Source organism: Pseudomonas sp. MONT-RG-20F-20-E-7-02 (assembly GCF_022662395.1).
Classification (GTDB): Bacteria; Pseudomonadota; Gammaproteobacteria; order Pseudomonadales; family Pseudomonadaceae; genus Aquipseudomonas.
In genome coordinates this window covers 1-57671 of record NZ_JAKNQN010000005.1, presented here as the reverse complement: position 1 = coordinate 57671, position 57671 = coordinate 1, and the positions used below count along the sequence as shown (strand labels likewise).

Here is a 57671-nt window from a genome sequence, read left to right as displayed (position 1 = left end):
TCATCGGATATATCAGGTGCCTCATCGCCCGCCGCACTGGCCACTGAGTCCTCTGCGAGTGTGCTGCCTTTCGACGACCGGTTGGTCTTGGTCATTTGAGAAGCCAACCACTCTGCTAATAGACCCAGAGACACCGGGGAGAAATCTGCACGCCAATCCTCATACCCAGGCGTCTGCCAAACAGTTTGAATTAAATCATCTAAGCAGTAGGCTTTGTTAAGCATAAACCACTCATAGAAAGCTTCGAGGTCTTTCGTGGTCATAGACGCAAACGCTGTAGTCACTGGCGTATAGGCTGTGGTGTGTATCATCATTAACTCGCCTTCATCTTTGCGAGGAAATAGGGGGCAAACCACCATTTTCTCACGTTCTCCGCTGGAGATTCTCTCTCCATGGAACAAGCAAACCCTCATAAAGAACTCGGTCGATGACTCCATCATCAACACAGCCAACATACGTAGCGTCCAATTGAAACTCAAAAGAAAGACTCTTCACTTCAGATAAAACTCTCACAGCGACAATCAATGCCTCCACATCATCCAGGCTCCTTGAGTCCAAATCGACAGGAAGCGTACTCGGCCCTAACGCCGAATAAATTTCCAACACTCCGCCTACGACTTCTAAACCACCTGCATCTATTTCTTCAATATAGTTTGGAGGCGACACACTCCAATCTCTTGATGTGGAAAGCTCACTAACAAGCTGCTGCACATCGATCTTAATAACCTGTTCCAAATCCTGTGCAACATAAAAAATCAACCTTTGCTTCGCGTGCTCTGGCTGTAAGGAATGCATTACTCAGTTCCTTTTTTCGGGGGGGTATGCCGGAAGGGATGATCCAGGGCCACCTGAATTATATCTAAACCCACCAGGCATATGCGCATCCATGTCGCGTGGCAGGTCATGGAAAATAGGTATCAGGCCACTATTTTCTCTATTCGTTTTACTCCCACTTTGGGGGGCCTGATGCACCCAAAAACGTGGTCTACACCCTATTTCTCTCACGGATAAACAAAATTTGTCTTCACCTGACCACCGACACTATAACTCATCACGAATGAACGCCAGTTTTCACCGCGCGAAGCAGCACTAGCTTTCAGTTCCTTGACGAGCCGATACAATATTGCCCCATCAAAATTCGTTTTTGGACTTTCATTTAATGTTCCATTTTTTTCAATAGACACTCCTACAACTATATAGCCTTCACATACTTCAGCTTCGTACCTGAAGGCGTCATAACCCTCAACAATTCCCGACTGAATCAGCTCAAAAATTTTTTTAACAATTTCTATATCTTCAGTAATCATTTTTTATGCTCCGGAATTTAGCGAGCTTCATTTTCAAAGCGAGCAGTTTGACGCGCCCCATCAATTGTATAAGTAAAACCCAACGTATCTGGCCGAGTAAATAGGGGATCAGACTACAATTACACGGCTAACAAACAATTGTCTTCGGACGTCCCGCCATTCCTCGGATAACTCGTTTACCCAAGGCGAGTGAAATCTGTCATGAAAAGCTAGCCCCACCCAGAACGTAATTCCCATTTGCAGCGCCGCTCTATTTTAACTTTTTGCCACTTTCCTTACACACTTCCAGCTACATTTCTTACATGCACATAAGTAACAAATCGACTTTCCGCATCATAATGAACGGTTATCACCTTCTGCTTTACTGAAAACTCACACCCAGGACTTGTAGGTGCTCTTCCGGGAATACGTATGGAGGGTACATCCCGCACAGGCTGCCCAAGAAGATTGATTGAATCGTCGACAGTCTCAATATCTAGACACTCATTTTTTGTTTCGGAGCTAGCCTGATAATACTCCTCCGCGGCCTGATAATAAACTCTGTAAGCCGCTATAACTCCGTCGCTACCGGATTGAAAGTAGACACCGCATTCTGGCAATTTTAAAAACTCGTCATCTTCAACTTTAGCGTAATCAACCATCGGCATTGACTTCCTAAAGTTCGCTAAAGCCTCAATCAATGATCCGCCTAAATAATCATTTGGATTCATATTCAATACCCAGCCCCAAAAGAAACATAAAGGAAATAGGGGGCAGATTAATTCAAGTGACGCTGTTTTCTAACCCACTAGCCAAAGCAATCAACCGCAATAAATTTATTTAGTCTATCGCCACCAACGCAACTTCTGAAAATAAATAAACCGCTCGTATGCTTCCATCTTATCTCCAGCGTCATATTACGATCACGTCACCGGAATCAAGATAAATTGAGTAAGATTCATAATCACCTGTATCGTCAGGCTCGACTAAAATTTTATCTCCCGTGCAGAATGTTATCTGTAGCGTAGCAGGCTTAACTTCCTCAACCGACTGAACGTCCATTAACAAAAAGTCTAACAAGGGCGCACTGGTTGACGAGTCAGCAAAATTACGTTGACCAACGACATTTCCAATTTGATACTTTAATCCAGCTTCTACGCAGAAAGAAACTTTATATGGAGATACACCAGGAAACGTCTGCGGCCTTGAAAAGTCTAGCCTGGTCATACGGACTCCAAAAGAAATCATTTCCAAATAACAGCCGGACAGCAGTAAAAAATCAAAATCATCTGACAACATACTCATATATCACCCTAATTTAATTCATAACTTCAGCGACGAACGGGCGGTAAAGAATCGGGTGGAAGAGGGATATGCGTGCCTCCCGGACCGACACCTGGCTTACCAGTCGCAGGATTCATCGGCTGCTTCCCAGCGTTTTGCCAACGCCAATAGCCACTCTCATAACCGAGAACAGCTGATGAACCAGGCGGCATAACTCGTATATGTTCTACTTTCGCCGCGTCAATTCCCGGCGGGGGAAATAGGGGTCAAACAACCATTTTCTCTATTCGCTTTACTCACACTTTTTTGGGCGTCCTGATACACCTAAAAAAGTGGTCTGCCTCCTATTTCTCTTGCACTCGTAAATCCATCAGTGACGGCAGCATCATTAAGTTTTTGAGCGGCTGTATCAATCGTATCCATACCACTTGAGCGGCTATCATGCAACCTCTCGTTAAAAACAACTTCAACCACTGCGACATGATTAGCCACCCAATTTTTTTACGGCTCACAGCGATATTACATTGCGTGCGTACTCTATAAGCACCGCCGACGCCTGCCGATCCAGCCGGGAGCACTGGGGCAATTTCAGACGTCCAAACGACTCATAAAATCCGTCATAGCAACCGGATTACAATCAACCAAATCATCAAGAATATCTTCCGCAGCCCAATGTAATATCATGTCTCGCCCATCACCGTCCTTATAGAAAAACAAATCGTTTGATAAGGAACCGTCAATCACTGAAATATCTTTATGGCTAAGCGACATTAGCCCCCCGTACCCCCCATAGGGAATCACCCAGTAAAACCGTTCACCATCAATCCAGTAGATACCATACACCGTTACAGGCTCTCGCCCCGTCTCTTGAACAATCATACTGACCTCATTCAATGTTGACTTGGCAACTAACTGTCAAACTCTGTCCTGTTCAATTTAATATCTTCTTTAGATATTCGTGAATAAATATTCTCTAGCAGGTCAGCTTTCAAAAGCTTCAATTGTTCAGGGTTGAACTGCCTGCCGGTCAAACTCTGGACATCCGTAGGATACGACTTTGCATCCTTGGCCAACTGAGTACTCAGACGCCCTGTTGGGGCCTCACTATTTTGAGCAGTGCTTCCTACAATACTCGCAGTAGCTTTCGCACCAAGCCTTTCTCAACCATTTTTAAACGCATAATCACTATTCAACTGAAAGAAATTATTCTTTTCTCTAAGAAATCGATAAAATTTTCCGCATACAAACTAGAAGTTTGATTAGAAAGATCATGCCTATAAACAGGATACTCTCCATCATTAAGACACATCGCCTGTGGCAAAATAAAATGATTCCCCTGCACCCGGCAGCTCACAGATAAATAGCCTATCTTTCCCACACAACCCATTTCGACCGTTAACGATTGACATATAAACGATATCACCACCACATACACTATAAAAATCCACTTCGTAAATACTATAAATCTCCTCCCCCGATATTTCCCCGCCAGAATAACACTTCAACCACCATTTATAGCTATAAGGCAATTTCAACGCAAGACGAGCTTCCGCTTTATAAATCCACTCATCAGCAATACGGTCACCATAATCAGCAAATTCAACAAAATCCGACTCTTTATAAGATAAATTGTTCTTGAATAATCCACGCTTAATTACTCTCCGCTCCGAGCCCGTAACTTCCGACAATCCGACTGAGAAGAATTAAACTCCTTATCCTGTTTCGCCAATGTTTTTTGTATTCAAATCCGTAAGAAGTTAAACATAATCAGTCGTAGGATTTCTGTCTTCTGCAGAGTCTTTGAAACGAGTATACCTAAAGCTTTGAGCGCATTAGATGGGACATGAAGAACACTGCTATTCTGGCTATGGAAAACAGAACCGCCTTCTGCAAGTGAACCACGATCACCCACTAATCCACTTATTGGGTGGTATGCCGCCCTTTCCTCCAACAGGTTGATAGGTTGGCTAGCACCTGCTGTCGCTTTTGCACCAGATAAATGCGCGCCTTTTCCACTTTTTTAGGCTCAGCACGCTTTTATGCCTAATCCGATAGAGTGTAAGCAACATCTCCCGAGTCGCGCCAAACTCCATTCGCAAAGCTTATCGGCCGCTGTGGATAACATACCAACACCCCTTCGATGAACTGACGAAACGACAAGTCAAGGCGCGTTATCCAACGCATATTGTCGATTTCCAACAATCGCCAGTTGTCTCCACTGTCGAAACCGAAAGCAGTCCCGGTGCTATCCCAGCCGAACAGCCACACCTCGCCCTTAGCACCCGATTCATAGGGTCCGTCTTTATAAAAGCCATCATCACCAAAGTAGTCTACCGCGGGACATAATGTGGGTTGAATCGTCAAAAGCGACAACGCGCGGTCGTCCTCCTTTATCTCACCATGCCCCTGCTCCTGCATAAAAGCAAAGTATTCATCGGGAGCCGCTGGCCACTGCTGTCGCATCCCACTCACGTCACCAGAAGAAACAGGGTTCAGCCGCTCTAATAGCACGCATGCGAGTGCATTGAAGGCCTCTAATTTTTCGTACATGGTCATGGGCGCCTCGGAGGTTTCTGCGCAAATGCTGTAGTTGTTGGACTTGCTGGGGCATGAACGCCACCTTGGTGAGCACTTCCACCAGGCACCGGATGCAAATTCCACCATTGGTTAGGTCCACCATACTGCTGTGGTATCACATGGTGCGCTTGGAAATCCACACCACTCTCCGTCTTGGGCTATGTCAAACCAGTATTCAACTCCCACTCACGCTTGAGATTATTTCGCTGGCTATTGTATTCACGCTGTAAGGCTTGATAGTCGCTTCTGGGCGCGACATAAGTGTGATCCACCTGACGCAACTCCTCTGCGCGTTGCGTGTGCTGGTTAGAGGGTATCGGCACACCTGAATGGTACTCGACGTCCCGGACCACCGCGCGAGCGTCACTCGAGATGCTCGTCCATCCTGATGTGGATGTTGCTGTAAAACTCGCATCATTAGCCGCAGCTTTACCAGTACCTACAACTCCAGTTTCTCCAGAACCCAAATCGGATGGAGTTGCTTTTGTACCCCTAAAAATGCAACGCTGACAATCAGCCCGCTGCGCGTCTTTCAACTAACGACTTGACGTGCTTCAACCGTCCTAAGATAAAATCAGAAAAACTTGACGCTAACACATCAACCTTATCCAACTCAGAGCTAATCTCTACGATCTGCCAATTATTTTTTGCGTCGAAAGCATATAGCACATCACTCGAATTCCCACCGAACACATAAAATCCCTCATAACCCTCAACTTCTCGACCACATACAGTTGAATACTTCTCCGGGCCATCATCGAGATGAAATGCCGCATCTAATTCGCCGAAACCAAACTCAGTAAGAAACTCCAGATAGTCAGCCGGGGCCTGCTGTCGATCTGATTCATCAACATTGCTTAACATCGCACTCGTGCCTGTTATGCGATAGCCGTAATTGCCCTCGTATTCTTTTGAGTACATTACAGCTTCAACCAACGCTTTTAACTCTTCTTTATTTTTCATAATCACTTACCAAGTATTTTTTCCGCTGGCCCTTGAACCCTGTGAATATCACCTTGGTGCTCCACACCTCTCATGGCGGGCAGGGAAATAGGAGTCGGGAAATAGGGATCAGACCACCATTTTCTCTATTCGTTTTACTCACACTTTTTGGGCGTCCTGATACACCCAAAAAAGTGGTCTGCCCCCTATTTCTCCAATCTTAATACACCTCCATCTTTGCAAACCGTCGCTTACCCACTACTTCCCGCAAATACAATCAACGACTAACACTTCTTTATTCTTCATGATCATTTACGCAGATAAGAGGAATCGGGTGTACTTCGAGTTATCGCATCACCGTCCGCCACGTCACCAGCCCGTCCAAGCCATGTTCAGACTTCAGGAATTTGAGTAGTATCGGCGGTCATGCGAGCGACCCAACCGCTGCGATCTCTCAAAGCAATCGGCTCCACTTGCGCCCCGCAGTGCTTACAGCGAGAGGCCGCCGCCTGGATGGATTGGTTGCAGGCTGGGCAACGCCGCAGGTCCGGGTGCACCAGGGCGTCAACACCGGTCTTCGCCAGCCGGGGCATTAATAACACGGCAACCAGGGCAACACAGGGAAGAAAGAGCGAGATTGCAAACCACCGGGGCCCTGAGCGCCCGCGTGTGCTTGCAACGTAAGCCGTGACGGCTGTGATGATGAGCCAGAAGGGGAGTGGGATGCCCATTGAACTTCCTTGTTTAATGGTTGAGGGCTTCGCCCTGTGAACGAATCGCTAAGAGGAATATAAAGGTGGCAGATTCATTCAAGTCGCAAAGGACTTAAGCACTCAAATAAATCCGCCGCTTCTCGCTCATAGTTCAGGTGTTAAATAACTCTTTCCTCAGCGACGCCTGCCTCTCAGCCTGAGCCCCTGCGGCGTTAGTGAAAAACGTTACTCACCCAGTAGCGCCTTTAATCGTTCACCCGCGCTCATTATTTCGTTGGAGGACAGCGGAGTATAACTAACGACAATCAATACGCCCCCCGCGAACTCGGAAACTTCTTCAACGTGCCCCTTTAAGCAGTCAACGACCTGTTGCGGACTTTTTCCAAAGGCGCGAAGGCATAATTCTCCATCAAAAAAATTAGCCGCATTTATACGAAAAACACCGTCTCTACCATTAATATCTTTCTGGGTAGCATCGCAGGCAGCCACAACTTCGGGCCAATCGCCTCTCGTAATAGACCAATCATGCAGCGCCGCCCTGTAGGCGCCAAAAGCCTCTACATACCTAGGGAAAACTCTTTTCAATAAATCTGAGTAATCAACTTTATTGCTTGAGAACTCAACAAAGAGCGTGTCATCAAATTGAGCATCATCTTCTAAATATTTCTCACTCCGGAGCGCATATGAAACTCGTCCCTTCACGCCCGACGGGAGCACCTTGTCTAACGAGACAGAGACAATAAGCTCGCTCCCACTATCTGGAGCTTTAGGAGTACCGGCCAAATCCCACGGCGAACCTAAGCTGGATAACTTTTCCAGAAAGCGACTGTGCCTACCTTCAATAGACTCTGAAAATAGGGGTCTATGACGAAACTCAAGTTTGTACTTAGTCATTAGGGTGCCACCCTCACAGTAATGTTTCTGATATTTTGCTCAATCAAAATATTAGTTGCTCTATCAGCCGCTTTTTGATTTGGAAATTCAAAAACCGCTTTTATGCCAGGATTTTGCTTCAACGCACTCGACACTCTCTGAACGCTTTGAATTTGTTTATCAAACGATGTAAGTGCTGTTTTTCGGTCAATTAAAGTGATGCCGCCAATGTCTTCTACACCGTCAAACTTCACGAAATTGTTACCGTTGGGATTGGGGTTGTCAAACCGTATCGCAGGTACTGCCTTACGCTGCGATAGGACATCGGAAAATGCTCCCGTTGTACCCGCTTCGAATTTCACGAACGGCTTGCTGAAGTCACCTTGAGGCTCTTGTACAAAGATTAAACCTTTATTTTCGCCCTCAAGCTTGCGCGCATCCTTAATGGTCAAAACGTCGACCTTCGACAGGTCCAATCCACCCTTAACAGGCGCTGGGATCTCTTTCGGTACTACCTTGTTTGTCGCAGCAAGCTCTCCAGCTAGCTGACCACTAAAGTATTTACTCGCTCCACCAAACAGAGCCGCCTGAGCCGCGGATTTTGCCGCTCCCCATGCCAAGTCAGACGTTGCGCTCGACTCGCCAGGAAAGGTTTGCGGAAAGAAAGAAGCCATTACTCGGTCGGGCTCGCTGGACTTGAAATCCGCCGTAATCCGGCTTGCAGAGTCCCACGCCCCCACCATCGAGGTAGTGCCAAGCGCGCCTAGCCCGATTGGCAAGGCACACGTCACAACACCAACACACGCGGGTGACGACAGCAACATGCCCGTGTAAGCGGTGGCCCCTCCCGCAAGACCCAACGCAGTGTCTTTGCTTGCGCCAATGACCTGCACCGCCTTGCCATGAGCATTGAGCGTATCGTCGCTCCAATCTTGCCAACTACGCCCGCCGAACTGGCCGGTCGATTCAAGCAAGGCGATCTCCGCAGCATAAGTCGCGCCGCGATCCTGAAGTGCCTTGAAGTCCTTATAGGATTCATGGTCGGTCGGGATCGACTCGGCGCAACCCACCAAAGCACAGGCTGCGGCATTCAAACGATCAGCTCTTTCCGGATGGAAGCGTCGCTGCTCATCCAGCGCATCGGCTTGAGACTTGTGAAGTTGATGGTTGTACTGCGTAGCGTTTTTTGCCACCCAGCCGCCCTTCTCCAGCTTGCTCGCGTCCGCATCTTTTTGTGTGGCCGCTGCCAGCACGCCGACCAGTTGAGAACTCATGGACAACAATGTCTTGTCGCCCTTCACTATGTCGTTCAGTTGTACAACAAGTGCCTCATTGGCCCCGGCTGCCAATGCGCCTGTACGGAAGTCTCCACCTGTGGCTTCGGCCAACAGGCCACCGACCATGGCATGGATCGCAATCTTCGGAATTGAACCGTTATCGATGTTCCATTTTTTCGTGTAGTCGCCGACGGCATTGAAGCTTGCCGCTGCCAAGGTATTGAACAGCGCAGTTTTCAGTGCCTCACTTCCGCTACCGCCCTGCCCCAACGCTTTACTCAGTAGCGTTGAAGTCCCGCCTTGCAGTGTCTGATTCGCGGCAAACTGCCCTACACCTGTCCATGTGTTGAGCTGTGGCCCCGTAATTTGCTTGGTCGCCTGATCAGTATGAGTTCCGGTCCAGCCATCAAAATAAGCTGCGGTCAATCCAGCGGTGACACCGGAAATCGCATACCCCTTCAAAGCATCCGAAGAGGTGACATCCTTGAATACCGCCCCCAAGTTGCCGCGATTATTAACCACGCTGACCGTCGCATTGGTCGCAGCACCCGCCGCTACGGCCCCCGCTCCCGCCGCGACGGCTACGCCAGCTCCGGCACCCGCGGCAGCAGTCATTGCCAACGGCCCGACAAATGCGGCCATCAGGATCGCAATGACGATCTGCGAACCTGCACCTAAGCCGGAATTGCTGTATTTGAAGCTATCGTGGATCTCTTTGACTTGGCGCCAATCCACGTCACCGCGCTTTTCAGCATCCTTGAGCCAAGCCATATTCGGATCGGCTTTGACCATGGTATCAATGGTCTGACTTACCGTTTGCTGGTCCACCTGCCGGACATCGATCTTCAACCCATCGACCGCTTTGATAACGACCTGCCCTTGAGCGATCATTTCACTCTGGCGCAGCGTTTCGTCGGTGTTGCCTTTACCCTTGGCGCTGAACCAGGCCAGGTCGCCCTTGCTCTTGGTATGGCTTTCATCATGAAGGTCTTTGACGCCTTCGAAGGCGATGGCCCCGCCACTGTTGAGGATGATGTCCTTACCACTATTAAGTTTTGCGACCTGGTAACGCTGGTCACCTTCACTGACCAAGGTGAGGTTGCCGCCAGTCTTGATCTCAGTCCCAACGTTTGTGGTACGGGTTACTTCGTCGCGCTGTTCTTTTTTCGCGCCCCACCCACCGTTCTCCTTCATGTCATACAACGTATGCGTGCTGTTCTGCGCCGCCAGCAGGTTCAACTTATCGCCGCTGTACAGATACGCTTCATTGCCTGCACTGATCTTGCTCGCCACCAGCGTCGTATCGCGCCCGGCCTGGCTGGTAAAGTTCGCGCCCGCCGTCAGTACGCTGGCCACTTGCGTGGTCTGCTCATCCGCTGTCTTGATGCGTTTTTTGCCGTCTTTTTCTTTGCCTTCGACGTTGTGCATGTCGCTGACGGAGGCGACGTTGAGGTCGCGTCCGGCCTGGATGTTCAGGTCTTTGCCGGCGGTGGCGTTGCTGCCGATGATGTTGACGTCTTGCCCGGCCTGCATGTTGAGGTTGCCGCCTGCCGTGACGGTAGCGGCGAGGTTTTTGACGTCGGTGGTGATGGTGGATTTTTCGCCGCCGTCGATGGTTTTGTGGATCACGCTGGTGTCGCTGGCGGCGACCAGGTTGAGGTCGCGGCCGGCGGTGAGGTTGGCGTCGTTGCCGGCAACCAGTGCGCCGTGGTTGTTGAGGTCGCGCCCGGCGTCAATGGCCAGGTTGCCACGCGCGGTGATGGTGCTCGCGCTGGCATCGGTGAGGGTGCGCATGCCCACGCCTTCACGCACTTGGATCGCGGTGTTGTCGTTGGTGATGTCGCCTTTGATGCTGGCAAGGCTGACTTGGCTGCCCCGAATTTCGCCGCCCATGGCGTTGCGGATACTGTCCTGGGCCAGCAGGCTCAGGTTGTTGCCGGCTTCCATCAGGCCGCCGTTGTAGATGCTGCCGCTGCTGACGGCGGAGAGGTTGTTGCTGGCGCGCAGGGTGCCGACGTTGACCAGGTCGCCACCGGTGACCAGGTTGAGGTCGCGGCCCTGGATCAGGCTGTTGCCGCGCACGTTGCGCGATTCGGCCTGGGCCAGGTAGAGCACCGGCACGAGCACGGTCTGGCCATCGACCACGCGGTTTTCCATCCACACGATGTCGTGGGTCAGGGCGCCGACTTGCTGGCTGGTGAGCGTCACGCCGACGCTCAGGCGCAGGGCGTCTTTGCTGGCCAGGGCGTTGTCCATCAGGTAGCGGAATTGGTCGGCATCGCTGAGCAAGCCACCGGCGAGGAAGCGTTGGCCGGTTTGCGCAATTACCGCGTCACGGATCAGGCGGGTTTCGTATTGGCCATCGCCGAGGCGGCGCCAGGCGTTGTCGGAATTGAAGCCAAGTTTGCCGAGCATGTAGTCGGAGCTGAAGAAGCCCGATGCGCTGGTGAACTCGGGGTTGGTTTCGATCAGGTAGTGGCTGGTAGGGTCGGCGCTTTTGACGAACAGGCCGTAGTCGCCCTTGGGCAGTTGGAAGTACGGCGAGGTGGTGGGGTCGACCGGGGCGAACGGCGTGCCGGTGTAGTCCACGGGCACAAAGCCGCCGCCCGGAGTGAGCGTGACCACAGGCAACACGCTGCCGGGCGCCTGGGCGCTGGCATCGTTAACGTGCTTGCTGAGGTTGATATTGATGCCGCCGACGGGGATGCCGGTCTGGTCGTTGCCGAGGGTGCCGGTCAGTTGCGCCAGGGTGTTGTCGTGCAGCGTGCCGTTTTGAATTTTGTTGGTGACGTTGGACAGGTCGACGGTGCCGCCGGCCTGCAGGACGGCGTCGTAGGCGAGGCCACCGTTGGGGGTCCAGGTGGTGACGTCGCTCGTTTGCCGGAACGGTGCGCTGTTGGGTGACAGCGCTTTGAGGGCTTCAAATTTCGCCTGGTCAAAATTACCGGCCGCCGTCGCGTTGTTGAAGGTCGGCACATCGACGTATTCCATGCGCTCCCACAGGTGCTTGTCCACATGCCCGGGGGTGTTGATCACGATTTTGCGTTGCCCGGTGCGCGTGCTGGAGCCTTCGTTGAGCAAATCCTGGGCGGTGATGCTCAAGTTACCGTTAGCGGCCATCAGGCTGTTGCGGTTCTGCACGGTGTCGCCTTGCAGCAGCAGGTCTTTGCCAGCTACCAGCCGCGCCGAAGCCGAATCCTGGATCGCGGCTTCAAGGTAGGTCTCATTGATGGTGATGGTGCCGCGCCGCCAGCTGTCCTTCTCGCCGCAGTGCTGCCCGCACACCCAGCTCAAGCTGCCGGTCTGGAGGGTTTGCCCCAGCTCGAACTTGTCTTTGGCGTTTTCGATAAAGCCGGCGCTGATGCCGATGTAGCCTTCGCTTTCCACCGTGCCGGAGCGGTTGCTGAACAGCACCGCACGCCCGCCATCGACGCCTTCAAACGTGAGGTTGCCTTTGCTGTAGACGTCGCCATAGCTGTTGGCGAAGCCATTGGCGCGAAGGGTCAGGTCGCCACCGCTGAACAGCAGCGAATCGGCGCCGTTGGTAATGCCGTTGACGGCGGTGAGGTTCACCGCACCTTGAGCGCCCAGCGTGCCACGGTTGCCGATTTGTGCCGCGGCAATGTCCAGCTGTTGACGCGCCGTCAGGAAACCAAGGCTGTCGAGGGTGCCTGCCAGTTTGATCTGGGTGTTGTTGCCCGCCAGGCGCCCGCCGTTCTGGCTGAGGTTGTTGGCCGTGACGCTGAGGTTTTGCTGGGTGGCAATGCGGCCGCTGTTGGCCAGGTCACCGCTGAGCGTGATGCTCAGGTCGCCGTCGCTGAGCAGCTCGCCGCCGTTGTCGAGGCTGGCCACGTCGATGATCAAGCCCTTGCTGCTGGCCATGCGGTCGCCGGCCTTGAGGGCCAGGCCTTGGGTGCTTTTGTAGGTGAGGGCTTCATTGAGTTGCACACGGCCCAGGCCGTCTACGCTGCCGAACGCCCAGTCGGCGGTGCCCAGGCCATTGATGGTGCCCTGGCTGCCGGTGAGGCTGGCGGTGTTGAGGCGGAACAGGCCGTTGCCGGCGTGCTGCAACTGGCCGCCCTGGTTGTTCAGGTGTGTGGTGTCGAGGCTGAAGGCGGTGCTGCCGAATTCGAGGGTGCCGTTTTGGTTGTTCAGCGTGCTGCTGAGGTTGAGGCGGCTAGTGGCACCGCCCAGCGCGCGCAGTTGCCCGCCTACGCTGTTGTCGAGGTTGCCGCCATTGAGGGTCAGGCCCTGGTTGGCTTCGATCAGGCCGCCTCGGTTCGTCAGCGTGTCGCGTGAGGTCAGGTTGATCTGGTTGCCGCTGATCTGGCCATTGCCACTGTTGTCGAGCGTGGCGCCGCTGATCGTCACCTGTTCTTTACCGAAGAGTTTGCCGCCACGGTTGGCCAGGGCTTCGACGGTCAATTGCAGGTTGCCGAGCAGGCTGGCCATCAAGCCGCCGCTGCTGTTGTCGACCGTGTTGGCCGTGACGGTCAGGGTATCGCCCTGCACGGTGCCGCCGAGGTTATCCAGGCTGGCGTTGTCGAGCTGAGTGTGCGCGCCGCCGCTGAGGATCAAGCCTTTGCGGTTGCTCACGTCCTGGCCGCTGTAGCTCAGGCCCTGGTTGCCGGCCAGCAGTTGGCCGGCGTCGTTGTTCAGGTGCTGGGCCGCGATGTCCAGGCGCTTGCCGCGTACGGTGCCGCCGCTGTTGTTCAGGGTGGTGAGGGCTTTGACCAGCACGCTGCGTTCGCCCGCGTCGATCACACCGCCCGCATTGGTCAGCAGGTCGCTGACGTTCAGTGTCACGTCGCCGCCGTTGCTGACCAGCGAGCCTTGGTTGCTGTTGTTGAGGGTCTGCGCAGTGACGTCAACCGATGTGCCGATCAGGATGCCGGCGCTGTTGTCCAGGCGCTCGCCTTGCAGCTGCAACTGGCCTTCGCTTTGGATACGGCCTTGGGCGTTGAGCAACTGGCCTGGCCCCTTGAGCAGCAGGCTCACACCCGGCGCGCCACCGGCCAGCAGGCCAGCGTTGCGGTTGTCGAGGCCCGAGGCACGCACGTCGAGGGAGTCACCCACCACACGCCCGGCGCGGTTGTCGATGTTGCCGCCGCTCACATCAAGCAGCAGCTGTTTGCCGACGATCACGCCGTTTTGGTTATCCAGGTTCGCGGCGTGCAGCTCGACATCGCCCTGCCCGGCCTGCAAACGGCCCTGGGCGTTGTTGAGCTGTTGGGCGGTGGCGAGGGTCAACTTGCCGGTGTTGGCGCTCAACACGCCGTTGGCGTTGCTGCTGACGCTGCCGGCGTGGAGGTTAAGGTCGGTGCTGGCCTGGGCGTAACCCTGGTAGTTGTTGAAGGCATTGGCGACGGTGAGGTTCAGCGCGCCGTTATCGGCCTGGATCAGGCCTTTGAGGCTGTTGTCGAGGTCGCCGGCATTCACCGTGAGCGCATCGGCGACCAGCACGCCGTTCTGGTTATTCAGATTGCCCGCATTCACGGTCAGGTTGCTGGCGATGATTTGGCCGCTGTTGTTGTTCAGGTCGGTGCTGGTCAACACCAGGCTGCCGCCGGACATTTCGATGCGGCCTTGGCGGTTGTCCAGGGACGCGCTGTCGAGGGTCGCGGCCTGGCCTTCGCCGAAGCGAATCAGCCCGCCGACGTTAACGATGGCCGGCGCGTTGAGCGCCAGCTGTTGCTCGCCGTACACACGGGCGGTGGCGCCTCTGTTGGTCAGCTTGTCGGTGCTGACGCTGACGGTTTTGGCCTGGATGATTGCGCCCTGGTTGGTCAGCGTTTGCGCGGCGGTGATCGCCAAGGCGCGGCTGGCCAACAGGTTGCCGCTGGTGTTGAGGTTTTGCGTGTTCACCACCAGGTCGCCGGTGGCGTTGCGGCTGTTATCCGCCGCAACGCCCGCTTCGATGATGCCGGGGTTGGTGATGCTGGCCGCGTTGAGTTCGATGCGCTGGCCGGCGGCGACGCTCTGCTGGTTGACCAAGGCTTGGGCGCTGGTGACCTGTACGTTGCCGGTGGCGTAGACCTTGTCGGTGAGGTTGACGTTTTGCGCGGTGACCTTGATGTTACCGGTGGCCGACGTCTGCGCCATGCTCAAGTGGCCATTGGCATCCAGCTGGATATCGCCGCCGCTGGCGGCCAGCGTGCCGTCGAGCTTCACGCCCACACCGGCTTCGGTGCCGACCAGTTTGATCGCGCCGGCGTACATGCCGCCCAACGCCGAGGAGTCGATAGCCAGCTCCGGCTTGGCGCTGCCGTCGTCGGCGCGCGCGGTGGCTTTCAGGCTTTGGGCATCGACGTCGTTGCGCCCGGCGATCACGGTCAATTCGCGCGCGTTGATCTGTGCATTGATCTTGGCCGAGCGGGTGATGATTTCGAAGCGGTCGACGTTGCTCGCGTTCAGGCCCTGGCCGTCGATGGTCACGGCGCCGCCATCGACCTGGTAGCGCTCCAGGCGGCCATTCTGGTCAAGGATCGGCTTGCCGGTGGTCAGCGTGGCATTGGGGGTGTTGATAAAGCCGCAACCGCTGCAGGTGATGCCGTAAGGGTTGGCGACGATGACTTTGGCCGACTGGCCCGCCACTTCGGTGAACCCGCGCAACTGGCTGGGGCTGCCGCCGTTGACCTCGTTGAGGATAACGTTGGCCGCGCCGCCCTTGAGGTTGGGGTTGCCGACGATGTAGCCGCCCAGCTGGGTGTTGGTCACCGCGCCCGTGGCGTTGTTGAGGATCACGCCGTTGGGGCCAACGTTGTAGTCCTTGAATTGGTTATGCGACAAGCCACTGCCATTGGGCGTGGCGATGTTCACCACGGGCACGCCATTGCCCGCCTGGCCGACGGTGGTGCCCGGCGCGCTGACCACAATGCCTTCGGCCTGGGCCAGCAACGGCTGCCAGAACAGCGCGTTGGCCAGGATCAGCACCAGGCCGCGCTTGGGCAAGCCGAAGAACGAGTCTCGCGGCTTCAGCGCAGCAGAAGGTTGGCGGGCCAGGAAGGCAAAGTGGCGAACATCCATTGTCATAGTCTCGATGTAACGGGGCGTTGAATTACAGGAAGAAATCCATGCGGAAGTAGATCGGCGCTTCGCGCTCGCTCATCACTGCCGGGCGTTCCAGAGAATGCGCAAAGGTCACGCTGGTGCTGACGTATTTGCCCCGGGCGAACAACTCCAACGAGTTGCTTGAGACCCGGCCGTGCACTTCACCGTTGTAACGGCCATTGCTGATCACGCCTTGGTCGTAGCCGACGCTGGCGCCGTATTCGGCAAAGGCCGGGCGCATCCAGTCCCAGGTCACCGGGCGCGCCCAGCGCACGTCGTTGCGCCAGTAACCGCCGCTGTCGCCGGTGAGTTGCTGGTCTTTGAAACCGCGCACCGAAGCCGAGCCGCCCAGGCTCATGCGCTGGGGGCTGAACAGGATGTCTTCGCTGCGTTGGCCGGTGGCCAGGCTGGAGAAACTGAACGACTCGCCCCACAGGCTGAACGGCTGCAGGTAGCTGACGGTGGCGGTGTATTTGCGGTAGCGCGCACTGGGCAGGCGGTTGCCGTACGCGTCGCGCTCGTTGTTGGCTTGGGCATCGAACGCGCCAATGCCGTTTTGCATGCCCAGGTCGACGTTGACGAATGCATTGCCGATGCGCCGGCCGTGGTTGATGCCCCATTGCAGCTCGCTGAGGCGGTTGCTGCTGGGCTCGGTGCGGATATCGAGGATGTAGTTGTTGGTGCGCAAATGCGCCACGCCGACGTTGACCGACGTCTTGCTCACGTCGTCACGGTGGATCACCCGCTCGGCGCGAAACTGATGGTTTTCGTTGTCGCCGTTCTGCTTGAATTTGAAACCGTCGGTCACGCCATACGTGCGGTAATCACTCTCGCTGTAGGTGTAGCTGAAGTTCCACCAGCCCCACGGCACGTTGTAGTAGAGCATGCTGTTTTTCGAGGTTTTCTGGTGGTCGCTGACGGCGTCGTGGCCGCCACGCAGCATCAATTGGTCGGCCAGGCCGAGCGGGCTGTCCCACTCAAGGCCCGCGCCCCACTGCTGTTCGCCGGTGCTTTTCTGGCCGTCGTTATTACGCGACAGGCTGGCGCGCCAGGGCTTTTGCGCGGTGTTCTTGACCACCACGTCGCTGCCGCCGATCTGTTGGCCGGGGGTCAGTTCCATTTGCGCCTGCTTGGAGGGCAAACGGTTCAACTGGTCCACCAGTTGCTCGACTTCACGCAGGTTCAACGCCTCGCCGACCTTGCCGGGAAAGGCCATGGCCAGTTCGCGGTCCGTCACCGTGCTGCCTTCGGCGCTTTTCAAGGCTTCGAGTTTGCCTTCCACCACCAGCACTTGCAGGTGGCCGGTGGAGAGGTCTTGTTGCGGCAGATAGGCGCGGCTGGTGACGCGGCCCTTGGTGATGTAGTAGTCGGTGATGACCTTGAGCAACTCATTGAGCTGCGAAACGCCCACGCATTTGCCGATGTAGGGCTTGAGCAGGCGCTCGCGGTCTGAGGCTGCCAGGCTGTCGGCGCCCTTGAGTTCGATGTCTTTGATCGGGAAGCAGCGCGTGTCCGCGGGCAGGGCCGGAGCCTGGGGCTTGGCTTCTTTACCGGGCAGGTCCTGGAGTTCTTGCAGGCGCCGTTGCTGCTCTTCGAGCAGGCGATTTTGCCGGTCACGGATCAGGTCTTGATCCCCTGGCGTGGGGGCGGCGGTGGCACTGTTCAGGCTCAAGCAAGCGAGCAGAAAAGTGCACAGCAAATACCGAGTCCGTGGCAATAACGAAGACATGTTCGATCCATCGAAAATCAAGGGGCGGCAAACTAACATCGAACTAGTGCGGATCCAAGAAGTTGGATTAGTTGCACATCCGTACTAGTTAAACCTGCAAGCCATTGATAAATAACAACAAATAATTATCAAAAAGCGGTTGAGCCAGTCACTGGAAGTTTTATTCCGACAAGCGGCAACTGTTTTGATAGCGATTCGATCAAGTGCTGATGAGATGCCACTAGTTGGCCATCAACTACGTGTCGAGTTAGGTTAGTACCGAGGAATAGAGAAAAGTTCGCGGTTGTTTTGTGAATTGGATCCCATTTATCGGATTAGTCTGGTGCAGCGCTTGATCGTTCCCACGCTCCGCGTGGGAATGCCGCCCCGGACGCTCCGCGTCCAAAGGTTGCGCCGATCTCAAGACTTGCGCAGTGACGCGGAGCGTCACGGGATGCGTTCCCACGCGGAGCGTGGGAACGATCAAAGCCCTCAGCCTGCGCCTTTGTCTTTTTCCTGCCCTGGCACCAGCGTCAGCCCTGGGCGCTCCACGTCGCGGGACACATGCGACTTCACATCTTCCACGCCGCCCTCTTCGTCGTTGTGGATCACCAGCACGCCGGGCTTGCGAAACTGCTCCAGGTGGCCGTCACCCAGGTTGAAACTTTCACTCAGGCTCTTATCGCTGAGCGCATTGGCCTCGGCACGGCGCTGGGCGAACTTGCGCCCGCGGCGTTGCTGATAACGCGCCCAGCTGATCAGGATCACCGCATTGAACAGCGCGATCCAGAAGTAGATCTGCAAGGTGTTGAGCGCCGCAAAAATCGGCGCCTCAATGCGCGGGCCGCCGTGGGTTTCCAGCATCGCGGTAATCCCGCGCGCCAGCAGCCAAACCAGCCCAGCCCAGGCCAGCAGGGTCAACAGTACATCGATGACCCACATCACTGAATTTTGGCGAGTTCTGACCAGCTTCATGGTCACGCCTCCTCTTCGCTAGGTTTAATACCGCGGTCCGGGCTGACCCAGCGTGCGCGCTTCTGATGCTGGTTGAACAGCACCTTGGGAAAGCTGACCAACGTGGTGAGCAGGCTCACCAGCCAGAACACCATCGGGTACCACACGGTCCAGAACAGGGTTTTCCACAGGTCTTTTTCGTAGCGCCGGTCAATCAGGATGCTCACCGCAAATTGCAGCAGGCACACCATCGCCAGCACCAGCCCGGTAAACGCCGGTGGCACCAGCGAGTCCACGGCAATCGCCTGTGGCAGCACCATGAACTTGCCCAAGCCCCAGAAGATCACCGACAGCAGGAAGGTGAACGCCCAACCGGTGGACAGGCAGTATTCGAACAGCAACGGCCACAGGTAGCGATGGCGCCATTGCCAGATGCCACGGATGTTTTTGAACAGTACTTCGGCGCCGCCCTGGGCCCAGCGCAGGCGTTGTTTCCAAAGGCCGCCGACGGTTTCGGGCATGAGGATCCAGCACAAGGCGCGCGGCTCATAGAAGATTGCCCAGTGATCGAGCTGCAGCTTCCAACTGACATCGATGTCCTCGGTGATCATGTCGGTGCTCCAGTAGTCGATGCGGTCCAGCGCTTTCTTGCGAAACGCAACGACCACACCCGAAACCGTGAAGATCCGACCGAACACCCGCTGGGTGCGCTTGATCAAGCCGATGATCGAGGAAAACTCGCCCACCTGCACCCGGCCGATCAAGGTCGAGCGCGTGCGGATGCGTGGGTTGCCGGTCACGGCACCGAGGCGCGGGTTGTCCAGCATCGGCGCAACCATATAGGCCGCCGCGTTTTTATCCAGCAAGGCGTCGCCGTCGATGCACACCAGGTATTCACTGCGCGCGGCCACAGCGCCCATGCGCAAGGCCACGGCCTTGCCCTGGTTCTGCGCCAGGTGCAGCACCCGCAGGCGTGGGTGCTCCAATGCCAGGGCATCAAGTACCGCGGCGGTGTTGTCCTTGGAGCCGTCATTGACGGCGATCACTTCGATGTTCGGGTACAGCTGGTCCAGCGCCGCGTGAATGGTATCGGCGGCGTTATCACCCTCGTTGTAGCAAGGGATGATGATCGAGATCAGCGGGTTGCCGGCCAGGGTCGGCGCCGGGGTGTCTTCCTTCCACGGCCAGTGACGTTCCCAGTGCAGCCAGAAGTACAACCCGCCGGCGATCCACAACGCCGACATGAACAGCGGGTAGAAGAACACGAAGTCCATCAGGAACTGCCCGGTGACCAGGAAGATCAGGCCAAGGGGCACACCCAACACCAGCGCCAACACGAATAAAGCCAGGATTCTGTCGAACATGGTCAAGGGTTCCATTGGTTGGAAAGGGCCGGACGTACCGTCTTCAGGTCCGGGGAGTTTTCCAGGAAGTTGTCCGGGTAGTAGCCAAAACTCCTGACCCCCTGGCGTTTGAGCACACCCATCCATTCGGCCATCTGTGCGCCGTCGATATCCGGCGCGTCCTTGGTCCGCCAGTCCTTGGCTTGCAGTTCAAATACGGTGCGTTGCAAGGCATCCGGGCGCGCCTTGACCGTGGCCACGAGTTTTTCCAGCCAGGCATTGGAGTTTTTCAGCGTCTCGCCTTCCATCAGCGGCATGGCCATCGGCGCGGTCCAGTCGTAGGTCTGGAGGAAGTCATCGAGGTTCTGCGCGAACCAGGCTTCGCTGGCCGGGTTGAGCATCGGCTCGGCGAAGATATTGCGCGCGGTCTGTACCTGCGGCCCACGAATGGCGCGCACCTTACCCGCCAACTCCTGGGTGAAGTCGATCAGGTAGCGGCTCTTGAAGCGCGTCCAACGTTGCATCACGGCCGGGTCGGCACGCAGCGCGGCGATGCTGTCCGGCAGGCCGTTGGCGGCATAGGCCTTGAGCGCGGCGGGGCTGGCGTCTTCGAAGTCCGAGAGGATCGCATCGTCGTGGAACAGCACGCCGTCAATCGCCGTGTTGCGCGCCAGGTCTTCGTAGATTTCACCAATTTGCTGACGCACTTTCGGATCAAACGGCGACAGGCGTTTGTACTGGTCCGGGTCGAGGCCGACCTGGCCGGTTTTCGGGTCCATGCGGGTCACGCGCGGCAACGACGGGTCCAGGGCAAAACTGAGCACCGGCATCCACGCGTAGATCGCCACATGGCCACGGGTGCGCAGTTGCCAGGTCACGCGGTTGAACAGGTCGCGGCGCACCGGCAGGTAGCGGTTGGGGAAGTACAGCGAGTGCACCAGGCCGTCGCCCTTGGGGTCGGCGAAGGCTTGCAGGAACACGGTGCTGGCGCCCATATCGACGACGCGCTGCACCAACTGGTCGAGGTTGCGCGCCTCTTGGGCCGGGTCCGGGTCGTAGACGTTGTCGAGATCAACGTGCAGCACGCGCATCGAGGTCTTGGCCTGGGTGCCGACGATGGCGTTGGCGTAATGCTCGCCATCCGGGTCGGAGGCCACCAGGAAGCGCGGGCTGCTCTTGAGGTTGGCGAGGTCATCAAGGCCGTCGTCCAGGGTCAGGGCCATCTTGTAGCCCTGCTCGCCGACGACTGCCAGCGAGGTGCCGTCGGCCGCGCCGTAAGGCCACACCCACACGCGCGGCGCCTTGCCGGTGACGGCACGCAGCTTGTTGGAGATAGCCGTTACGTCGGCACGCATCCGCGCCTGGAACTGTGCTTCGGTTTCATATTTGCCGGTGGCCGCATCGTAGCGGCGCGTTGCCGCAGCCGGCTCGAGGTTGCCCTGCGGGTTGGCCAGGATGCCGGTGTGGCTGGCGTCGGTGTGGGCGGCGATTTCCACCAGGTGCGACTTGGAAATCTCGCGCACCTGCTCCCAGGTCAGGAAGTCGGAACGCGCCCTTGGCGTGCCGGCAAAGTCCACCGGTTTATTCAGCGGCGTATCAATCCAATACCCCACCGGGGCGAGGATCGCCGGCCAGTTGTAAGCACGCAGGATCGGCATCACACGGGTATAGAAGCTCGAATAGCCATCGTCGAAGCTCAGCATCACGGCTTTGGGCGGCAGCTCAGGCCCACCGCTGCGTGCGGCCAGGATCTGGTCAACGCTGACCGCTTGGTAGCCGTTTTCACGCAGCCAAGCCAGTTGGTCGATCAAACGCTCGGTGCGCACGGCCACCACCGCCTGATCGGGGTCGCGGTCTTCAATGTCGTGGTAGGCAATGCCCAGGAAATGGTTTTTCGGCCACGGCGCTTCACGGGCCGGTGTCGGCCGCTCGGCGGGGGGCGTGTACGGCGCGGGTTGCTGGGCACAGGCACCCGCCAGCAATACACCGAGGACCAATAAACAACGGCTGAGAACGGTCATTGTCAGGCTCTTCTAGAAACGGTAAGTGAGGTCGATGAGCAAGCGCAGATCGCGTTCGCGATCACCGTCATAAGGTCGGCTGATCAGGCTCAGGTTGGCGCCGGCTTCGAGCACGTCGTTCCAGCGAACGCGTTGGCCGTAGCCGATCAAACCGACACCGCCGGTGGAATAATCGCGCTGGCTATAAGTACCCGCACCGACTTGGAACTGCTGACTCCACTGGGTCTCGTAGCGGTGATAGAGCACATGATTGACGGTAACGGTAGGCAACACGCTAAGGTCAGACTTGGGGTTGAAGTACACCGTGTCTTGCTTGGTGTTGTGGCTGGCGCCGACTTCCAGGCCCAGGTCCACTTGCACATGCGGCGAGCTGTAGATGCCCTCGCGGCCGGTGAGCAGCGCTTCGAGCCGGTTGTTGCCGTCGCTGAAGTGCGACGGGCTGACGGACAGTTTCCACTCACGGCTTTCGTTGGCGCGCCAGCGGATAAAACCGCTGCCGCCATTGGCCGTGACGTCGGCATTCAGCGCCCGCAATGGCGTGGTCGTCAGCAGGTAGCCGAGGCTGCCGCCGTATTGCCAGTTGTCGTTGATGTCGCGGGCAATCGACACGCTCGCGCCTTGCTTGGAGCCATAACCGTAGGAGTGGTTGGAGACTTCGGCTTCGAGCGTCATGTCACGGGTGCGACGCTCCACGCCCACGACTTGCCAGCGATGCTGGCCGGTGCCTTCGGTAAAGTCAGCCGTGGCATACCCGGCACCGGCGAACACGCGCCAGTCTTCGTCGATGGGCGGGGTGTAAATCCGGCTTTCAATGCCCCAGTCACGGCTGCCTGCGACTGCGCCAACGTCATTGTTGCCGCCACCGCCGTCGCTTTTGCCGGTGTAGGCTTCGACACGCAGTTCGGCCATGTCATGCACATCGCGCAAGCGGCTCAGGCGCTGCACCTGGCGGTTGTCCGGGTTGCGGGCCAGCACGTCATCGGTCAGCGCGTCCATTTGCCGCCATTCCTGAAGGTCCATGGCGGTGTAGGCCTGGGACACTTCCAGGCCGATATCACGCGGGGCCTGGGCCTCGGTTTCCTTCAGCGTGCCTTCGGCGCGGCGCGGCCAATCGCGGGCGCGGTACATATCGGCCTGGGCCAGGCGCAGGCCGACGTTGCCCGGAGCTTTGGCCACCAAGGCTTCCAGGCCGGTTTCGCTGCCCGGCAGGTCACCGCCGTAAGTGCCGGCCTGGGCCGACAATTGTTGCGCATCCATCCAGCTGTCGTTGGGGTTGCCGATGGGCAAGCCCTTGAGTTCGACGCGAGGGTTCTGGGTGTTCGCCAGGTTGCTGGCGACTTCGCGCGCCTCCATCACTTTGTCGCTTTCCAGCAGCGAGTAGAACAACGCGGTGCTGTCTTCGACGTGATCGCCGGGGTCGGCGTCCGGCGCCGTCAGCGCCTGGCGATACAACGGCTCGGCTTTTTCCGGCTGGCGTTGATCGAGGTAAGCGGCGGCTACCCAGCGCACGGCGTAGGTCGGCAATTGCACGCCTTCGCCCGTGAGGGTTTCGTAGTCGCGGATCACTTCAGCGGTGCGCGCGCGCGCCTTGAGGGCGCCCAGCCGGTCGATGCGCCAGCGCACCACGTCGTCGTGTGCGCTGGGGTCCGGGGTCCAGCGCGCGAGCAGTTTGTCGTAGTCATCAAGGGCGCGATCGGCGATCACGTAGCGTTCTTTTTCGGTGCGCGTGGCGAACTCGGCCATGCGCACGCGCTCGGCGGCGAGGTCGCCTTCCAGGCGGCGCTGGGTCACTGCGTCGAGCACGCCAGGGTGTTTGGCCGACAGACGTAACGCCGGTTCCGGCAGCCGCGCCTTTTGCAGCGCGACGATGTATTCGCGGACCACTTCGGGTTTGTCACCGGCGCGGATAAAGGCCTGGTCGAACTCGAACAGCGCGTCGTAGTTCAAGCCCGCGCGCGTCAACGCGTAGCCCAGCGCCATGCGGCGGTTGGGGTCATTCGGTTGCGCCGCCACCAGTGCACGGGTGCGCTGCACCGCTTCATTGGTTTGGCCGCCGTCAGCCTGGGTCAGCGCCTGGCCCAGTTGCAGGTCAACATTATTCGGCTCGCGCAGCAGCGCCTGCTGATACACCGCCAAGGCCTGCGGCCACTGCTTTTGATTGCGATAAGTACGGGCCACCGTGGCGAGCGCCTGGGTGGTCAGGTTGCGATTCTTGCCCTGGGCCTCGTACACCCTCAGCACTTCGGCGTCTTGCCCCGCCCAGCCGGCAATCACAATGTGATCGCTGATCTGGCCCGGCGTCTGGCGCTCGGACGGCAGTTGGCGCAGTTGCGTGAGGGCTGGCGTGAAGTTGCCGTTGCGCGCCTGAATGATCAAGGCGTCGTAGGCAGGGTCTGCAAAAGCGAGGCTGGGCATCAGCAGCTGACTGCACAAGGCCGCACCGATGAGCAGTCGCAACCGGCCTGAAGCACTGAGTGGTAGGTTTCGCAGCATATCGTGAGCTTCCTTACACACGGAAAGCTGTAACGATAGGTGGTCCTGAGCAATTTGCGTCAGGGTGTCGGCGTCTAGTGACCCGACCTAGCTTTCCTGTAGGAACTATCCCCTAGGAATGTAGGCAAATGCCCAATTCAGAACAATTGTTCAGAATTGCCCACCCACCAGAAAAGCCAATGGGGGAGCAGACTTACCCGAGCTGACCGGTCACCGTCGGCCTATCCGCCGACTGTTTGACCGCTGCCTCAGGCAACCCTGCTCCCCCATTTATTTATTTCCGACGGGTGTCGGAAATCTTACTGCGCGCCGCTGACAGCACCCACTTTGGCCATCACAAAGCCAATGAATTGCTCAACGGTCATCTTCTGGCCGTTGAAGGTCACTTCATTGTTGGCGTAATGCAGCTTGGAAACCACGTCAGTGCCCACCAGGGTCGCCAGTTGCGTGCCGACGGCCATGCCGCTGACCATTTCGGCCGCCCCCTGGGATTGCTGCTCGATGGTTTTAGGGTCGGTCACGCCGCCTACCTGCGCTTGCAGGGCAGCAACGTCGGCAATCATGGGCTTGGACAGGGTCAGGTTGGCATCCAGCAGTGCGATGACCTGCTTGCCCAGCTCAACCGGTGGCAGCTCCATCGAAGCGGGTTTGGTCAGGTCCACGATCAGATTGAATTTGCTTTCGCCGTGGGTGGTTTTCAACGACAGGTTTTCCACCGCCACTTGCGGCTTGGCAGCCAGCACCTGGTTGACGTTGGTCTCGGCCAGGGTCTGCTCGGCTTCGGTCAGTTGCAGCTCAGGCACCGGCTGGCCGGCAGCGGCAGCGGCTTGCACCGGCTGCATCTTGTCCTGGTACAGCTTGGTCAGCACCAGCATCGCTGGAATGTCGACGTTCTTCATGCTCAGGGCCATGGCGGCCGAGCCCACAGGCTTACCTTGGTAGCCGATCTCGTCGATCTTGTAGTCAACGCGGCCGGCCAGGTTGTTGTCCTTGGTTTCGCTGGTGTCTTTCTGCTCGAAGCCCTTGAGGGTCAGCACGGCTTTCTGTGGGCCGAAGGTGACTTTGGTGTCGGTCAGCTCAACGGTGTTCTGCCCGGTGTAGAAACCGAAGCTGGATTTTTCCAGGTTGCTGGCCACGGTCAGGCCGGACAGCTCAGCGTCGAACGGCACGCCATTGGCGTCGATTACCGCGACTTTCAGGCTGTTCATGTAACCGTTGGCCTTGACCTTCTGGCCTTCGGCGCTGCTGTCGAAGTCCAGGTTGGCGCCGGAGAAGCTCACCGACGACTTGTCGTCCTTGAGCTCCAGAGGCAGCAGCTCGACATTGCCATCGACGGAGCGGTTGTAGCCGATATTGGCCACGCCTTTAAGCGGCGACACGTCTTTGCTGGCGGCGAACCATTTTTCGGTGGTGGCGTTTTTTTCCAGCGCGTAGTGACTGGTGGCCATGACCGGCAGCCATTTCAGCGACACCAGACGCGAAAACGGCAGCGGGCCGTGTTCGATGTGGTCGACGAACAGCAGTTCAGGGTTCGGGTTGTCTTCACCGAACACACTGCCCTGCCCTTTGAGGCGGTAGTGCGCGGTGCTGCTGAACAGGCCACGGTCCAGGGACACCAGCTCCAGGCTCACGCTGCCGTCGACGCCGGCCATGGAGGTCTGCAGTTCCTTGTTGGCGCTCTGGATTGCGGTTTGCAACACCGGTTCCAGCTGCTTACCGGTGTACCAGGCGCCGCCTGCACTGACGACGCCGACGGCGACAACGAAACCCAAAAGAACAACTGCTGGCTTATTCATGAAGTGACCTGATCAAATCCTGTGAGAAGTGGGCTGTCTTCCTTGAACCCCGAGGGAGTTGGCTCAAGCCCGCCGAAAACGGGGGAAGATTAGCACTGGCGGCCGCGAACGGCCCAGCTTTTCAGAGGGGTCAGGCCTGCAGTTGGTTCACGTGTACTCCAATTCAATCTCATCGAGCTGGTGATCAAAACTCTTCAAGCGTGCGGTCCAGGTGTACACCAACACCTCAAACTCGCGGTGTATCACGGCATTGCTCGGGGTGTCGGCCTTGGGGTTACAGAAATCCAGTTGATAGCGCTCACGGGCCATGGCGTTGGCCACGTCGGACAATTCCCGGGCGTTATTCAGCCAATGCCTACCGTCGGCGATCTGCTGGTCGAGCAGCACACATTGTTTTTTCAGGGCTTCGAGGCTTTTTTCCAGGGGCGTGCCGGTGAGTTCACCCATGACTTCCTGGAAGGTGCGCCCGGGCTGCCAGTAACTGCCCCAGAAATAGCGGTCGAACACGGTCTCGACACGGCGCAGGGCGACTTTGGTGTCCCAGATCGCCACACGGGTCTTGCCCTGTTCGAGCAGCCTTCGTTTCACCCGTTGGTTTTGGTAAGACGCCCACGCCACGACGCCGATGGACAAGGTGCCGATCACCAGGCACGCGCTGTCGAGGAACACCATGGCCTTGTCGAGTTGATGGGCAAGCATGACGCCGTAGAAGTAGGCAGCCGATAACAACACCAGTGCGAAGAGCACGCACCAGAAAGCGGGAGCATAAGGGTTTTTCATTATTGGAATCCCCATGAGCAAACGCGAGCAGTGTCAGGTGAGCCGTCACCGCGGCTCACCTGACAAAGCATAGCTTTTAGCTCAGGGTTTGCCGGGCTGTGACGCTTGCGTTCGTCCGCTTTCCCAACCACCGCCCAAGGCCAGGAACAGATCGATCTGGCTCATGGCAACCTGGGTGTTCGCCGCCGCCAGTTGTGCACGCACATCGGTGTAGGTGCGCGTGGCTTGCAGGTCGGCCAGGAACGACGCGCGACCGGCCTGGAAGAAGCGGTGCGTCTGCTCCGACGCTTCCTTGGCGGACGCACCGGCATCGGCCAGCGCGTCGCGGCGTTGCAACTGCGCGGTGTACTGCGCAAGGCCGGTCTGGGTTTCGCGGATGGCGTTGAGCACCACGCCGTCGAAATGCGCCAGGGCGCCCTGGGTCGCGGCTTCGGCTTCGTGGATGCGCGCGCGGGCGCCGTTGGTCGGCACCGACCAGCTGATCAGCGGGCCAAAGCCCCAGCGGTTGGTGGCCGGCGTGCCCAAGTCGTCAAGAATACCGACAGTGCCCACCGTGGCGCCGATGCTGATGTCCGGGTACAGCGCGCCGGTGGCCACGCCGATACGCGCGGTGGCGGCAGCCAGTTGGCGTTCGGCCTGGCGAATGTCGGGGCGGCGCTTGAGCAGCGCGGCGCCGTCCCCCACCGGCAGCAACTGGGCGATGTGCGGCAGCTCGGCGCAGGTGCCGGTGCCCGACGGCAGTTGGTCGACCGGTTTGGCCAGCAGCATCGACAAACGGAACAAGCCTGCCTGACGCGCTGCTTCATAGCGCGGCATGTCGGCACGCAAGGATTTGTATTGGGTTTGCGAACGCGTCACCTGGGTTTCATCACCGCGCCCGGCGTCGCGCAGGCGTTGGGTGAGCTTGGTGCTCTGGGCCTGCAGGTCGAGGGACTCGTTGGCAATCGCCAGTTCTTCGTTGGCCGCACACACTTGGGTGTAGGAGCGCACCACATCGGCGACCAGCGTAATGCGCGCAATATCCGCAGCCGCCTGAGCGGCGTCGGTGGTGGCCTGGGCGCTTTCGATGCCGCGTTGCAAGGTGCCGAACAAGTCAAACTGGTAGGACGTGCTGATGCTGGCGCTGCCGATATTGGCCACCGGGACTTTTTCCGTCAGCAAATAGGCTTCGCCCGACTCCTGCAAACGCTGGGCCTCAGCTTTTGCGCCAGCGCTCCAACCACCGGCGGATTGCGCCTCTTGGGTCTGGAAGCGCGCGCGTTGCAGGTTGGCTGCGGCCACACGCAGGTCGGTGTTGGACGCCATGGCCTGACGCACCAGCTCATCCAGGCGCGGGTCCTTGTAGAGTTTCCACCAGTCGGCCGGCACCGGCGCCGACACCACGTTGTGGCCCTCGCCCGCGATCTGCCCTTGCAGGTCGCCGCGGTTGATGGCGGACTTCTCCGGCAGTGTGTAATCCGGGCCGACTACCTGGCAGGCCGACAGCAGCAAACCCAAGCCGGCCGTGGCCAGCAGCGCCGCCGGTTTCATGGTTTTTCTCCCTGCCGGGCTTTTTCTTTGGCGGCGGTCTCGTCGTCGATGATCGACACCGTCGCCGTACGCCCGGCGATCATGCGGAAGTCTGCCGGCACATCATCGAAAGCAATGCGCACCGGAATCCGCTGGGCCAGCCGCACCCAGCTGAACGCCGGGTTGACGTTAGGCAACAGGTTGGAGCCGCTGCTGCGGTCGCGGTCTTCGATACCGGCGACGATGCTTTGCACATGGCCACGCAAGCGTGCGTTGTCACCAATCACACGGATGTCGACGGCCATGCCGACGTGAATACCGTCGAGCTTGGTCTCCTCGAAGTAGCCGTCGATGTGGAACGAGTTGCTGTCCACCACCGACAACACCGGGCGCCCGGCGGTGACAAACTCCTGAGCACGCGGCGCGCGGTCGTTGACGTAGCCGTCCACCGGGCTGCGGATCACCGAGCGGTCGAGGTTGAGTTGGGCGGCGTCCACCGTCACCTGCGCCTCGGCCAGGGCCGATTGGGCACGGGCCACGCGGGATTGGCTTTCTTCCAACTGCTCGCTCGGCACCAGGTTGCCAAGGCCACGGTTACGCTTGTACTCGCGTTGGGCCTGGGCCAGGGTTTCCTGGCGGTCGGCCACGGCGGCCTGGGCTTGGCGCAGGGCCAGCTTGAAGCGGTCCTGGTCCACGGCGAAGAGCACCTGGCCCTTGGTCACCAACTGGTTGTCGCGCACGTCGACCTGCTGGATCAACCCGGACACGTCCGGGGCGATTTGCACGATGTCGGCACGGATATGCCCGTCACGGGTCCAGGGCGCAAACATGTAGTACATGACCATGCGCCACACAACGACGACAGCGAAGGTCACTATCAATAACGTCAGGACAACACGGCCGATGGTCAAAAAAGGTTTTTTCATGTCATGAGGTATCGACTGAGTGAGTCCACCGCGCCGAGCAACAGCGCGTAGAGCCCCACATTGAACAATGCCCGGTGCCAGACCAGGCGATAGAAGTGAATGCGCGTCAACAGCCCGTGCACCACCAGAAACAACACGTACGTAATGCCCATCAGCACCAGCAGCGTAGGCAGGAACACCCCGCTGATATCCAGATCACCGATCATAAAGGCGCTCCATCAGGCAGCGGCGCTTCCATTTCGGTGCCGCCAATAAATTCCACGCCCGGCAGCAACGACAGGCGCAAGCCGGCCAGTGCGTGCAGCAGATGCAGGCGGGTATCGTCTTCGTCTTGCAAGCCTTGGCCGTTGAGGGCGCGGCGCGTGCGGTCGAGTGTCATCAGCAGACCGCTTGGCGCGGGCAAGCGTTCACCGGCCTTCAGGCACGCCTTGAAGTAACCGCCAACGCCTTCGACGACCTGGTTGAGCAACACCCGTGGCACGCCGTAGATGCGTGGCGAGTAGGCCAGCAGGTCGAGCAGGTTCAGTGCCACGCGCAAATCACGCAGGGCGGTGCCGGTGTCCTGGTTGATCAGCGCCAGGCGCGGCAGGTGCTGCATCAGGCGGTCGAGCATTTGCACGGCCATGTGCCGATGTTCGGCCAGGGTCGCAGGCTCGGTCAGGGTGACGATGTCGCGCCAGCTGAACCGGGTCAGGCGCTTGGCCGCGAGTTCGGCGCCGAACGGCCGCGCAATCAACGTCCACACAAAGGCGAACAACAGGCCCACAGGCCCGGCCAGGTTGACGTTGGCAAAGTTCAGGAAGTCCGCGTCATACGCGCCCTGGATGCTGATAAACGACGAGGTGTTCACCAGCGTCAGCAGCATGCCGAGGTAGAAACGCGGCTGCACGGTGAGCGTGCCGATGCAAATAAACGGCACCGCAAACGCCAGCACCAGCATCGGGAAATCGTGCAGGTTCGGCAGCACCAGAAACAGGTAGAGGCTGGCGAACAACACCGACATCGCGGTCCAGAAAAAGAACCGGTAGATCTGCGGCGCCGGGTCGTCCATCGAGGCGAAAAAGCTGCAGGCCACGGCCGCCAGAATCACTGCGCTGCCGCCGTCGGTCCAGCCCAGCAGAATCCACAGCACCGAGGCGACGATGATCGCGGTGACGGTGGAAAACGCCGAGTAGAACATCAGGCCACGGTCGAGGAACGGCGTAAGCCGGCCCAGGCGCCAGTGGCGGTACACGGCACGCCAGGTGTCCTGGCTTTCGCACTGGATGGCGGCTTGCAGGCTGCGGCAGTCTTGCCACAGGTCGATCCACTCCGCCAGGCGATACAGCGCGTTAGAGAACAGCAGCGTGTGGCGGTCGTCCAGCGCCTCGCCTTGGGGTTGCAGGGCGTCGACCTGGTCACGCAGCACGCGCCAGCTTTCCAGCGGGGCAGTTTGCGTGGTGGTTTCCAGCCATTGGCGGGTGGCCTCCAGCACCGGCGTGATGCGCTCGAGAAACTCCGGCGCGCGGTGTTCGATGGCATACAGCGCGTCGTCGAGCGCGTCCACCACTGGCAGCAGGTGAATCATGCGCCCGCGCAGTTCTTTGGTGTTACGCACCGTCTGCGGGCGTGCGCCTTCGTGGGGCAACTGGCCGATCATCAATTCGAGGGTGTTGAACGTGGCGACCATGCCGCTGCGCAGCGTGCTGATTTCTTCGGTGTCCACATTGCGTGTGAGGAAGCGCAGGCTGTAGACCTGCGCGTCGGCAAACCACTTGGCCACCGAGCCGTCGAACACCGGCATCAAGCGACGCGGCCAGAACATCGCGCCCACCACGGCCGCCACGGCGATGCCGAGGAAGATTTCTTCGGTACGTGCCTCGGCTACGTCCCACACCGCCAGGGGGTTGTCCACCACGGGCAGCGCGATCAGCGGCAAGGTGTAGCCGGCCAGCATCAGGGCATAGTTGTTGGCGGTGCGCAGGTGCATGGACAGGAACAGCAGAATGCCGGTCCACAACGCAATCACCACCACCAGCACATACGGCGACTGCACGAACATCGGCACAAAAACCACCGCCGCCGCCGCGCCCATGAAGGTGCCGATGGCGCGGTACAGCGCCTTGGAGCTGGTGGGCCCGACAAACGGGCTGGAGACGATATACACCGTGGCCATCGCCCAATACGGACGCGGCATTTGCATGAGCATGGCGATGTACAGCGCGATCATCGACGCGGCGAACGTACGTACCCCGTAGAACCAGTCGCGAGCGGGCGGGAAACCGGTAAAAAATCCGTTCAAGAGGTTGCCTCAGCCGCCTCAAAGGCCCGCAGTACACGCAACGCCGCTTCAAGATCGCTTTGGGCAATGTCCGCCAACACGTCTTTGCGCAGGCGCACCAGTTGCACCTCCACCGCTTGCACCAGCTCACGGCCGCGCTCGGTCAGGCTCAACGCCTTGGCGCGGCGGTCGTGCACGTCTTCGGTACGGCACACGTAGCCGCCTGCGCACAGCTGATCGAGCAGGCGCACCAGCGACGGGCTTTCCATGCCGGAGGCCTGGGCGACCTTTACTTGGTGCACACCATCGCCCAAGCGGCCGATCATCAACAACGGCACGGCGCAGGCTTCGGAAATACCGTAGCTCACCAGCGTGGTCTGGCAGATTTTGCGCCAGTTACGGGCGCCCACCACCATGCTGCTGCTGAGGTTCATCTGGAGTTGTTCGAGGGTGTGAGGCACTGGAGTGTTCGCATACAGTTAGTTTGCTAACTATCAATATGGTGGATGGATCCAAAGCCGTCAAGTTTTGAAACAAATTTATGATGGGTGGTGCGGGAAGGTATGGGTAAGTAAAGCGGGTTTGCGCGCGGGTGTTGGTTTTTCAGCGACTACTGCAACACCACGAAACGAATGTGGGAGCGGGCTTGCTCGCGAAGGCGGTGGATCAGTCGCCGAATTGGCCAGCTGACACACCGCATTCGCGAGCAAGCCCCCCACATTTGGATCAGTGCAGGCTTCAGGTCTGCTGTTCGACCTGAGCATCCAGGCGGCGCTGAACTTCACCCATCATGTCCAGACCATCACGTAGAGAAACCAGCGCCGCTGTTACTAAATGATGGAGGTTCTGGTCATCTTTGGCTGAGGTAAGGGTTTCCAACAGCTCAGTGCCGATACGCACGCGGCAACGAGCCGTTTCGTGGAGCAGGTGTGACGGTGCGAAGGTATTGAAAGCCAGAACGGGAACACTGGTGGGATTGGTTTGAAGCGGTTTGAATTGGTCCATCTTAAAACCTCATAGATAGGGTTTGAACCACCCGTCCCGTCGCCAAACGAGTATGGGTGGCAGCTGTACGCAGGTTGGCGAACCGGTTATCTATGAAACCCGGCAGATCCGAAGATCTCCCGCGCACAGCCGCCATAAAACTCATGCATTCGCCAAACGGTGAACATGGAGTTAGAGCGCTGTAACGCGTCATAGAATGCGGATCGCCAAATCCGATCGCCGATGTGCGGCGACAGCGGAACTATAGAGATCGCGCCCTCGCCTCGCAACAAAGGATCGTGAAGGGGCTGCCTTTGCGTGAATCGCAATTTATCGCTGGATCGCCGTGGAGTCTGGCTCAGCGGCAGAAAAACCATATTTGAGGCGGTAGTCACGATGATGCCGAAATGCTGGCCTCTCTCAGCATCTATAGGTAATCTCCAGTTGAGATATAGATTCCTATTTTTGACACGCTCGGCATGGATGCAGAAAATCATATGGAGCATAGAGCTTGAGAAAGGCAACTATTTACCCCAAAGCAAGTTATATAGTGCACTCAAAAAACAATTCATTCACGGAAGTGATAGTTTCGTTGCTTTTTTCACTCCAAAGAATACTCTACGTCGGCATGGCGGCGATTGAGCCAACTTCCGCAGAGTCATCCTCTGTTCCCACAATATAAATATTAGAGAGCAAAATTATGAACTCCAATGCTGCGGAAATAGCTCAACCTGACGAAGTCACTGATGAAAAGCTCATACCAAAAATCATAAATATACTGAACACGTCTATATTTGAGATAAGCCTAGAAAAAGACCAACTTTCAGACCCTTATAAGAACCCGAAAAAAATAGAAATCCAAACCTATATTAAAGAACTTGCCGCAGGAATGTTGAAAAACCATAAAGGTCAGGAGCATCGCTTCGCCTCCGAACATTGCGAGATGTCAACACTCTCCAAACAACTCACAACATCGAGCTTTGACATTGCCTCTCGACAAACAGCTGAGCGTTTACATAGAGTCGAACGAACGACTCAAGAAAAACTACAAAAAATAACTACTCTTAGGAAGGGAAGCCTCAGTCTCATATAGAGCTATATGACGAAATCTATGTTTTATTGTTTAAAATAGATCACGCTGGTTTTCTAGATGAAAATTTTGATTGGAAGGTAGGTTTACCAGAGAAACAAATAGCACAAAAAAGTGCGATCCTGAGAATCAGTGACGCTATTGTCGAGCAAATATGGGTCGGCGATTCGAATGCAAAAATCTCAGAATATTGGTGGAATGACTTTTTAGAGCTTGTGCCCTTATCTTCACCTGAAACAAACACCAAAAGTGCATTTGTAGCTGTAGAGAAACTGCTTATTTCCGCGGTAAAAAAAGTCTCTAATAGCGATTACTGGACATTACGCAACGCCTTAGTCAGCTACTTCAGAACCAATCAAAATTTTCAAATACAAGCTCTAATTGATCAAGCATTTACATCATATACACCCGACAACTCCGAAATTAACATGCAAAAACTCATCACTGACTTATGTGCATTGCCTACAAAGTCAGGATTTGATCCACAATTCGAGATAGCAGCAAATATTATAAAAGCAAAAATAAAAAAACAAATAAATTTGGCAGAAAACCTTGAACTGCGGATAACGGGAGAAATCAAAAATCACGATGAGACATTTGATACCGGAGAAGATACGGATGGACGAAAATTCTTAAAAATCTACTCTGAAGAAGGATACAACGAGTTCCACAAGCAGGAAGATTGAAATGAAAATCAAAGATTCGATAATTTTAACATTAACTAATAACTACACTCTAGAGTCAGAGATCGAGAACAACTTTGAGTATATTGCCAAATACTCTTGCAAAGAGCTCCATACACCTGACACAGATAAGCTATCCGAAGCAATTTCGAGTGTGCCGGAGCGGGATAGGCCTAAGATATCCATACAATATAACCATACTGAGGACAACGACGTTCTTGAGGGGGGCAAACAGAGTGAGCTGGAAGTTTTCGTAAAAAATATAGGATTCAATCTCCTTCATGTAGGAAATGAAAGCACAAAAATCACAATTAAAATAACAAAAACTTCAAGCCATCAGAAAATATCAATATATTCAATTGAAGCAATTTCGAAGTTTTGGAATGACAAATCGATTGAAGCTTCGCTCCTTAAAATAAAAAATCTTTCTGAAAAAGCCAACACTCTTGAGGTGCTTGACAAAACTCCAAACTTTTCAACGGCGCTTTTCTCTTTTGAAAACCCAGGTACATCCTCTCCACAAATACAATCCAAAGTAATTCGAGACGAACTTCTTTTAAAAAGAGAAAAATCAACAAATTTCGCAACCTCGGCTCGACACAATTTCATTCTAGAAGATTTCATGGCTGCTACAGGTTCTATACCGCCAGAAATACAAAAAATTTTTACCCTTTTACTTTTGGCCTCATCACTCATATTTATTTGTGACTATTCCAAAATCCTAGAAGCAGGTGACATCACGTTAAAGCTGAGCGGCTATAAAACTATCGAAAACACAATTAGCGCATCGAAAATCAATTCAACAGATCTAAACGCTTCAATAATTTTTTTTGAAATTTATAAATGGATATATAACGACGGAAACACTATCGACAAAATTGGAATAGCTCGAAACATAATTTCAATTCATCTTGAAAAAGATTCTTTCATATCTGTCCCTCAGGAAACCATTGCTTCGATCAGCTCTGGTTATCAAATTTACTTAAAAGATAATCTAAAGCAATATATAGAAATCAAAAACAAGATATCAGAATCCGTTCAAAAATCTTCGGAAAAGGCAAGTGATTTGGCAAAAAATGTCGGCACTGCTTTCAGGTCATCTATATTTGCCATTTATTCTTTCTTTTTTTCAATATTTCTTTTCAGAATAGTCAGTGGTAAAACTCCAACGTTAGAGGTCACGCAAGAAATTTACTGGATATTCGTCGCTTTTTTAAGCATTTCAATATTAGTGTGCTTCTACTCAATGAATGAGCTAGCCGAAGAACGCTCCAAGCTCCAAAATTCATATATCAATATAAAGACTAGATATAAAGATCTAATTTCTGAAAAAGACTTAGCTAGAATCTTGAATGATGACCAAGATCACCTCTCTGACATCTATTATATCAATAGCAGAGGTAATCAAACTCGCGTTTTATGGGCTGCATCTCTTTTTATCATTTTTTTGCTTATGACAGTACTAAGGATGCAAAGCTATTACTCCACTCTTCACTAAAACTTATTCCTTTAATTGGCGAGCTTCCTCCTCAATAAACTCAAACACCTCCTCCGGCACGCTGTACTGAAACTGCTTGCGTCGATGCTTCGAAACCTTGCCTTCGTTATCCAGGCACATCATCACCAGCTTCGACAAATCACTGCCACGCACGTCGAAGCGCAGGTTTACGGCCTTGATGACTTGGTCGTAGCGACCGAGAAATTCAGTTTCTTCGCGCAGTTCCACTTCCAGTGCACGGCGCGCCATCTGCAGGGTGAATTCGACGCAGCGGGTAGCGTCCCAATAGCGGTAGATCGACGGGTGGCCAACAAAGTCGAAGGCCATTTGATCGCCGTCCAGCCACGTGACGTTCCAGAATTCACGCGTCGGTTGGGAGAACGTTTTGAGTGCCTCCAGATAGGCGGGTTCTTCGTGCTTCATCGCAACGGACACTGGCAACAGCAGGCCATTTTCCAGTGCGCCGTAGTGGCAGAGCGTCTGATGGATCAAAAACCGCGACAGGCGCCCATTGCCGTCCATGAAAGGGTGCAGGAATACAAAGCCAAACGCGGTGACGGCAGCCGCGACAAGCGGGTCGACCTCGCGTACAGGCTGATTGGCGAAAGCCATCAGCTCTTCCATCAGTTCCTTACACAGTTCAGCAGCCGGTGGCACATAGCTCACGCCCGCAGCACCGCGAAGGCCGTTGTGGAGGTGGTTTTGTTCGTGACGAAACGCGGCAGCTTTATCGAAGGGGTTGGAGACGGTGCTGTTTTGCAGCTCCACCAGGTAATCCTCAGTCAGCAGCCGGCCTTCGTGAGCCTGGCGTAACAGCTGAACAAAGCGGCGGGATTTTTCTTCGCTGGGTTGTTCTTTTTCGATGGCGAACGAGTCGCGTGTTTCGTGGAGATAGGCCCACTGAATCGCACGGTCCATCATTTCGGGAGGCAGGGTGGCCATGAAGGACTTGGCGCGGCCCAGCACATCAAGCGACAACAACGCATCCACCTCGGGCGTTCGCTCCACGGTGGCACAGTAATGCAGAGACCCCAAACCGTTGAAGTCCACGCGCCAGCGACTGTTACGGATGCTAGGGCCGGTTACATAGCGTTCAGGGTCGAATAAAGCAACGACGCGTCCCCGAACAGGAACGGCATAATCCAGAGCCTGCCCTGTAAAACCCTCCCATAGAAAACAGGCTTTGCGGATAAACGAACCATTGGGCGACTCTGCCAACCCAGCGAGAAATGGCTCTGGCCCAAGCCGTTCAAAAGCTTGGGCGAGTACGGCTAGATTTATACCTTCATGTTTAAGTGCAAACAGCACATGCTCAAACAATGCATGTTGCGCGGGCGCCACGGCGGCGGGTACAGCCAGACAATTTCCGATCAGCGTGATTCTGGTCACAGGCTTAATCATCGCCACGCGACGAGGCGCGATAACCTTTAAATCCAGCGCCTCACAAAGATGGGCATAGCCGATTGTTGCCAAGGTGAATCCCCCCAGAAAAAAATCACTGAGGCGATTAAAGCTCAGATTTTTTTACCACTCACTATTTTTTTTTACAAAACCGTCTTGTTGAAAAGATTTTTTTACACCTCACGCCCTCTCCGCAACAACACATTCAGCTCATCCACCACCTCTGCCCAGTCGGCATCCTCTCGAATCTCTTCGCGCAAAAACGCGCTCTGACTGGGCGTCCAGAAAAACGCATCCGCCAGGTGCAGTTCAGGCTTCAGCGGTGAATGAACCGTCACAAACTGCTCAATACTCACCGGGTCATCCGGCAGCCCAAGCTGTTTGAACAGTGACGGCAGGCTGTGCACTGGCGATTCCATGGATGGCTCCTGTGAAGACGTTTCCTGCGAGTCTAGCCCACGCGCCAGCCAGGCCAACAACCGCAAGGGATTGGCCCGGTACAGGTGTTCCGGGCATGTACTTAATGCCGCTGCTTGATTAACGGCAACCCTCGGGCTGCGAGGCCTCTGGCCCGCGACACAGCACAAACAAGCGCGCCCGTGCCCCGCCGCCGTCCTGTTGCAAAAGCTGGCGCCAGTCGGCGGGAATCGGGGCGAAATCATCCGGCATTTCATTGCTGCTGATCAGCCATACACGGTGCGTATCGGCGGGCAATGCCGACAAACGGTCCAGGTAAATACGCCCGCCGTCCTGATCCACCAACGTGCCGAAGCCGTAGGCGTTCGGTCGGGTCGGGGTACCGTCGGGTTTGGGTGGGGTGAAGAGCTGCAATTGGGCGTCGGTCTGGTCGTAATACACGTAGCTCAGGTACCACATCATGTCACTGAGAACGATGCGGTCGTCTTCCTGGTAATTGCGATTGACGAACTCCACCGGCACGTTGAATTGATCATGCTCGTCCACAGCGGCGTTGTTCTTCAGGCCCAGCAGTTCCACGCCGACGAACAGTACGAACAACGCCGCGCCCAGCCATGCCAAGCGCGGGGGCAAGCGGTCGATGGCCAACGCCACCAGAATCGGCAAGCCCAGTGCATACACCGTCAGGTAGCGCTCGATGAACACCGGCGAAACAAACGACACCGCATACACCAGCAGCAGCGGCAATAAAAAGAACAGCGCCAGCAGGCAAGCCGGGCGATAGCGCTCACGATCACGCCAGGCGGTGGCACCCACCACCGTGATCAACAACACAGGGAACAGCCAGAACAGCGGCGGCCAGAAGCCAATACCTTCATCCTGAAGCATGAACTGCCAGACCATCGACGGCACGGAAATCAGCGAAACCGGATCTTCCCAGCCAATGTCACCGCCCACCTTGAGCTGCTCAACGTGTTGGATAAGGTCCAGCAGGTTCGGCAGCCATGGCAGGTACAACGCGACGATCAGCACGTTGGCGCACCACCACGACGGGCGAATGATCAAGCGTTGGCCGGGTGCCTGGGAGCGGCACAACACGCCCAGGTAAGCCCAATGCACCAGCACACACAGCGCGGTGAAATAGTGGGTGTAGAACCCGGCCGCCATCAGCAGCATGTAAGCAGCCAGGTAACGCGTGCGCTCGGGTTGGCGCACCCAGTACACCAGCGCCAGCGTGGCGCCCAGCAACCACACGGCCAGCAGTGAGTACATGCGCACTTCCTGGCTGTAACGCACCGCCGTTGGAAACAACGCCAACAGCACGCCCGCCAGCACGGCAGCGCGACGCGTGGACAGTTGCCGCGTGAGCCAGATGCCCAGCCCCACCGCCGCTACGCCGGGCAGGGCACTCATGCCGCGAATCGACCAGATCCCATCGCCAAACAGCTCGATCCAACCGCGCAGCATGAAGAAGTACAGCGGCGGGTGCACATCATGGGCGGCGTGAAACCACAGGTCCTCCATGGCGTACTCGCTGAGCAGCAGGCTCGAGCCTTCGTCGCCCCAGATCGCCGAAGCGGTCAGGCCATAAAAACGCACCGCCATGGCCAGCGCCAGAATCGGCACCCACCACAACCGGCTGAGCCAGCCGGCGCCTTCCCAGGCGCCCGAGAGGCGATTGACTGCGGGAAACGTCCCAATTTTGTCGTCTTGCTCTACCACAGACCGTCGCACCTCAATTCCCCTGATACCGCCCATTTCCCGGGCAAACCCTGCACACGTGCAAACAAGCGCCACTCTAGGACAAAAGCCCCGGTTTCGCTCGCTGATTTGCAACCGTCGGGCGGCACGCTGCGGGATTTGACTTGAACCCCATAAACCTGCAACTGCGCCTGGATTTCGCTGAGCATTGCCACGACCAAAAATCGGACAAATCAGCAATTTGTGTAGGCCTTCACCGAAGCCGCTGTCGGATCAAGCTATGATTGGCACCCTCCAAGGACTCAGGATCAAGGACACGTCATGCGCATCGGTTTTCTGTCACCCCTGGCACTGGCCCTGCTTGCCGGCATTTCCCTACCGGCCCAGGCCAGTTCGGACGACTCGTGTTACCCCGACTGGCGGGTGTCGCGTGACACGCTGGACCCCTGCAATAACCTGCCGTTCCTGAGCCCAGGCAATGACAGCCGGGCCAACCTGCGCTTGTTGCTGGCCGACAAGAAAGCCGCGCCGCTGGCGCCCAATGCCTTGAGCGAAGATGACCTGGCCGAAGGTTTTGGCCCGGTGCCGTTCCCGGTATATCGCCTGGTGCCGCGTGGCGAAGCCGAGCCCGTCAGCCCATCCGACGCCCCCAAAACCTCGCCACTCGATGCACTGCTTGAACCGCTGGGCATCAAGCGCGACAACGCTAAAGCCGCCGGCGATGCGTTCCTCAATGGCGAAGGCAGCCGCTGCCGCAGCAACGATGAGAACAGCGCCGCCGCGTTTATCCGCCAAGTAATCAAGGCCGATATGCCAGCCGCCGAACGCGATCTGCTGGTGAAGGCGCGCCTGCAATTGCTCACCGCCTGCGAATGGGTAGGCCCGGTGGTCGAGCCGCCGCAAGCTATCCAATCGAGCGAAGGCCAGCTGTTTCGCACGTACCTGCAAGCCGCCGCCGACTTCTACACCGGCCGCTTCACCGACGCCGGGCCTGGCTTCGTCACCACTCAGAACGCCACTTCGCCCTGGCTGAAAGAAACCGCGCTGTACATGACCGCGCGCAACGCACTCAACCAGGCCCAGGCCAACACCTATGACGAAGACGGCGTGCCGCACCTCGACCGTGTGGATAAACCTGCGCTCGCCGAGGCCGAAAAGGGTTTCGACACTTATCTGAAAACTTATCCACAGGGCGACTACAGCGCCTCTGCACGCGGCTTGCTGCGCCGGGTCTACTGGCTGGCGGACGACAACGAAAAACTCGCCGAAGCATTTGCCTGGCAACTGACCCAGGCCACCGACGAGCAGCGCAATGTGTCGGTGGATGAATTGGTCGAAGAGGCCGACCTCAAGCTGTTGATGGTCAACAGCGACACCGTCAAGACGCCGATGATCCAGCTCGTCAGCGACCTGATGGTAATGCGTGGCGGCAACCAGCCCGCGCTCAGCCGCGCAGACCTTGAGAAGCAAAAGGCAGCGTTTGCCGATGAGCCGGCGTTTTACGACTACCTGTTAGCCGTGAGCGCGCTGTACGTCGAGCATCAACCGGATGCCGCCTTGAAACAGTTGCCGCAAAGCGTGCCGTCGAGCCTGAATTACTTCGCCTTCAGCCAACAAACCCTGCGCGCCCTGGCACTGGAAGCCAAGCAAGACTGGAAAGGCGCACAAGACCTGTGGCTGCAACTGCTGCCGCTGGCCAAATTACCGCTGCAACGCGACCAGTTGGAATTGGCCCTGGCCCTCAACTACGAGCGCAGCGGCCAGTTGGCCAAGGTGTTCGCGGCGGATTCGCCAATCAGCGCCAAGCAAGTGCGTTATATCCTGCTGCGCAACGTTGCCGGGCCGGACTTGCTGCGCCAGCAGATCGCCAAGGCCGACGACCCGGTGGAACGCCAGACCGCGCAATTCGTACTGCTCTATAAAGACTTGCTGCGCGGCCAGTTCGCCACCTTCGCCGATGACCTCAAGCAACTACCAAAGCCGGCACCTGAGGACAAACTGGGCACCAGCCTGGGCTACGTCTACAGCGGCGGCCAGAGCTTGAAGCTGTTCCAGTGGAACGGCGACAAAGCCGAATCAGGCTACAGCTGCCCGGCCATCGCGCAAACCGCCGCCACCTTGCAAACCGATGCGAAAAACCCGCAGGCCCTGAACTGCTTCGGTGAGTTCATCCTGCGCAATAACCTCGACGGCATGCCCCTGGAACAGGCACGCGCCGCTGGCAGCCTGGGCAGCACCGCGGCGCAATTCCCCGGAGAAACGTTCTCGCGGCTTAACGGCTACAAGCAGGTGATCGCCAACGCCAAGGCGCCGAAGAACGACAAGGCCTACGCTCTGTTCCGCGCCATCAACTGCTATGCCCCGGCCGGCTACAACAGCTGCGGCGGCGATGACGTTGAGCCCGCCGTGCGCAAGGCGTGGTTCCGCCAGCTGAAAAGCGGTTTTGCCGACACCCAGTGGGGCAAATCGCTGCAGTACTACTGGTGAAACACCTGTGGCTCGGCTTGCTGCTGCTGGCAAGCCCGGCCTTTGGCGCCGTGGACGCTCGCGACTACGACGCCTTCTGGCTGTGGAGTGGCGTCAACCCGCAGCCGGTGCTCAAACAGGCCAACACCCTGTACATCCTGCAAGGCCAGATCAACTCCACCCGCCGCGCACCCGAGCGCGGCGTGCAACTGATCGCCCAGGGCCTCGGCATACCGCGCCTCACCCGTGGCGAGGTCTGGGTGGTCTACCGTGCCCACACCCTGCACTGGCCGGAACGGGTCTACACCCAGCTGCTCGGCCAGGTGCAACGCTGGCGCGACGCGGGCAACCCGGTGGTCGGCATCCAGATCGACTTCGACGCCCGCACCCAGTACCTGCACGAATACGCCGACTTCCTGCGCGACCTGCGCCACCGCCTGCCCGCCGACTTGAAGCTGAGCATCACCGGGCTGATGGACTGGAGCAGCAACGCCGACCCAAGCGCCATCGCCCAGCTCAAAGGCGTGGTGGATGAAGTGGTGGTGCAGACCTATCAAGGGCGCCACAGCATCCCGGATTACGCGGCGTATTTGCCGCGCATGAACCGGCTGGGATTGCCGTTCAAGGTGGGGCTGATTCAGGGTGGCGTGTGGGAGGCGCCGGGGTATTTGAAGGGGAATGAGTGGTTTCGCGGGTATGTGGTGTTTTTGCAAAACCAGTAATCACCCCGTGTGGGAGCGGGCTTGCCCGCGATAGCGGCAGTTCAGTCAAAGGGATGTTGAATGATCTGCCCTCATCGCGGGCAAGCCCGCTCCCACAGGGCGTTGTGTTTAACCTGCGGGATACACCGACTCCCACCCGCCACCCAGCGCCTTATACAACCCAACCATGGCCAGCGACACGCCCGTGGAGCTTTCCACCCACTGTTCCTGCGTCGCCAGCAGCGCGCTCTGCACCGTGAGCACGTTGACGAAATCCACCACGCCTTCGACGTATTGATGTTGCGCTGTGCTCAGTGCGATCTGGTTCTGACGTACCGCTTCGGCGAGGCTGTCGCGGCGCAGTTGGCTGGCGTTGTAGCGGGTCAACTGGTCGTCGATTTCATGCCAGGCGCGCAGCACGGTTTGCTGGTAGGCAAGCGCGGCTTCCTGTTGCTGGGCTTCGCGCAGGTTCAACATGCCTTGCAGGCGCCCGCCGTTGAACAGCGGCAGGCTGAATTGCGGGCCGAAGGCGAACGCGCGCGAGCCCCACGAGCCGAAATCCGACAGTTGCAAGGCCTGGGAGCCGAGGCTGCCGGACAGGGTGATGCGCGGGTAGAAGTCGCCCTTGGCCACGCCGATGTTGGCGGTGGCGGCGTGCAGGCGCGCTTCGGCCTGGCGGATGTCGGGGCGGCGCTCGGCCAACTCCGACGGCAAGCCGATGGCAACCTGACGCTGGGTTTGCGGCACGGCGGCGTCCTTGGACAACTGCGCGTGCAGGGCTTGGGGCGGCTCGCCCATCAACAGGCTCAGGGCGTTGATCAACTGGTCCTGGCGCTGCTGCAGCTCCGGCAGGCGCGCTTCGATGGCGGCGACCTGGGCGGCGGCTTCGGCCACGTCCAGGTCGGTCGCCACGCCGTCGGCCAGGCGCAATTGCGAGAGCTTGAGGCTGTGGCGCGCAACGTCGAGGTTCTGCTCGGTGACGGCACGGGTGTTCTGCACGCCGCGTAGCTGGATGTAGTCCTGGGCGGTCTCGGCGAGTACCGACAGCAGTACGGCGCGGCGGTCGTTTTCGGCCACTTGCAGGGTGGCGTCGGCGGCTTCGGTTTCGCGTTTTACGCGGCCCCAAAAGTCCAGCTCCCAGGCGGCGGAGAAGCCCATATCCCATTGGTTGTAGGCGGACTGGCCATTCTCACCGGACGGGTCGCTCAAGCCTTTGCCGCTGTTGCGTTGACGCAGGTAGTCGCCGCTGGCGTTGACGTTGGGATAACGCTCGGCGGTGGTCACCTGGCGCACGGCGCGGCTTTGTTGCAGGCGGCTGCTGGCGAGTTTCAGGTCGAGGTTGTCGGTGAGCGCACGACGGGTGAGCGCCGAGAGTTGCTCGTCGTGGAACACGTCCCACCAACGCTCCTGCAACGGCTCCGTCACCGCGCGGCTGGCGGCTTGGCGGCCCTGGGGTTCGGCCCACTGAGTGACGTGCGGGCCTTGGGGCTTCTGGAAGTCCGGGCCGACGGTGCAGGCGCTGAGGCTGATCAGGCTCAAGGTGAGCCAGGCGAAGTGTCTCATTGCTGCGCCACCTCACGCGGCTGCGTGACCGGCTGGGTGTCGACGCTGGCTTCCACCGACATGCCGACGCGCAAGCGCTCGGTCAGCGGCTGGTTGGGCTCAAGGATGATTTTTACCGGAATGCGCTGCACCACTTTGGTGAAGTTGCCGGTGGCGTTGTCGGGCTTGACCGAGGCAAAAGTCACGCCAGTGGCCGGCGCCAGGCTTTGCAGATGGCCGTTGAGCAGCTCGCCGTCGAGGCTGTCGACGCGCACCTGCACGGCTTGGCCGGCGTGCATATGCGACAGTTGGGTTTCCTGGAAATTGGCCACCACATAGGCCTCGGCCAGCGGCACTACCGCGAGGATCTTGCTGCCCGGCGTCACATACGCACCCACCCGCACTGCGCGCTCGCCGACCATGCCGTCCACCGGCGCGACGATGCGCGTGTAGGACAGCTGATAGCTGGCCATTTCCAATGCCGCCTGGGCGCGCTTGAGTCCACCTTCGGCGGCATCGCGCTGGGCAGTGAGAATTTCCACCTGCTTGCGCTCGGCCGCCAGCACCGCCGTGGCATTCGCCAGGCGCGCGGTGGCCTGGTCGATGCGGGTCTTGGCCTGCTGGGCGTTCTGCACAGTGCCCGCGCCCACGCCGGCGAGGTGGTTGTAGCGGTTCAGTTCGTGCTCGGCGAAGGCCACTTCGGCGCGGTCTGCCGACACGGTGGCCTGGGCCTGGGCGATTACCGAGCTTTGGCGCTCAAGGGTCGCAGTAGCGTTTTTCAGTTGAGCCTGGGCGACCAGGGTATCGGCGTCGGCGGCTTGGGCGGCGGCGCGAAAGTCGCGGTCGTCGATCAGCGCCAACAGTTGGCCGGCCTTGACGCGCTGGTTGTCTTCCACCAGCACTTCCTTGATGAAGCCCGCCACGCGCGGCGCCACCAGGGTGAAGTCGGCGGCGACGAAGGCGTCGTTGGTGGTCTGGCGCTTGCTGCCCAGCACGCCCGGCGCGACCAGGTAAACCAGTACGCCGACGGCAAACACGGCAATAACGGAGACGGCAATTTTGTCTTTGCGTTTCATGAGAAGTCCTTTCAGTCAGGTCGGTGCGCGCGGTGGAAAAATCCGCGTCGGCATCCAGAAAATCAGCAGGATCAGCGCCACCGCGACGGCGGCCATGACGTAATAAAGATCCGCAGAGGTCAGCACCATGGCCTGTTCGTGCAGGCGGTGAGCGAGGCCCGGCGCGTCGCCGTCGGCCAGGGGCGAGTTGCCCAGGCCGTCCACCAACATCGTCGAGTGAAAGTGCAGGCGCTGCGTGGTCAGCGTGTCCAGCACGGCGGTGGCGATCACGGCGGCGAGGCCTTTGACGGTGTTGAACCAGGCCGAGGCGAACGGCCCGTCCATCGGTTGGATGCTGCCGGTAGAAAGCATCAACAGCGGCAACACGGCCATGGGCTGACCGAAGATTTGCAGCAGGTACAGGCCGTAGAAATCGTCGCGAATCCACTCCGACGTCAGGTGCGCGCTGCCCACGCAGCACAGCACCAGCATGCTCAGGCCGAGCCCCAGCACCCAACGGCAGTCGACCCAACGCAGGTTGCACAGCGCCGCCACCAGCGGCAGCGCGATCAACTGCGGCAGCGCCATCAGCAGCATCACCGGCGCAGTTTGCAGCGGCCGGTAACCCTGCACCTGAGCAAGGAAACTCGACGGAATGATGATCACCGAGGTCAGCACCATCAGCACGCCCGCCAGCACGATCAAGGCAAATGCCAGGTTGCGCAGGCCGAGCATCTGCAACTTGAAGAACGGAATCGGCTGCGACCATTCATTGATCAGAAACAGCACCAGCAACAGCGTGCCGCCACTGAGCAAAAACGTGATCAGGCCGGACTCGAACCAGTCCAGGCGATTGCCTTGCAACAGCCCGATCACCAGCATGCAGATCGCCGGGAAGCCGGTCAGCAGACCACGCCAATTGAACTGCTTGAAGCGCTCCAGGCGCAGTGGGTCCTGGGGCAAGCCGTAGGCCACGGCGGCCATCGCCAGCAGGCATGGTGCGACAATCTGCCAGAACGCCCATTGCCAGCCGACGTATTCGGTCCACAGCGCCGCCAGCGGCGTGCCCAGGCTCGGGCCGAAGGTGGCGGTGAGCGCATAGCCGGCCAGGCCATACAGCTTTACGTTGGCCGGCAGAAAACGCAGCGCCACGGTCATCAGCATCGGCGGCAACGCGCCACCGGCCAGGCCTTGCACGGTGCGCAGCACCAGCAGGCTTTCGTAGTTCGGCGCAAACGGGCACAGGATGCCCAGCACCGTGAACAAACCGATGGCGCAGAGGGTGAAGCGGCGCAGGGAAAACGTCACCGAACACCACGGCGCGAAGGCCATGGCCGCCACTGAAGTGGCGGTGTAGGCGGCGACCAGCCAGGTGCCTTCGTCAAAGCCGATATACAGCGCACCCCGGATATCAGCGAGGGCGACCTTGGTGACCATCTCGTTGAGGCCGGACACCAGCACCGCCAGCAATACGCCGACCAGGCCGATGATGATGCGCGGGCCGAACACCGGAGGGTTGAGCGCAGTCGGTTGGGCTGCAGCCTGTAAGGCGGGGGCAGCGAGGGAAGTCATGAACGGGTAACTCGGGGTTAGAAATACCCGAGCAGTTTAATCAGGCGAACCCATGACAAAAAGTTACTTGTTGGCAGCTTATAAGTGCATCAGACGCAATCCTCAGGGGCACTGCTGATCTCTGTGGGAGCTGGCTTGCCTGCGATAGCGGTGGGTCGGCAATGAATCCCTACACAGTCAGACCGCCATCGCAGGCAAGCCAGCTCCCACATTGATCGAGTGAATCGATCGTTCCCACGCTCTGCGTGGGAACGCCTCATGGGGGCGCTCCGCGCCCCGCCAGCCCGCGCGGAGTTCGGACCTTGCGCGCAGGTGACGCAGAGCGTCACGGGCTGCATTCCCACGTGGAACGTGGGAACGATCCAGTGCAGGTGAGATTCAGGTGGGCTGCGCTTCGAGCCAGGTGGCGTGGCAGCTTTCGCGCATGGTTTCGCGCAGCCATTTGTGGGCCGGGTCTTTGTCGAAACGTGGGTGCCAGGATTGGGCCAACATCAGCGTCGGCAGGGAGATCGGCAACTGGAAGGCGCGCAGCGGCAGCTTCAGGCGATTGGCACTCAGCAGGGCTTCCTTGGGCACCGGCAACAGCAGGTCGGAATCAGGCAGCATGAACATCGCGCCATGAAAGCCCGGTGCGATCATTGCCACGCGGCGCTCCAGGCCCAGGGCATTCAGCGCGGTGTCGATCGGCCCGCGGGCAATGCCGCGGCGCGAAATGCTGATGTGGGAGTAGCTGGCGAATCGCGCGGCGGTGATCTCTTCGTCGAACAGCGGGTGGTCTTCGCGCGCGAGACCAACGAAGGTGGTGGAAAACAGGTTTTGCACCTTCACTTCCGGGCTGGGCGGCCTGGAATTACTTACCCGCAGGTCCAGCCGCCCTTCACGCAGCGCCTCGTCGTCGGTGTCGCCTTCGGGTACGAAGCACAGCTCGCACAACGGCGCCACGCGCTCCATGGTGTCGAACAGCCGACCGCCGTAGACGCCGATAAAGAAGTCATTGGCGCGCACACTGAAGCGGCGGCGCAAGGTGCTCAGGTCAACCTCATCCGCCGAACGAAACAGCAACGCCGCCTGCTCTACCACGTTGCGCACCTGGCCTTGCAGTTGCAGCGCCTTGGGCGTTGGCACCAGGCCGCGACCGGCGCGCACCAGGATCGGATCACCGACCGCCTCGCGAATGCGCGTAAGGGTGCGGCTCATGGCGGCCGGGCTCAGGTTCATCCGCCGTGCGGCGCCGACCACACTGCCCTCGTCGAGCAAGGCGTCGAGGGCGACCAGCAGGTTCATGTCCGGTAGTTGCATGCCAAGCACTCGTGGTCGGTGGGGAGTGAATTGCGTGCAATCGTAGCAGGATTAAAACCGCGGGTTCAGCGCTGCATGCCCCAGCGTTTCACCGTGAGCCGCTCGAAGGTGTTGAACACCAGGTTTTCCACCAGCAAGCCGATCAGGATCACCACGGCCAAACCGGCAAACACCTTGTCGGTGTACAGCTCATTGCGGTTCTGGAAGATGTACCAGCCCAACCCGCCTTTGCCGCTGGTGGCGCCGAACACCAGCTCGGCGGCGATCAGCGTGCGCCAGGCAAATGCCCAACCAATCTTGAGCCCGGCGAGGATCGACGGCAGCGCCGCCGGGATCAGGATGAACAGCACGAAACGCATGCCCTTGAGGCCATAGTTGCGGCCCGCCATGCGCAGGGTTTCGGAGACGCCGAGAAACCCGGAATAGGTGTTCAGCGCCAAGGCCCACAGCACCGAATGCACCAGCACAAAAATCAGGCTGTTCTGCCCCAGGCCGAACCACAGCAGTGCCAGCGGCAGCAAGGCGATGGCCGGCAGCGGGTTGAACATCGAGGTCAGCGTGCTCAGCAGGTCGCGGCCCAACTGCGTCGACACCGCCAACGTGGTCAGGGCGAATGCCAGCACAATGCCGATCAGGTAGCCCTTGATCAGCACCGCCAGCGAGATGCTCACTTTACTGAGCAACTCACCGCTGAGCAGGCCGTCGTAGAGCGCGTGAAAGGTCTGCAGAAAGCTCGGCAGCAGCAGGTCGTTGTTCTGATAACGGGCGACCGCTTCCCAGAGAATGGCGAGCACAATCAGGATCAAGCCCTTGCGCAGCCAACCTTGTTGCCACAGACGCTGACGCAGCGGCAGCTCGCGTTCGACGGGGACGCTGAGCAGCGGTTCGAGGTTTACTTCAAATTCCTGGCGCATACGTCGGCCTCTCAGTAAGCGATGCGGATATCGGCGAAACCCAACTCACGTTCGGCCTCGGGCGCTTCATCGAACAGCAGGCGATGAATACGCCGCGCCGACGCCTGGAATTCCACACCGCCGAGGCTGTGCAGGTCGTATTGATGGCTGTGGATTTCGGCACGCACACGCCCTGGGTGCGGCGATAGCAACAGGATGCGATTGCCCACCACCAACGCTTCTTCGATGGAGTGGGTGACGAACAACAGGGTGAAGCGCACCTCCTCCCAGAGCAGCAGCAATTCTTCCTGCATCTTGCGCCGGGTCAGGGCGTCGAGCGCGGCAAAGGGCTCGTCCATCAGCAGGATTTTTGGCTGCATGGCCAAGGCGCGCGCGATGGCCACGCGGGCTTTCATGCCGCCGGAAAGGGTATGCGGGTAGGCATCGGCGAAGGCGCTGAGACCGACTTTTTCGAGGTAGTGCAGCGCGCGTTCTTCGGCTTCGCGACGCTTCAAGGTTTTCGACGCCAACAGCGGGAACATCACGTTCTGCTTGACGGTTTTCCACGGCGGCAGCTGGTCGAATTCCTGGAATACCACGATGCGATCCGGGCCGGGCTGTTCGACCTTTTGCCCCAGCAGGCGAATCTCGCCTTCGCAGGGTGTGATAAACCCGGCAATCGACTTGAGCAAGGTGGATTTGCCGCAACCCGAAGGGCCGAGCAGCACGTAGCGGTCGGCCGGGTCGATCTCGAAACTGACTTGGTGGGTGGCGCGTACTACACGCTCGGGCGTGCGGTACTCGAGGCTGACGTTATCCACCGCCAGTAACGGACCGGCAGTGTTCAGGTTGCTGGCCGCGTGGCCTTGCAGGGGCGCGTTCATTTCATTTCTCTTGCCGGGGAATCAGAAAGGCGCGTCGCCCTGGATGGTGGTGCGAAACAGCTTGCGACGCAGATGGCTTGGGCAACCGGCAGCCAAGTGGATCAACGAGCGGTTGTCCCAGAACACCAGGTCGTGGGGCTGCCACTGGTGGCGGTAGATATTGTGCGGCAGCACGCTGTGGGCATAGAGCTGGGCCAGCAGGTCGCGGCTTTCATCCTCCGGCAGGCCAACGATGCGCGTGGTGAAGCCTTCGCTGACGAACAGCGCCTTGCGGCCGTTTTCGGGGTGGGTGCGCACAATCGGGTGCACCACTTCGGCAACCTGGGCGAGCTGCTCGGGCGTGAGGGTTGGGCGCCAGTTGCCTTCGAATTTGGTTTCGCTGTAACGCGCGGTGTAGGAATGCGCAGCGCTGCGGCCTTCGACGGCTTTACGCAGGTGCTCGGGCAGTTGGTCCCAGGCTTTGTGCATGTCGGCGAACAGCGTGTCGCCGCCTTCGGACGGCAGCTCCTGGGCATGCAGCATCGAGCCGAGGCTGGGCAGTTCTTTGTATGACAGGTCGGAGTGCCAGAATTTGCCCGCGTCACCCAGGCCGATGGATTGGCCGTTTTCGATGATGTTGGAGACGATCAGGATTTCCGGGTGGTTGGCCAGCAGGAACTGTTTGAGCACATGAATCTGCAGCACGCCGAAGCGGCGACTGAAGGCGATCTGTTGTTCGGGAGTGATGCGCTGGTCGCGGAACACTACGACATGGTGGTCCAGGTGGGCGCGGTGAATGCGCGCGAAATCCTGGTCGTTGACCGGGCGGGACAAGTCCAGGCCGACGATCTCGGCGCCGACGCTGCCGGGAAAGGGGCGGATGTCGAAGGTTTGGGCGGTAGAGGTCGCTGTTGGAACAGTAGAGGTGGCGGACATGAGGGCACTCCCGGTCGGACAGGGGAGTGACTTTATAGATATAAGAACGGGCGATTAAATACCGTTAGTGAATATCGATATGCAATAGGGTTGGGATCTGCGGTGAAGCTGATGGCGCCATCGCAGGCAAGCCAGCTCCCACATTTGAATGTGTTCACAAATCAAAATGTGGGAGCTGGCTTGCCTGCGATGAGGCCCCAACAGGCGCTGGAGATTACCGCTCGTGCAACGCCTCGGCCCGCGCCTTGATGATCGGCTTGAGCAGGTAGCTCAGGATGCTTTTCTTGCCGGTGATGATGTCCACCGAGGCCACCATGCCGGGGATGATCAGCAATGGCTTCTCATCGGTGCCCAAATGGCTGCGATCCGTACGCAAGGTGATCATGTAGTAGGTGGTTTTCTTGTCTTCATCGGTGATGGTGTCGGCACCGATGCGTTCGAGCTTGGCCTTCAGGCCGCCATAGATGGTGTAGTCATAGGCGGTGAATTTGACTATCGCTTCCTGCCCTGGGTGCAAGAAAGCGATGTCTTGCGGGCGGATCTTGGCTTCCACCAGCAGGGTGTCGTTAAGCGGCACGATTTCGACCATGTCGCTGCCCGGCTGGATCACGCCGCCGACGGTGTTGACCAGCAGTTGCTTGACGATGCCGCGTACCGGCGAGGTGACCAGCGTACGGCTGACCCGGTCTTCGAGGGCGCGGCCGGTGGATTCGGCCTTGTTCAGTTCGGTGCGCGCTTCGTTGAGCTGGGTCAGCGCTTCGCTGCGGAATTTGCCACGGGTTTCGTCGATCTTGCGCTGCACTTCCTTGATCGCCGATTCGGCGCGGGGAATTGCCAACGTGGTGGCGTCCAACTGACCACGGGTTTCCATCTCGGCGCGCTTGAGGCGCAGCACTTCCACCGGCGATACCGCGCCCTGGGCCACCAATGGCTCGGACATGTTGATTTCCTGGCGTTGCAGCGACAGCTGGCTGCGGTATTGGCCTTGCTTGGAGGTGAACTCGCGCAGTTCCTGTTGGCGCTGCACCAGTTGCTCCTGCAAGCCGCCTACTTCGTCTTTCAACTGCTGGCGGCGGCTCTCATACAGCGAGCGCTCGTTGGCCGCCTGGCTTGGCGCGGCCTTGAGCACGTCGTCGGGGATGTTCAGCGGGCGGTCGTCCACCTGCGCACTCAGGCGCTCGACGCGCAGTTGCATGGCCAGGCGCAGGGCTTCGGTTTCACCGGCGTTGGAGACGAACCGCGTGTCGTCAAGGCGAATCAGAGGCGCGCCGGCTTCGACGATCTGGCCTTCCTTGACGAACAGCTCGGAGACGATGCCGCCTTCCAGGTTCTGGATTTTTTGCAGCTTGGACGATGGAATCGCCTTGCCGTCGCCACGGGTGACTTCGTCGATGCTGGAAAAACCGGCCCACACAACCAAAAACACGAAGAACGCGATGATTGCCCAGATGGTCAGGCGGATAACTCGCGGCGCATCTTCGATCAGCGCTTTGTTGACCTCGGGCAGGGGTTGGCCCTGCAGCGAGTCGGAGCCTTTGAAGTAGCGGCCGACCGCGCTTTTGATGGAGTTAAGCAACACTGATCTGCCCCTTTTTCAACGCTTCCATAACCACGGCTTTCGGGCCGTCCGCGAGGATCTGCCCACGGTCGACCACCAGCAGGCGGTCCACCAGGGAGAGCAGTGAGGCACGGTGCGTGACCAGCACCACGGTCTTGTTTTGCACCACGGCTTGCAGGCGTTGTTTCAAGCGTTCTTCACCGGTGTTGTCCATGGCGCTGGTGGGTTCGTCCAGCAGCAGGATGGGCGGGTTGAGCAGCAATGCGCGGGCAAGGGCGACGTTCTGGCGTTGGCCGCCTGACAGGTTCTGCCCACGCTCGCCGACTTGCAGTTCATAACCTTGAGGGTGCAGGCGCGCGAATTCGTGCACGCCGGCCAGTTCGGCGGCTTGCAGGACCATTTCGTCTTCGACGTAACGCGCACCGGACACCAGGTTGTCGCGCAGGGTGCCGGCGAGCAATTGGATGTCTTGGGCGACGTAGCCGATGTTGTGGCGCAGTTCGCTTACGTCGATCTGGCGCACGTCCACGCCGTCCACCAGCAAGGCGCCGGAGTCGGGCTGGTAAAGGCCTACGATCAGTTTGGCCAGGGAGCTTTTGCCCGAGCCGCTACGGCCGATGATGCCGATTTTCTCGCCGGGCTTGATCACCAGGTTGATATTTTTCAGCGCGGCGTTCTGTTGGTTCGGGTAGGTGAAGTTCAGGCCCCGGCACTCGATGGCACCTTGCAGAGTGCGACGGCTCATGGGGCGCTCTTCGAAATTGCGCTCCTGGGGCAGCTCCATCATCTGGTCCACCGAGGTCATGGTGACCTTGGCTTGCTGGTAGCGGGTCAGCAGGCCCGACAGCGAAGCCAGCGGGCTCAGGGCGCGGCCACTGAGCATGTAGCAGGCGATCAGGCCGCCCATGCTGAGGTTGCCGTCGATGATCTGGTACACGCCGAACACGATCATGATCACGCCGGCCAGTTGCTGGATCAGCAGGGTCATGTTCATCGACAGGCCCGACAGCAACTTCACGCGCAGCTCAAGCCGGCTGAGGGTGCCGATGGTCTGTTCCCAGCCGTACTGGCGCTCGCTCTCGGCGTTGTTGACCTTGACTGCGTCCAGCCCGGCGAGGGTTTCGATCAGGCTGGACTGACGCTCGGCGGCCAGGGCCATGGTTCGTTCCATGGTCGCCACCAGCGGTTTTTGCAGGGCGTAGCCGATGCCCAGGGCAATCGGGAAGGCCAGCACCGGAATCCACACCAAGTGGCCGCCGAGGATGGCGATCACCAGGAAAATCAGCAGGGTGAACGGCAGGTCGATCAGGCTGGTGAGGGTCAGCGAGGCGAGGAAATCGCGCAGGCTCTGAAACTCATGGATGTTCTGCGCAAAGCTGCCGACTCGCGCCGGGCGATACTTCATGGACATGCCGACGATGCGCTCGAACAGCGTGGCCGAGATGATCAGGTCGGTCTTTTTACCGGCCAGGTCCAGGCACAGGCTGCGCAGGCTTTTGAGAATCAGGTCGAACAGGTACGCGCCGCAGATACCCACGGCCAGCACCCACAAGGTCGCCGTGGCCTGGTTCGGCACCACACGGTCGTACACGTTCATCACAAACAGCGGCGCGGCCATGGCGATGATATTGATCAGGAAGCTCGCGGCGATGGCGTCGGTGTAGAGCCAGCGCGAACGCTTGAGGGTGTCGCGAAACCATGAACGCGCGCGAGGAATCAGGGTGCCGTGGTTGACGTCGAATTTATGTTGCGGCTGGGCGAAGAAGACTTTGCCGATGTAGTCGTCGGCCAACAGCTCGCGCTTGACCAGCACTTCACCGCCGTCGCTTTCGCTGAGCAGGACCCGTGCTTCGTCTTCGCCTTGCCAACCGACCAGCACGGTACTGCGACCGTCCTTGAGCAACAGCAGCGCCGGCAGGGCAATCGTCGGGATCTGTTCCAGCTTGCGTTGCAGCACCCGGCCCTGCAGCCCGGCACGCGCGGCTGCACGTGAGAGCAAGTCGGCACTCAAGCGCTGCGAGGGCAGCGGCAGGCCGGTGGTGAGCATGGCCGCACTGGCCGGTTTTTGATGCAGGGCACAGAGCGCCAACAACCCGTCGAGTAACGGGTCGTCGTGCAGCGTGCGTGGATCATGACTGAGATGAACTCGACTGACTTCGGATTCCACGCGCTGCACTCTCGACTAACAGTTGGGGCTATTGGGGTGACTCAATTCATCCCAGGCAGTTGGACTTTTGGCTTCACGTCGTTCTGGACGACGGAGGCCATCGGTGCGACCACTCCCTGGCTTTTGAGCAATTCGCCCATGGTCGCCTTGATTCGATATTGAGTAAATAACTGAATGTTCTTGATCTCTTCCAAACGACGGGAAGCGGTGAACAATTCGTTCTCGCTGTCGAGCAAGTCGAGCAGGGTACGCTGGCCCAGGCTGAACTGTTGTTGGTAGGACGTGCGCACGCGGGTGCTGTGATCCACGTATTGCTGGGCGACCGGCAATTGCGCGTTGGCGTTGTTCAAGGCGTTCCAGGCCAGGCCCAGTTCTTCGTTGAGTTGGCGCAAAGCATTGTTGCGGATATCCAGCGCCTGGCTGGCCTGGTAGGACTTGGATTGCAGGTCGGCCTTGTTGCTGCCACCGGCAAACAGGTTGAAGCGCATGCGCACCATGGCTTCCCAACCGTTGCTGTGACCGGCGTCGCCGCCGACGTTGTTGTCGGCATTAGTGCCAAGCTCTGCATCAAAGCGCGGGTAAAAGCTGGACTTGGCCGCTTCGTACTGACTTTCGGCGGCGGAAATATCTGACTCGGCCGAACGCAGGACAGGGCTGTTGTCGAGCATCTGGCGGCGTGCTTCGTTGAAGTCAGCCGGCAGCATGGCCATGAACGGCGCCGGGCGCTCGAGCTGGTCGGGCATCTGGCCGACGGCGCTGAGGTAATTGACTTGGGAGTCGGCCAGGTTGGTCTGCTCGGTGATCAGGTTATTGCGGGCCTGGGCCAGACGCGCTTCGGCCTGGTCCTGGTCGGCACCATTACCTACGCCGCGCTGGGTGCGCAGCTTGATCTGGTCGTAGATACGTTCGTGGTTGCGCAGGTTTTCTTCAGCCAGGCGCACGAACTCACGGCGAGTCAGCACATCCAGGTACACCTGGGCGACGGTCAACCCGGTGCGCTCGGAAGTCCCCAGCAAGGAGTAAGCGCGGGAGTTGACGTTGGCTTGTTGACGCCCGACTTCGCTGGATGTGGCGAAGCCGTCAAAAATCATCTGCTGCAAACGCAGGCTGGATTCGCCCCGGTTGTGGGTGTCCCACTGGTTGCCGTTCGGGCCGCTGACGGCGCGAGTGTTGGAATCGTCGGTACCTTCACGGCCATAACCGGCGTTCAAATCAACGCGAGGCAGGTAACCACCTTGGGCGGCGCGCAATTGGTAATCGGCGGCGATACGGCTGTTCACACCGGCTTGAATTTCCGGGTGCACATCTAAGGCCTGCTGCATGGCCTGGGGCAATGTTTGGGCTTGTACAAAACTGGCGGCGAGAGCGAACGGTATAGCCATAAACAGGTGCAGACGCATTTAAAAATTCCCCAGGACTTCTTGTCTCAAATCACAGCGATTGGCCTCGCTGAGTCGGATAATGGCTACCGTAATGACCGTACGTCGGAAAGTTCAAAAAGCGGAACTGCTTCACACATGTAGGACGGTTCGCCGCATAAATATCAATGTGACATTACGGGGCCAATTGTTTAGGATGGCGACCATAAGGTCAATAGTTTGGCATAAACTAGATAGCGAATAAATCTAGCCAAATATTTGACGCCAGTAACCTCTTAGTCTACGCCCCTCCTGTTTGGCCCTCCCCCGAGCGGCCACATGGAAGTCATCAGAAACGGATCGCCGGAGAAATCTTTAATGAGCAGTGTTGTTGCCATCGTCAAAAGCATTGTTGGTCAAGTTTTCGTTATTTCTCCGGAAGGGGCGCGCCGCGTACTGGTAGAAGGCGATCGCCTGTTCGCGGGCGACCAGATCGACACCGGCATGTCCGGCTCGGTCAGCCTGGAACTGGCTGATGGCCGTACGCTGGACCTGGGTCGCGATACGCAGTGGAGCGCCGATATGCCGGACTCCAGCCTCGACCTGGCGGCGGCCACCGAGCAAGCCGCGCCGTCGGTTGCCGAACTGCAGCAAGCCATCGCCGCCGGCGCCGACCCGACCACCGACCTGGAAGCCACCGCCGCAGGCGCAACCGCTGCCGGTAATGGCGCGGCGGGCGGCGGCCACAGCTTCGTGGTGCTGGACGCGACCGCCGGCCGCGTCGACCCGACTATCGGCTTCCCGACCGGCCCGCTGGGCCAGGCCGGTACGACCCAAACTCAGCTGGCTGGCGCCCAAGGCACCACCGCCTCCGGCAATCTGGTGCTGCAGGCGTCGACCCTGACCCTGAGTGCAACCCCGACCATCACCGAAGCCGGCGGCGTGCTGACCTACACCGCCACCGTGACGCAGCCGTCGACCAGCAACCTGAGCATCACCTTGTCCAACGGCGCGGTGATCACCATCGTGGCCGGCCAAACCACCGGTACCGTCAACGTACCGCTGGCGCCGAACGACAGCCCATACATCGACCCAAGCCAGATCAGCGTGACCGTCACCGGCACCACCGGCGGCAACAACCTGGTGCTGACCATCGACCCTAACCCGGCCGTGACTCAGATTACCGACACCATCGACACCACCACCGTCACCCTGACGGCGGGCGAGACGGTGACCGAAGGTGGCCAGATCACCTACACCGCCACCCTGACCAACCCGGCGCAGACGCCGGTGACCATCACCTTGAGCAATGGCTCGGTGATTACGATCAAGGCCGGCGAATCGGTCGGCACGGTGGTCGTGGACACCCCGGCTAACGACGTCTACAACAACGGCTCTACCGTCAGCACGACGATTACCGGCGCAACCGGCGGCAACTTTGAAAACCTGGTGCCGAGCACTACGCCTGCGGTGACTACGATTGTTGATTCGATCGATAACACCACGGTTTCTCTGACTGCTGATAAGGCGTCGGTGGTTGAAGGTGGTGAGATTACCTACACAGCGACTTTGACTAACAAGGCGCAAACCGACGTTACCGTTACGCTTTCGAATGGTCAGACGATCACCATTAAAGCCGGTGAAACGGTGGGTTCGACGGTGTTTCAGACGCCGGCTAACGATGTTTACAACAAC

43 protein-coding genes (1 of these 43 running past the window's edge) are annotated in these 57671 nt (G+C 58.4%); 6 read left to right on the top strand and 37 right to left on the bottom strand.

Annotated elements, in window-relative coordinates:
* The 24 genes from L8I05_RS15955 to L8I05_RS15840 form a co-directional block, all read right to left on the bottom strand.
* A protein-coding gene (locus L8I05_RS15955; RefSeq protein WP_242170123.1) for a hypothetical protein crosses the window boundary here: on the bottom strand, positions 1 to 263 show its beginning. Its footprint begins 301 nt before the window's first position; 263 of the gene's 564 nt are visible here — the first part of the coding sequence; its start codon is at positions 261 to 263; its stop codon lies off the left edge, out of view.
* Between the two features lie 100 nt (positions 264 to 363).
* Positions 364 to 795, bottom strand: coding sequence for a hypothetical protein (locus L8I05_RS15950; protein ID WP_242170121.1), 432 nt, complete (start codon positions 793 to 795; stop codon positions 364 to 366).
* A 206-nt stretch (positions 796 to 1001) separates the two neighbouring features.
* Positions 1002 to 1307, bottom strand: coding sequence for a hypothetical protein (locus L8I05_RS15945; protein ID WP_242170119.1), 306 nt, complete (start codon positions 1305 to 1307; stop codon positions 1002 to 1004).
* A gap of 275 nt (positions 1308 to 1582) precedes the next feature.
* Positions 1583 to 2017 carry a hypothetical protein gene (locus L8I05_RS15940; RefSeq protein ID WP_242170117.1) on the bottom strand — a complete coding sequence of 145 codons (435 nt, stop codon included), beginning with the start codon at positions 2015 to 2017 and terminating at the stop codon, positions 1583 to 1585.
* A gap of 181 nt (positions 2018 to 2198) precedes the next feature.
* Positions 2199 to 2591, bottom strand: coding sequence for a hypothetical protein (locus L8I05_RS15935; RefSeq protein ID WP_242170115.1), 393 nt, complete (start codon positions 2589 to 2591; stop codon positions 2199 to 2201).
* A gap of 567 nt (positions 2592 to 3158) precedes the next feature.
* Positions 3159 to 3449, bottom strand: coding sequence for a hypothetical protein (locus L8I05_RS15930; protein ID WP_242170113.1), 291 nt, complete (start codon positions 3447 to 3449; stop codon positions 3159 to 3161).
* 419 nt (positions 3450 to 3868) lie between these two features.
* Entirely contained in the window at positions 3869 to 4258 is a 390-nt protein-coding gene (locus tag L8I05_RS15925) for an SMI1/KNR4 family protein (protein ID WP_242170111.1), read from the bottom strand.
* A 355-nt stretch (positions 4259 to 4613) separates the two neighbouring features.
* Positions 4614 to 5126 carry a hypothetical protein gene (locus L8I05_RS15920; RefSeq protein ID WP_242170109.1) on the bottom strand — a complete coding sequence of 171 codons (513 nt, stop codon included), beginning with the start codon at positions 5124 to 5126 and terminating at the stop codon, positions 4614 to 4616.
* A gap of 534 nt (positions 5127 to 5660) precedes the next feature.
* Positions 5661 to 6110, bottom strand: coding sequence for an SMI1/KNR4 family protein (locus tag L8I05_RS15915; protein WP_242170107.1), 450 nt, complete (start codon positions 6108 to 6110; stop codon positions 5661 to 5663).
* A gap of 917 nt (positions 6111 to 7027) precedes the next feature.
* Positions 7028 to 7696 (bottom strand): hypothetical protein, encoded by a 669-nt coding sequence (locus L8I05_RS15910; RefSeq protein ID WP_242170105.1) that lies wholly within the window; start codon positions 7694 to 7696, stop codon positions 7028 to 7030.
* The gene (locus tag L8I05_RS15905; protein WP_242170103.1) at positions 7696 to 15978 is read right to left on the bottom strand and encodes a DUF637 domain-containing protein; all 8283 of its coding nucleotides are present in this window, start codon (positions 15976 to 15978) and stop codon (positions 7696 to 7698) included. Before L8I05_RS15905 ends, L8I05_RS15910 begins: the two co-directional genes overlap by 1 nt.
* Before the next feature lie 31 nt (positions 15979 to 16009).
* Positions 16010 to 17731 (bottom strand): ShlB/FhaC/HecB family hemolysin secretion/activation protein, encoded by a 1722-nt coding sequence (locus L8I05_RS15900; protein WP_242170100.1) that lies wholly within the window; start codon positions 17729 to 17731, stop codon positions 16010 to 16012.
* A 471-nt stretch (positions 17732 to 18202) separates the two neighbouring features.
* Positions 18203 to 18685, bottom strand: a complete 483-nt coding sequence (gene pgaD, locus L8I05_RS15895; protein ID WP_159953582.1) for a poly-beta-1,6-N-acetyl-D-glucosamine biosynthesis protein PgaD — start codon at positions 18683 to 18685, stop codon at positions 18203 to 18205.
* A gap of 2 nt (positions 18686 to 18687) precedes the next feature.
* The gene (gene pgaC, locus L8I05_RS15890) at positions 18688 to 20028 is read right to left on the bottom strand and encodes a poly-beta-1,6-N-acetyl-D-glucosamine synthase (RefSeq protein ID WP_124416133.1); all 1341 of its coding nucleotides are present in this window, start codon (positions 20026 to 20028) and stop codon (positions 18688 to 18690) included.
* Between the two features lie 2 nt (positions 20029 to 20030).
* On the bottom strand, positions 20031 to 22028 hold the full coding sequence (gene pgaB / locus L8I05_RS15885) for a poly-beta-1,6-N-acetyl-D-glucosamine N-deacetylase PgaB (RefSeq protein WP_242170097.1): 1998 nt from the start codon (positions 22026 to 22028) through the stop codon (positions 20031 to 20033).
* 12 nt (positions 22029 to 22040) lie between these two features.
* Positions 22041 to 24521, bottom strand: a complete 2481-nt coding sequence (pgaA, locus tag L8I05_RS15880) for a poly-beta-1,6 N-acetyl-D-glucosamine export porin PgaA (protein ID WP_242170095.1) — start codon at positions 24519 to 24521, stop codon at positions 22041 to 22043.
* Between the two features lie 299 nt (positions 24522 to 24820).
* Entirely contained in the window at positions 24821 to 26317 is a 1497-nt protein-coding gene (locus tag L8I05_RS15875; protein WP_242170094.1) for a YdgA family protein, read from the bottom strand.
* Between the two features lie 147 nt (positions 26318 to 26464).
* Entirely contained in the window at positions 26465 to 27097 is a 633-nt protein-coding gene (locus tag L8I05_RS15870; RefSeq protein ID WP_242170092.1) for an NADH:ubiquinone oxidoreductase subunit N, read from the bottom strand.
* Between the two features lie 81 nt (positions 27098 to 27178).
* Complete coding sequence (locus L8I05_RS15865; RefSeq protein WP_159953576.1) at positions 27179 to 28627, bottom strand: TolC family protein; 1449 nt, start codon at positions 28625 to 28627, stop codon at positions 27179 to 27181.
* A complete protein-coding gene (locus tag L8I05_RS15860; RefSeq protein ID WP_159953575.1) occupies positions 28624 to 29532 on the bottom strand; it encodes an efflux RND transporter periplasmic adaptor subunit in 909 nt (302 codons plus the stop codon). Before L8I05_RS15860 ends, L8I05_RS15865 begins: the two co-directional genes overlap by 4 nt.
* The gene (locus tag L8I05_RS15855) at positions 29529 to 29738 is read right to left on the bottom strand and encodes a DUF1656 domain-containing protein (protein WP_016969155.1); all 210 of its coding nucleotides are present in this window, start codon (positions 29736 to 29738) and stop codon (positions 29529 to 29531) included. Before L8I05_RS15855 ends, L8I05_RS15860 begins: the two co-directional genes overlap by 4 nt.
* Positions 29735 to 31813 carry an FUSC family protein gene (locus tag L8I05_RS15850; protein ID WP_242170090.1) on the bottom strand — a complete coding sequence of 693 codons (2079 nt, stop codon included), beginning with the start codon at positions 31811 to 31813 and terminating at the stop codon, positions 29735 to 29737. The genes L8I05_RS15855 and L8I05_RS15850 overlap by 4 nt, the downstream gene beginning before the upstream one ends.
* Positions 31810 to 32226, bottom strand: coding sequence for a MarR family transcriptional regulator (locus tag L8I05_RS15845; RefSeq protein WP_159953573.1), 417 nt, complete (start codon positions 32224 to 32226; stop codon positions 31810 to 31812). Before L8I05_RS15845 ends, L8I05_RS15850 begins: the two co-directional genes overlap by 4 nt.
* Positions 32227 to 32530: 304 nt before the next feature.
* Entirely contained in the window at positions 32531 to 32797 is a 267-nt protein-coding gene (locus tag L8I05_RS15840; protein WP_242170088.1) for a hypothetical protein, read from the bottom strand.
* A gap of 679 nt (positions 32798 to 33476) precedes the next feature.
* Between L8I05_RS15840 and L8I05_RS15835 the strand changes: the two genes are divergently transcribed.
* Genes L8I05_RS15835 through L8I05_RS15825 form a run of 3 tightly spaced genes read left to right on the top strand, consistent with a single transcriptional unit; the run spans position 33477 to position 36047 of the window.
* Positions 33477 to 33869: a hypothetical protein gene (locus L8I05_RS15835; RefSeq protein ID WP_242170086.1), complete on the top strand. Its 393-nt coding sequence runs from the start codon at positions 33477 to 33479 to the stop codon at positions 33867 to 33869.
* A gap of 26 nt (positions 33870 to 33895) precedes the next feature.
* Positions 33896 to 34552 carry a nucleoid-associated protein gene (locus tag L8I05_RS15830; protein ID WP_242170084.1) on the top strand — a complete coding sequence of 219 codons (657 nt, stop codon included), beginning with the start codon at positions 33896 to 33898 and terminating at the stop codon, positions 34550 to 34552.
* A 1-nt stretch (position 34553) separates the two neighbouring features.
* Positions 34554 to 36047, top strand: a complete 1494-nt coding sequence (locus L8I05_RS15825; RefSeq protein ID WP_242170082.1) for a hypothetical protein — start codon at positions 34554 to 34556, stop codon at positions 36045 to 36047.
* A 3-nt stretch (positions 36048 to 36050) separates the two neighbouring features.
* Here the strand turns inward: L8I05_RS15825 and L8I05_RS15820 are convergent, their stop codons facing one another.
* The 3 genes from L8I05_RS15820 to L8I05_RS15810 form a co-directional block, all read right to left on the bottom strand.
* Positions 36051 to 37520, bottom strand: coding sequence for a Fic family protein (locus L8I05_RS15820; RefSeq protein ID WP_242170079.1), 1470 nt, complete (start codon positions 37518 to 37520; stop codon positions 36051 to 36053).
* Between the two features lie 101 nt (positions 37521 to 37621).
* A complete protein-coding gene (locus tag L8I05_RS15815) occupies positions 37622 to 37867 on the bottom strand; it encodes a DUF2789 domain-containing protein (RefSeq protein ID WP_242170076.1) in 246 nt (81 codons plus the stop codon).
* A gap of 118 nt (positions 37868 to 37985) precedes the next feature.
* Complete coding sequence (locus tag L8I05_RS15810; protein WP_242170073.1) at positions 37986 to 39599, bottom strand: glycosyltransferase family 39 protein; 1614 nt, start codon at positions 39597 to 39599, stop codon at positions 37986 to 37988.
* Positions 39600 to 39887: 288 nt separating this feature from the next.
* Here L8I05_RS15810 and L8I05_RS15805 point away from each other — a divergent pair, with 288 nt between their 5' ends.
* Both L8I05_RS15805 and L8I05_RS15800 read left to right on the top strand, forming a co-directional pair.
* Positions 39888 to 42053 carry an outer membrane assembly lipoprotein YfiO gene (locus L8I05_RS15805; protein ID WP_242170070.1) on the top strand — a complete coding sequence of 722 codons (2166 nt, stop codon included), beginning with the start codon at positions 39888 to 39890 and terminating at the stop codon, positions 42051 to 42053.
* The gene (locus tag L8I05_RS15800; protein WP_242170066.1) at positions 42050 to 42754 is read left to right on the top strand and encodes a DUF3142 domain-containing protein; all 705 of its coding nucleotides are present in this window, start codon (positions 42050 to 42052) and stop codon (positions 42752 to 42754) included. Before L8I05_RS15805 ends, L8I05_RS15800 begins: the two co-directional genes overlap by 4 nt.
* A 108-nt stretch (positions 42755 to 42862) precedes the next feature.
* Here L8I05_RS15800 and L8I05_RS15795 read toward each other — a convergent pair whose 3' ends face one another.
* The 10 genes from L8I05_RS15795 to L8I05_RS15750 form a co-directional block, all read right to left on the bottom strand.
* Positions 42863 to 44296, bottom strand: coding sequence for an efflux transporter outer membrane subunit (locus tag L8I05_RS15795; protein WP_242170063.1), 1434 nt, complete (start codon positions 44294 to 44296; stop codon positions 42863 to 42865).
* A complete protein-coding gene (locus tag L8I05_RS15790) occupies positions 44293 to 45351 on the bottom strand; it encodes an HlyD family secretion protein (protein ID WP_159953567.1) in 1059 nt (352 codons plus the stop codon). Before L8I05_RS15790 ends, L8I05_RS15795 begins: the two co-directional genes overlap by 4 nt.
* 15 nt (positions 45352 to 45366) lie before the next feature.
* On the bottom strand, positions 45367 to 46902 hold the full coding sequence (locus tag L8I05_RS15785) for an MFS transporter (RefSeq protein ID WP_177017136.1): 1536 nt from the start codon (positions 46900 to 46902) through the stop codon (positions 45367 to 45369).
* 378 nt (positions 46903 to 47280) lie between these two features.
* Entirely contained in the window at positions 47281 to 48201 is a 921-nt protein-coding gene (locus tag L8I05_RS15780) for a LysR family transcriptional regulator (protein ID WP_177017135.1), read from the bottom strand.
* A gap of 65 nt (positions 48202 to 48266) precedes the next feature.
* Entirely contained in the window at positions 48267 to 49115 is an 849-nt protein-coding gene (locus L8I05_RS15775) for an ABC transporter permease (protein ID WP_242170061.1), read from the bottom strand.
* An 11-nt stretch (positions 49116 to 49126) separates the two neighbouring features.
* Positions 49127 to 49978, bottom strand: a complete 852-nt coding sequence (locus tag L8I05_RS15770; protein WP_159953564.1) for an ABC transporter ATP-binding protein — start codon at positions 49976 to 49978, stop codon at positions 49127 to 49129.
* 21 nt (positions 49979 to 49999) lie between these two features.
* Positions 50000 to 50893 (bottom strand): TauD/TfdA family dioxygenase, encoded by an 894-nt coding sequence (locus L8I05_RS15765; protein ID WP_242170059.1) that lies wholly within the window; start codon positions 50891 to 50893, stop codon positions 50000 to 50002.
* Positions 50894 to 51107: 214 nt separating this feature from the next.
* Positions 51108 to 52472: an HlyD family type I secretion periplasmic adaptor subunit gene (locus L8I05_RS15760; protein WP_106577304.1), complete on the bottom strand. Its 1365-nt coding sequence runs from the start codon at positions 52470 to 52472 to the stop codon at positions 51108 to 51110.
* Positions 52462 to 54618: a type I secretion system permease/ATPase gene (locus L8I05_RS15755; protein ID WP_177017132.1), complete on the bottom strand. Its 2157-nt coding sequence runs from the start codon at positions 54616 to 54618 to the stop codon at positions 52462 to 52464. The genes L8I05_RS15760 and L8I05_RS15755 overlap by 11 nt, the downstream gene beginning before the upstream one ends.
* Positions 54619 to 54659: 41 nt before the next feature.
* On the bottom strand, positions 54660 to 56018 hold the full coding sequence (locus tag L8I05_RS15750; RefSeq protein WP_159953560.1) for a TolC family outer membrane protein: 1359 nt from the start codon (positions 56016 to 56018) through the stop codon (positions 54660 to 54662).
* Between the two features lie 336 nt (positions 56019 to 56354).
* On the opposite strand from L8I05_RS15750, the gene L8I05_RS15745 reads away from it, so the two are divergent.
* Positions 56355 to 57671, top strand: a 1317-nt coding sequence (locus L8I05_RS15745) for a retention module-containing protein (RefSeq protein ID WP_242170057.1), incomplete at its 3' end; no start/stop codon positions are given.

Coding starts and splice junctions, on each gene's coding strand:
- L8I05_RS15950 (WP_242170121.1), bottom strand. CDS start 795: ATGCATTCCTTACAGCCAGAGCACGCGAAGCAAAGGTTGATTTTTTAT.
- L8I05_RS15945 (WP_242170119.1), bottom strand. CDS start 1,307: ATGATTACTGAAGATATAGAAATTGTTAAAAAAATTTTTGAGCTGATT.
- L8I05_RS15940 (WP_242170117.1), bottom strand. CDS start 2,017: ATGAATCCAAATGATTATTTAGGCGGATCATTGATTGAGGCTTTAGCG.
- L8I05_RS15935 (WP_242170115.1), bottom strand. CDS start 2,591: ATGAGTATGTTGTCAGATGATTTTGATTTTTTACTGCTGTCCGGCTGT.
- L8I05_RS15930 (WP_242170113.1), bottom strand. CDS start 3,449: ATGATTGTTCAAGAGACGGGGCGAGAGCCTGTAACGGTGTATGGTATC.
- L8I05_RS15920 (WP_242170109.1), bottom strand. CDS start 5,126: ATGACCATGTACGAAAAATTAGAGGCCTTCAATGCACTCGCATGCGTG.
- L8I05_RS15915 (WP_242170107.1), bottom strand. CDS start 6,110: ATGAAAAATAAAGAAGAGTTAAAAGCGTTGGTTGAAGCTGTAATGTAC.
- L8I05_RS15910 (WP_242170105.1), bottom strand. CDS start 7,696: ATGACTAAGTACAAACTTGAGTTTCGTCATAGACCCCTATTTTCAGAG.
- L8I05_RS15905 (WP_242170103.1), bottom strand. CDS start 15,978: ATGGATGTTCGCCACTTTGCCTTCCTGGCCCGCCAACCTTCTGCTGCG.
- L8I05_RS15900 (WP_242170100.1), bottom strand. CDS start 17,731: ATGTCTTCGTTATTGCCACGGACTCGGTATTTGCTGTGCACTTTTCTG.
- pgaD (WP_159953582.1), bottom strand. CDS start 18,685: ATGAAGCTGGTCAGAACTCGCCAAAATTCAGTGATGTGGGTCATCGAT.
- pgaC (WP_124416133.1), bottom strand. CDS start 20,028: ATGTTCGACAGAATCCTGGCTTTATTCGTGTTGGCGCTGGTGTTGGGT.
- pgaB (WP_242170097.1), bottom strand. CDS start 22,028: ATGACCGTTCTCAGCCGTTGTTTATTGGTCCTCGGTGTATTGCTGGCG.
- pgaA (WP_242170095.1), bottom strand. CDS start 24,521: ATGCTGCGAAACCTACCACTCAGTGCTTCAGGCCGGTTGCGACTGCTC.
- L8I05_RS15875 (WP_242170094.1), bottom strand. CDS start 26,317: ATGAATAAGCCAGCAGTTGTTCTTTTGGGTTTCGTTGTCGCCGTCGGC.
- L8I05_RS15870 (WP_242170092.1), bottom strand. CDS start 27,097: ATGAAAAACCCTTATGCTCCCGCTTTCTGGTGCGTGCTCTTCGCACTG.
- L8I05_RS15865 (WP_159953576.1), bottom strand. CDS start 28,627: ATGAAACCGGCGGCGCTGCTGGCCACGGCCGGCTTGGGTTTGCTGCTG.
- L8I05_RS15860 (WP_159953575.1), bottom strand. CDS start 29,532: ATGAAAAAACCTTTTTTGACCATCGGCCGTGTTGTCCTGACGTTATTG.
- L8I05_RS15855 (WP_016969155.1), bottom strand. CDS start 29,738: ATGATCGGTGATCTGGATATCAGCGGGGTGTTCCTGCCTACGCTGCTG.
- L8I05_RS15845 (WP_159953573.1), bottom strand. CDS start 32,226: ATGAACCTCAGCAGCAGCATGGTGGTGGGCGCCCGTAACTGGCGCAAA.
- L8I05_RS15840 (WP_242170088.1), bottom strand. CDS start 32,797: ATGGACCAATTCAAACCGCTTCAAACCAATCCCACCAGTGTTCCCGTT.
- L8I05_RS15835 (WP_242170086.1), top strand. CDS start 33,477: ATGAACTCCAATGCTGCGGAAATAGCTCAACCTGACGAAGTCACTGAT.
- L8I05_RS15825 (WP_242170082.1), top strand. CDS start 34,554: ATGAAAATCAAAGATTCGATAATTTTAACATTAACTAATAACTACACT.
- L8I05_RS15815 (WP_242170076.1), bottom strand. CDS start 37,867: ATGGAATCGCCAGTGCACAGCCTGCCGTCACTGTTCAAACAGCTTGGG.
- L8I05_RS15805 (WP_242170070.1), top strand. CDS start 39,888: ATGCGCATCGGTTTTCTGTCACCCCTGGCACTGGCCCTGCTTGCCGGC.
- L8I05_RS15795 (WP_242170063.1), bottom strand. CDS start 44,296: ATGAGACACTTCGCCTGGCTCACCTTGAGCCTGATCAGCCTCAGCGCC.
- L8I05_RS15790 (WP_159953567.1), bottom strand. CDS start 45,351: ATGAAACGCAAAGACAAAATTGCCGTCTCCGTTATTGCCGTGTTTGCC.
- L8I05_RS15785 (WP_177017136.1), bottom strand. CDS start 46,902: ATGACTTCCCTCGCTGCCCCCGCCTTACAGGCTGCAGCCCAACCGACT.
- L8I05_RS15780 (WP_177017135.1), bottom strand. CDS start 48,201: ATGCAACTACCGGACATGAACCTGCTGGTCGCCCTCGACGCCTTGCTC.
- L8I05_RS15775 (WP_242170061.1), bottom strand. CDS start 49,115: ATGCGCCAGGAATTTGAAGTAAACCTCGAACCGCTGCTCAGCGTCCCC.
- L8I05_RS15770 (WP_159953564.1), bottom strand. CDS start 49,978: ATGAACGCGCCCCTGCAAGGCCACGCGGCCAGCAACCTGAACACTGCC.
- L8I05_RS15765 (WP_242170059.1), bottom strand. CDS start 50,893: ATGTCCGCCACCTCTACTGTTCCAACAGCGACCTCTACCGCCCAAACC.
- L8I05_RS15750 (WP_159953560.1), bottom strand. CDS start 56,018: ATGCGTCTGCACCTGTTTATGGCTATACCGTTCGCTCTCGCCGCCAGT.